This window comes from Deltaproteobacteria bacterium, from assembly GCA_017302835.1.
In the GTDB taxonomy this organism is placed as follows: domain Bacteria; phylum Bdellovibrionota; class Bdellovibrionia; order Bdellovibrionales; family Bdellovibrionaceae; genus UBA2316.
Genome location: JAFLCC010000021.1, coordinates 1 through 47,497 on the forward strand (window position 1 = coordinate 1; position 47,497 = coordinate 47,497).

47 protein-coding genes and 1 other RNA gene are annotated in these 47,497 nt (G+C 36.1%); 23 read left to right on the plus strand and 25 right to left on the minus strand.

Annotated elements, in window-relative coordinates:
* Positions 1-272: 272 nt before the first annotated feature.
* The 6 genes from J0M15_15285 to J0M15_15310 are packed head-to-tail and all read right to left on the minus strand — an operon-like array spanning position 273 to position 3,497.
* Positions 273-953, minus strand: coding sequence for a DUF1801 domain-containing protein (locus J0M15_15285; GenBank protein MBN8538415.1), 681 nt, complete (start codon positions 951-953; stop codon positions 273-275).
* A 2-nt stretch (positions 954-955) separates the two neighbouring features.
* Positions 956-1,396, minus strand: a complete 441-nt coding sequence (locus J0M15_15290) for an SRPBCC domain-containing protein (GenBank protein ID MBN8538416.1) — start codon at positions 1,394-1,396, stop codon at positions 956-958.
* A 4-nt stretch (positions 1,397-1,400) separates the two neighbouring features.
* Positions 1,401-1,979, minus strand: coding sequence for an NAD(P)H-dependent oxidoreductase (locus J0M15_15295; GenBank protein ID MBN8538417.1), 579 nt, complete (start codon positions 1,977-1,979; stop codon positions 1,401-1,403).
* Entirely contained in the window at positions 1,976-2,368 is a 393-nt protein-coding gene (locus J0M15_15300) for a DUF3224 domain-containing protein (GenBank protein MBN8538418.1), read from the minus strand. Before J0M15_15300 ends, J0M15_15295 begins: the two co-directional genes overlap by 4 nt.
* 9 nt (positions 2,369-2,377) lie before the next feature.
* Positions 2,378-3,112 carry a TfoX/Sxy family DNA transformation protein gene (locus J0M15_15305; protein MBN8538419.1) on the minus strand — a complete coding sequence of 245 codons (735 nt, stop codon included), beginning with the start codon at positions 3,110-3,112 and terminating at the stop codon, positions 2,378-2,380.
* Between the two features lies 1 nt (position 3,113).
* On the minus strand, positions 3,114-3,497 hold the full coding sequence (locus J0M15_15310; protein MBN8538420.1) for a VOC family protein: 384 nt from the start codon (positions 3,495-3,497) through the stop codon (positions 3,114-3,116).
* A gap of 141 nt (positions 3,498-3,638) precedes the next feature.
* On the opposite strand from J0M15_15310, the gene J0M15_15315 reads away from it, so the two are divergent.
* On the plus strand, positions 3,639-3,896 hold the full coding sequence (locus tag J0M15_15315; GenBank protein MBN8538421.1) for a hypothetical protein: 258 nt from the start codon (positions 3,639-3,641) through the stop codon (positions 3,894-3,896).
* Positions 3,890-4,105 carry a recombinase family protein gene (locus J0M15_15320; GenBank protein ID MBN8538422.1) on the plus strand — a complete coding sequence of 72 codons (216 nt, stop codon included), beginning with the start codon at positions 3,890-3,892 and terminating at the stop codon, positions 4,103-4,105. The genes J0M15_15315 and J0M15_15320 overlap by 7 nt, the downstream gene beginning before the upstream one ends.
* A gap of 34 nt (positions 4,106-4,139) precedes the next feature.
* Here J0M15_15320 and J0M15_15325 read toward each other — a convergent pair whose 3' ends face one another.
* Positions 4,140-4,556: a DUF1761 domain-containing protein gene (locus tag J0M15_15325; protein ID MBN8538423.1), complete on the minus strand. Its 417-nt coding sequence runs from the start codon at positions 4,554-4,556 to the stop codon at positions 4,140-4,142.
* Positions 4,557-4,695: 139 nt separating this feature from the next.
* On the opposite strand from J0M15_15325, the gene J0M15_15330 reads away from it, so the two are divergent.
* Positions 4,696-5,358, plus strand: coding sequence for a WYL domain-containing protein (locus J0M15_15330; GenBank protein MBN8538424.1), 663 nt, complete (start codon positions 4,696-4,698; stop codon positions 5,356-5,358).
* 87 nt (positions 5,359-5,445) lie between these two features.
* On the opposite strand, the gene J0M15_15335 is transcribed toward J0M15_15330, so the two are convergent.
* The 5 genes from J0M15_15335 to J0M15_15355 form a co-directional block, all read right to left on the minus strand.
* Positions 5,446-6,141, minus strand: a complete 696-nt coding sequence (locus tag J0M15_15335; GenBank protein MBN8538425.1) for a class I SAM-dependent methyltransferase — start codon at positions 6,139-6,141, stop codon at positions 5,446-5,448.
* A gap of 275 nt (positions 6,142-6,416) precedes the next feature.
* Entirely contained in the window at positions 6,417-6,833 is a 417-nt protein-coding gene (locus J0M15_15340; GenBank protein ID MBN8538426.1) for an SRPBCC family protein, read from the minus strand.
* A 138-nt stretch (positions 6,834-6,971) separates the two neighbouring features.
* Positions 6,972-7,324, minus strand: a transfer-messenger RNA (tmRNA) gene (ssrA, locus tag J0M15_15345).
* Positions 7,325-7,855: 531 nt separating this feature from the next.
* A complete protein-coding gene (locus J0M15_15350; protein ID MBN8538427.1) occupies positions 7,856-8,890 on the minus strand; it encodes a TIGR02147 family protein in 1,035 nt (344 codons plus the stop codon).
* Positions 8,891-9,082: 192 nt separating this feature from the next.
* Complete coding sequence (locus tag J0M15_15355) at positions 9,083-10,429, minus strand: hypothetical protein (protein MBN8538428.1); 1,347 nt, start codon at positions 10,427-10,429, stop codon at positions 9,083-9,085.
* A 206-nt stretch (positions 10,430-10,635) separates the two neighbouring features.
* Here J0M15_15355 and J0M15_15360 point away from each other — a divergent pair, with 206 nt between their 5' ends.
* Entirely contained in the window at positions 10,636-11,313 is a 678-nt protein-coding gene (locus J0M15_15360; protein ID MBN8538429.1) for a phosphatase PAP2 family protein, read from the plus strand.
* 27 nt (positions 11,314-11,340) lie between these two features.
* Here the strand turns inward: J0M15_15360 and J0M15_15365 are convergent, their stop codons facing one another.
* The gene (locus J0M15_15365; GenBank protein MBN8538430.1) at positions 11,341-12,099 is read right to left on the minus strand and encodes a M48 family metallopeptidase; all 759 of its coding nucleotides are present in this window, start codon (positions 12,097-12,099) and stop codon (positions 11,341-11,343) included.
* A gap of 280 nt (positions 12,100-12,379) precedes the next feature.
* Between J0M15_15365 and J0M15_15370 the strand changes: the two genes are divergently transcribed.
* Both J0M15_15370 and J0M15_15375 read left to right on the plus strand, forming a co-directional pair.
* Positions 12,380-13,336 carry a serine/threonine protein kinase gene (locus J0M15_15370; protein ID MBN8538431.1) on the plus strand — a complete coding sequence of 319 codons (957 nt, stop codon included), beginning with the start codon at positions 12,380-12,382 and terminating at the stop codon, positions 13,334-13,336.
* Positions 13,337-13,482: 146 nt separating this feature from the next.
* The gene (locus J0M15_15375; protein MBN8538432.1) at positions 13,483-14,712 is read left to right on the plus strand and encodes an NADP-dependent isocitrate dehydrogenase; all 1,230 of its coding nucleotides are present in this window, start codon (positions 13,483-13,485) and stop codon (positions 14,710-14,712) included.
* Positions 14,713-14,820: 108 nt separating this feature from the next.
* Here the strand turns inward: J0M15_15375 and J0M15_15380 are convergent, their stop codons facing one another.
* From J0M15_15380 to J0M15_15400, 5 genes are all read right to left on the minus strand, one after another.
* Complete coding sequence (locus J0M15_15380) at positions 14,821-16,068, minus strand: trypsin-like peptidase domain-containing protein (GenBank protein ID MBN8538433.1); 1,248 nt, start codon at positions 16,066-16,068, stop codon at positions 14,821-14,823.
* Between the two features lie 35 nt (positions 16,069-16,103).
* A complete protein-coding gene (locus tag J0M15_15385) occupies positions 16,104-16,511 on the minus strand; it encodes a DUF1311 domain-containing protein (GenBank protein MBN8538434.1) in 408 nt (135 codons plus the stop codon).
* A 412-nt stretch (positions 16,512-16,923) separates the two neighbouring features.
* A complete protein-coding gene (locus J0M15_15390; protein ID MBN8538435.1) occupies positions 16,924-19,032 on the minus strand; it encodes an adenylate/guanylate cyclase domain-containing protein in 2,109 nt (702 codons plus the stop codon).
* Positions 19,029-21,179 carry a hypothetical protein gene (locus J0M15_15395; GenBank protein ID MBN8538436.1) on the minus strand — a complete coding sequence of 717 codons (2,151 nt, stop codon included), beginning with the start codon at positions 21,177-21,179 and terminating at the stop codon, positions 19,029-19,031. The genes J0M15_15390 and J0M15_15395 overlap by 4 nt, the downstream gene beginning before the upstream one ends.
* Before the next feature lie 31 nt (positions 21,180-21,210).
* The gene (locus J0M15_15400) at positions 21,211-22,251 is read right to left on the minus strand and encodes a hypothetical protein (protein MBN8538437.1); all 1,041 of its coding nucleotides are present in this window, start codon (positions 22,249-22,251) and stop codon (positions 21,211-21,213) included.
* A 754-nt stretch (positions 22,252-23,005) separates the two neighbouring features.
* On the opposite strand from J0M15_15400, the gene J0M15_15405 reads away from it, so the two are divergent.
* The 7 genes from J0M15_15405 to J0M15_15435 all read left to right on the plus strand — a co-directional run bounded on the left by J0M15_15405 (position 23,006) and on the right by J0M15_15435 (position 29,799).
* Positions 23,006-23,173 carry a hypothetical protein gene (locus J0M15_15405; GenBank protein MBN8538438.1) on the plus strand — a complete coding sequence of 56 codons (168 nt, stop codon included), beginning with the start codon at positions 23,006-23,008 and terminating at the stop codon, positions 23,171-23,173.
* A 5-nt stretch (positions 23,174-23,178) separates the two neighbouring features.
* The gene (locus J0M15_15410) at positions 23,179-23,907 is read left to right on the plus strand and encodes an alpha/beta fold hydrolase (GenBank protein ID MBN8538439.1); all 729 of its coding nucleotides are present in this window, start codon (positions 23,179-23,181) and stop codon (positions 23,905-23,907) included.
* Positions 23,904-24,548: a hypothetical protein gene (locus tag J0M15_15415; GenBank protein MBN8538440.1), complete on the plus strand. Its 645-nt coding sequence runs from the start codon at positions 23,904-23,906 to the stop codon at positions 24,546-24,548. The genes J0M15_15410 and J0M15_15415 overlap by 4 nt, the downstream gene beginning before the upstream one ends.
* Positions 24,529-26,385: a HAMP domain-containing histidine kinase gene (locus tag J0M15_15420; GenBank protein ID MBN8538441.1), complete on the plus strand. Its 1,857-nt coding sequence runs from the start codon at positions 24,529-24,531 to the stop codon at positions 26,383-26,385. The genes J0M15_15415 and J0M15_15420 overlap by 20 nt, the downstream gene beginning before the upstream one ends.
* Before the next feature lie 143 nt (positions 26,386-26,528).
* The gene (locus J0M15_15425) at positions 26,529-26,960 is read left to right on the plus strand and encodes a hypothetical protein (protein MBN8538442.1); all 432 of its coding nucleotides are present in this window, start codon (positions 26,529-26,531) and stop codon (positions 26,958-26,960) included.
* 279 nt (positions 26,961-27,239) lie between these two features.
* Positions 27,240-28,976 (plus strand): hypothetical protein, encoded by a 1,737-nt coding sequence (locus J0M15_15430; GenBank protein ID MBN8538443.1) that lies wholly within the window; start codon positions 27,240-27,242, stop codon positions 28,974-28,976.
* Between the two features lie 247 nt (positions 28,977-29,223).
* Complete coding sequence (locus tag J0M15_15435; protein MBN8538444.1) at positions 29,224-29,799, plus strand: serine esterase; 576 nt, start codon at positions 29,224-29,226, stop codon at positions 29,797-29,799.
* Here J0M15_15435 and J0M15_15440 read toward each other — a convergent pair.
* Positions 29,796-31,643 carry a hypothetical protein gene (locus J0M15_15440; GenBank protein ID MBN8538445.1) on the minus strand — a complete coding sequence of 616 codons (1,848 nt, stop codon included), beginning with the start codon at positions 31,641-31,643 and terminating at the stop codon, positions 29,796-29,798. The genes J0M15_15435 and J0M15_15440 overlap by 4 nt on opposite strands.
* Before the next feature lie 154 nt (positions 31,644-31,797).
* On the opposite strand from J0M15_15440, the gene J0M15_15445 reads away from it, so the two are divergent.
* Positions 31,798-32,301 carry a DivIVA domain-containing protein gene (locus J0M15_15445; GenBank protein MBN8538446.1) on the plus strand — a complete coding sequence of 168 codons (504 nt, stop codon included), beginning with the start codon at positions 31,798-31,800 and terminating at the stop codon, positions 32,299-32,301.
* A gap of 32 nt (positions 32,302-32,333) precedes the next feature.
* Positions 32,334-32,648: a YggU family protein gene (locus J0M15_15450; protein ID MBN8538447.1), complete on the plus strand. Its 315-nt coding sequence runs from the start codon at positions 32,334-32,336 to the stop codon at positions 32,646-32,648.
* Positions 32,649-32,678: 30 nt separating this feature from the next.
* On the opposite strand, the gene J0M15_15455 is transcribed toward J0M15_15450, so the two are convergent.
* Positions 32,679-33,779: a hypothetical protein gene (locus J0M15_15455; protein MBN8538448.1), complete on the minus strand. Its 1,101-nt coding sequence runs from the start codon at positions 33,777-33,779 to the stop codon at positions 32,679-32,681.
* 40 nt (positions 33,780-33,819) lie between these two features.
* Between J0M15_15455 and J0M15_15460 the strand changes: the two genes are divergently transcribed.
* The 3 genes from J0M15_15460 (at position 33,820) to J0M15_15470 (ending at position 38,293) form a co-directional block, all read left to right on the plus strand.
* A complete protein-coding gene (locus tag J0M15_15460; GenBank protein MBN8538449.1) occupies positions 33,820-35,046 on the plus strand; it encodes an MFS transporter in 1,227 nt (408 codons plus the stop codon).
* Positions 35,033-35,428: a rhodanese-like domain-containing protein gene (locus tag J0M15_15465; GenBank protein MBN8538450.1), complete on the plus strand. Its 396-nt coding sequence runs from the start codon at positions 35,033-35,035 to the stop codon at positions 35,426-35,428. The genes J0M15_15460 and J0M15_15465 overlap by 14 nt, the downstream gene beginning before the upstream one ends.
* 144 nt (positions 35,429-35,572) lie before the next feature.
* Entirely contained in the window at positions 35,573-38,293 is a 2,721-nt protein-coding gene (locus tag J0M15_15470; GenBank protein ID MBN8538451.1) for a valine--tRNA ligase, read from the plus strand.
* Here J0M15_15470 and J0M15_15475 read toward each other — a convergent pair.
* From J0M15_15475 to J0M15_15490, 4 genes are all read right to left on the minus strand, one after another.
* Positions 38,273-38,557 (minus strand): hypothetical protein, encoded by a 285-nt coding sequence (locus J0M15_15475; protein MBN8538452.1) that lies wholly within the window; start codon positions 38,555-38,557, stop codon positions 38,273-38,275. The genes J0M15_15470 and J0M15_15475 overlap by 21 nt on opposite strands.
* A gap of 81 nt (positions 38,558-38,638) precedes the next feature.
* Complete coding sequence (locus tag J0M15_15480; protein ID MBN8538453.1) at positions 38,639-39,523, minus strand: hypothetical protein; 885 nt, start codon at positions 39,521-39,523, stop codon at positions 38,639-38,641.
* 119 nt (positions 39,524-39,642) lie between these two features.
* Positions 39,643-40,359, minus strand: a complete 717-nt coding sequence (gene tsaA, locus J0M15_15485; protein ID MBN8538454.1) for a tRNA (N6-threonylcarbamoyladenosine(37)-N6)-methyltransferase TrmO — start codon at positions 40,357-40,359, stop codon at positions 39,643-39,645.
* A 48-nt stretch (positions 40,360-40,407) separates the two neighbouring features.
* Positions 40,408-41,130: a Crp/Fnr family transcriptional regulator gene (locus J0M15_15490; GenBank protein ID MBN8538455.1), complete on the minus strand. Its 723-nt coding sequence runs from the start codon at positions 41,128-41,130 to the stop codon at positions 40,408-40,410.
* A 150-nt stretch (positions 41,131-41,280) separates the two neighbouring features.
* Between J0M15_15490 and J0M15_15495 the strand changes: the two genes are divergently transcribed.
* From J0M15_15495 to J0M15_15515, 5 genes are read left to right on the plus strand one after another with little or no spacing between them, the layout of a single operon-like run.
* Positions 41,281-42,285, plus strand: coding sequence for a BMP family ABC transporter substrate-binding protein (locus tag J0M15_15495; protein MBN8538456.1), 1,005 nt, complete (start codon positions 41,281-41,283; stop codon positions 42,283-42,285).
* Complete coding sequence (locus J0M15_15500) at positions 42,286-43,953, plus strand: ATP-binding cassette domain-containing protein (protein ID MBN8538457.1); 1,668 nt, start codon at positions 42,286-42,288, stop codon at positions 43,951-43,953.
* A 5-nt stretch (positions 43,954-43,958) separates the two neighbouring features.
* Positions 43,959-44,993 (plus strand): ABC transporter permease, encoded by a 1,035-nt coding sequence (locus tag J0M15_15505; protein MBN8538458.1) that lies wholly within the window; start codon positions 43,959-43,961, stop codon positions 44,991-44,993.
* Positions 44,980-45,855 carry an ABC transporter permease gene (locus J0M15_15510; protein MBN8538459.1) on the plus strand — a complete coding sequence of 292 codons (876 nt, stop codon included), beginning with the start codon at positions 44,980-44,982 and terminating at the stop codon, positions 45,853-45,855. Before J0M15_15505 ends, J0M15_15510 begins: the two co-directional genes overlap by 14 nt.
* Before the next feature lie 27 nt (positions 45,856-45,882).
* On the plus strand, positions 45,883-46,953 hold the full coding sequence (locus J0M15_15515) for a hypothetical protein (protein MBN8538460.1): 1,071 nt from the start codon (positions 45,883-45,885) through the stop codon (positions 46,951-46,953).
* Between the two features lie 41 nt (positions 46,954-46,994).
* Here J0M15_15515 and J0M15_15520 read toward each other — a convergent pair whose 3' ends face one another.
* The gene (locus J0M15_15520; protein MBN8538461.1) at positions 46,995-47,318 is read right to left on the minus strand and encodes a hypothetical protein; all 324 of its coding nucleotides are present in this window, start codon (positions 47,316-47,318) and stop codon (positions 46,995-46,997) included.
* Between the last annotated feature and the right edge of the window lie 179 nt (positions 47,319-47,497).

Below are 47,497 nucleotides of genomic sequence, written 5' to 3' on the forward strand. Positions count from 1 at the left end.
TGCATAAATTCAGTTACCTTTTCTAGATCGTTTTGATCTTGTTTGTTTTTTGCTAAACAAAAGGGTAACTGAGTTTTCCACATTCTCGCTATCCGAGATGTGTCAGATCAGATCTAAACTTCTACATCTAATCCTTGAAGTCTTTTTTCAATATAAAGTTTCTCCATGCGAAACTCATCCAATTTAACTCAAATCCCAGGTTCCAATTCCCACCATAGAATTTCACCATAGTCTCCCAAAGCGCTTGATTCCTCGTTGAACCACGGCACCTTCTATTTCTTGCAGTAGCCCTTAATCGTTCGCGTAACTTTGCCACGAACTTCAAGCTCTCGAAGACAGCTCATTACATACCAACCCACTGAACCCTCAAAAGTCTTCACCTTTGAACCTACTAATTTTGCTAGCTCTGAGTATCGAACGGGCTTTTTGGTTAAACACTTCATTATTGCCGTTGATATGGTTTTGAATTTCTCAACAGATACTGTAGTCTGCTTTTTCCATCCTTTTCCTCGAATCGCGACACGTTCTTCATTCGAATTGCTTTTTCCATAACGTCTATTCACTTCTTTGACGGACTCAGAAATCAGCTTTTCGAGCACTTTCAAGTTCACTTCACTTAGCCTTCGAATCTGAAGACATGCTTTTGCCATATTATGTTTACCGAGATTCAACAAATGTTGATTCTGGCTTTTGCCAGCCGCCACCAGATAGATACTTATATTTGGCTTACCCGACGCAAAACCAGTTATGCATGAATCACCCTCTCGACCACTTTCATACTTGTAATGATAACTTCCAAAACCAATAATTTTAGAGCCCCATATTTTTGGCTTTTCACGGGTGATTTTGGTCATCATTTTTATAAGTAAAATACAGTCATTTCTTCGTTCGTCGTCAGTGATTTTCTTTAAGTGCGTCGCAATACTTGCGCTTGTTGCTTTCGTCTTCGCCATTTTTAGTTCTTCTCAGCCGCTTTCTTTAAGTCCCTAGCAAAGTCTTCGAAGGATTGATCAAACGGCGGAATCATTTTGGCAAACAACGGAAATATCGGGCCACCAATTTTTTCAGTCATGTTAAATTTGGTTTCTCCGCCAGACTCAAAAAGAGAGTAAACCCTTAAGCCCATTGCATCTCCCCAAGCCAACCTTTTTGCTGGTTCAAACTCTTTTACTTTAAGCTTAAAGATTCGCTTAGGATCAAGTTTCGACTTCAACTTAATCGTTTCTCCATGCGAAATGTTACCTTCAATCGAAACAACGGTTGAATTCCATTTCGGATACTGAGAGGCATCTGTAAGTAGTGACCAGATCACTTTTGATGGTGCTTTGATCGAGATACTCACCGAAGTTTCTCGGCTGAATAGCTTCTTAGTTGTCGTTGCTTTGCCTTCGCTCATAAACCTAGCCTCCCGCTGAACCAAGTTCAGACATTTTATTTAACCACATTTTTCGTTTTACTTCGGACATACCTTTGACTCCACCGATGTGCGTAGATCGAATGGGTTTGAATCCGCAGAAAGCAAAAATCATTTTCTTAGTAACAGTGTACGGTGAATTGAAATAGGCGAACAAATTGAAAATAGTCGGCGCATCACAAGTTACCAAGATACGGGCCGAGCGCCCTTTTAATAATTTGTCCCAAAAAGGACTCGAGTTTTGAAACTTAAATGCAAAACCAGGCAACCAACTTCGGTCAAAATAACCTTTCGTCAATGCCGGCATAGCTCCCCACCACATAGGGTATGCAAAAACAAGATGATCACACCACAATACTAGTTGTTGGGATGCTATCAGGTCGGGTTCAAGCTGTTGTATTTCTTTATAGCCAAATTTTAGATTGGGATCAAAAACTAGGTCTCGAACATTTAGTCTCTTTATCTCGTATCCACCAGCTTTGGCGCTTTCAAAGTATCGATCGCAAAGAGACGATATAAAACTATCACTTTGCGGATGACCATCGATTAATAATATCTTTTTCACGGCAACTCAAAATTGAAATTGTAGTAGTGCTTTCCAGCTTCAATGTTAATTTCCATTTTTCCGGTCAAACCAATCAAATCGCCCTCGCCAGAATCAGGAACCACTTCTAAGATCAGCCGATCCTTGCCTTTGTCCATAGTTCCAAAGTGTTGAAGTACAAAACTTCCTTTTTTGTCACTCAACGAGCCTGTGACATATTCTATCGCAACATATCCAGCAGAACCCTTAACTGAAGTCATCGCACTGAGCATTTCGCCTTTACTAGTCGCTGACAATTCTCCTCGAAAAGTCTTATCAATCGACATTCGACCTAATTTTACTCCGTTAGAGCCTTTTGCGTATGATTCTATTGGATTTAACTTAACTTCAAACTCGCCTCTAATTTGCATTCTAATCCCTCAAAACTTTCCAAACCGTCCTGTTTTTCTCAATTTCTCCGTGTAAGCTTTAAACTCTTTCTTTTTCTTTTCAGGAATATGAGTCCAGTGAATATTGTGAATCGCCCCATAGAGTGAGTAAAGGTAAAGTGCATTACAACACTTAGCACTTCTGTTTAGGTTTAGTCGCCCTTCGAGCATTTTGATAAATGCCTTCTCAGGGCCAAGTTTGATTATTTGATCTGCGTGAGTAATTCCAACGGCATTGAAATCCTTCTCGACTGCAGGCCCTAAGTTCATCATTTTTGAGATCTTGGTTTTTTTCAGGTCAATTGACTTGGGTTTTGGTTTCTTCTTCTTCGACTTGATTTCAGGTTCAATACCAATCAGTTCATTTTTCTTTTGAATCAATTCGATTAATTGGAACATTGAAGGCTCAAAATATTTAGATGACTGAGGAAGATAGAGCCACTTGGTGATCACTGGATGGATCGTCGTACCTTTAATTTTGGCTAATAGAGATTCATGGTGGTCTCGATGCGATGGAATTAAACAGCCATTCCATATATCAGTTTTAAACTTCTTTCCTCGCCACTCCTTGTCGCCAGGATGCTCACATAAAAAGGCGACCATTCTTCCAAAGACATAAATCGAAAGGCCGCCAAAAAACTTCTTACAATAAAAACTGTCTCTAGATTCAAGATCTTCAAAGAAATGACCAGCACTAAAGCTTTCGAGGGAATACTTTTTGTTCATATTACATCGCTGAACAAATTTCGACCAAGAGACCATTGCAGTCTCGTACGTAACTGACAGTTTGACCCCAGGGCTTTTGTGTCGGTTTACTGACTGAAACTGCACCAGCATTTACTGCGTGCTCAAATGCATTCTCAACATTGTCAGCCACAAATCCAATTTCAAATCCAGGGGCCTTACTTTTCAAACTCAACTTTTCATACTCAAAACCGTGCGAACCGGCGGTGGCATGATTAACAAAACCAAGTTTGGTATCGCCAGTCTTCATTTCACCATAATCTTTGGACTCATGAAGAAAACCAGCTTCAAGCCCAAACGCTTTTGAATAAAAGGCCATCGTTTTTTCAACGTCATCAACGTACAATAAGGTATATCCAAGTCTCATAAATTTTTCCCTTTCAGTTCATCTAGGAAAATTCCAATTCTAACCGTTTCAAACTAAAACCAGAGTTTCTCCTTGCGAAACTTAGGTTCTCCACGGTTGATGGTGGACAAAAAACCTATTGAGTTTTTCAAGCTGTCCTCAATGCATCTTAGAATAGAATCAAGTATTTCGACAACTCCTCTGTTTCGTAACAAAGCGTTCCTCAATCAAAAATACGCCATCGAAGGGCTCACGGCTCGCCAAATTGCCGTCCTCATTGGGAGCAGCCATTCAACGATAAACAATGCCTTAGTGCGATTTGAAATACTAAGAACTGCCAGAGTGTCAGGACGGGAAGTTTATGGAACAAAATCTCAAGGAGGAAACCGGGGTTTTGCACACTCGGGTGCAAAATGGTAGTCGATAGTATACTAAGAAAACGGAGTCTAGGCTGGTCCTATAAGACAATCTCTGAGTGGCTCACGTTAAGAGGGATCAAAAGTCCCTCCAGGCAAACGCGATGGTATCATACAACCATCCGACGAATTGAAACTAGCGCCCTAGAATCTACCAAACTTACTGAAGACCTTCGTTTCGATGAGAGCCCTTCCGAATGCCTTTACAAATGAGGTCGGCGCCCTCGCATAGCTAATCGAATTTGGTTCAGTTCATCAGAACGAGTATCGAGCTGGTCAGAAGACTAGAAGCGAGAAAATAGGGGGCATTGATTGCTGTATACAAAAACGGACGCGGGAAATTTGGATTGATCGCAATTGTCATTGTCATGGGAACAAAATAGCCAATTCCAACCGTCGATCCAAATATTAGTGCATCCGAAAGAGTTTGGATATTCAGCATCTTTATAAATGCGCCACTCGTCATTGTGATAAGCAGACCGCAAACTGCTGGTCCTGCAATCATCAGGACTGAAGGCTTTTGTCTTTCCTCCTTCTCTCTTCCCATCGCGAAAGCATACATTTTAGCAATGATGACGCCAAAATAGATGCCTCCAAAAATGAAATTTACGATTGTAACTACTATCACACCTAACCAACTTGTTTCAGTTAAAGCCGTCAACATTGTTAACTCCTTTGTTGTGAGTAATTATCTTATGTATAAATATGCCATTTTATGGCATATTTGTTTTATGCCAAAATCTAGCTACATAAGCCGCAAAAGTCGTCTGGACAAGCTCATTGGTCTTTTGAGGTCTCAGGAAATGCGAAATTCTTTGGAACTCAGTCAGTTGCTCAATGTAAGTCGACGAACCTTAATGCGTGACCTACAAGATTTGGAAGAAGCCGGATTTCCAATTGAATCAGACAGAGGCCGAGGAGGTGGCATTAGACTTCATCACGGATGGGGTTTGGGCAAATTACAGTTAAATTACAGCGAAATTCTAGATCTGCTTATTGCATTGGCTACAATGGAAAAGTTGCAGCCGACGTTTCTGATGAGCCATCTTAGAAGTATACGATTCAAAATTGCCCAATCTTTTCCCGATTCGCAAAGACGTCAGATTGAAGAGATTAGAAAAAGGATTTTAGTCGGTGATATGGCCCCAAGAAAAGTTTTGTCGAGCTTTAAATTGCCAAAAGAAAAAATTATAATCCCACTTCGAATCAGTTTTTTTGAAAGCAAGCAGCTAGCAATCACTTACGTCGACGAGAAAGGGATCAGTACCAATCGAACAATTGAGCCTCATTTTTTACTTTTTAACTGGCCTGTTTGGCACATCCTCGCTTGGGACTACCTGCGAGAAGATATTCGCTTTTTCAGAGTAGATAGAATTTCAAGTAGCGAGTTAACAAATGAACTTTTTAAGTCTAAAGACAGAGTGAAATTTAACAGGGCGATTACTGAATTTTTTGAGTCTGTGTAGAAGACGAGTTTAGATTTAAGAATTTATGTCACTCTGAGCTAGCCATAAGAACTTGTCCCACTCATCGTCTTAACTTGGCGTAGAGCTTCAACTCTTGAGGCCGTACCAGCCATTAATCATGAACGCTTGAAAAAAACGGATTGGTATAGGGATGCCGCTTTGCCTTAGCAGCGATTCGGTTTCTATGGGCGAAAGCACTGTCAGCATTTCGCGCAACACTTGAGATAAATTCGCAAGTGACTCTGGTGTTGCGCCCATCAAAATTTGAACTTCCTTCCAATTGTTTAACATCATCGGAAATTCTTGCGAGCTTAAATCATAACTGATTTCTGTATTGATCAATACTCCATTGGTACGCAATCGACTGGACATCGCCTGATAGAAACCCAACCGTTCATCGCGCTTCACGAAGTGCCCGACCAGAATACTCAATGCCGCATCAAAATTCTCACCTGTAGGCGCATCGTTAACATATCCATGAATGAGTTCACAGCGGTCAAGGATTCCAGCCGACTTTAGTTTTTCACGACAGACATCAAGCATTCCAACAGATGGGTCAACGCCAACAAATGTCCACTCTGGAAATTGTTTAGCGAGTGAAAATAACTCTGCTCCAGTTCCAACACCCACACAAAGAACTCGGGCACGAACGAGAGCATTTTTTAAAATAAGACGAATGAGAAAATGCATGTTGTCAGCTATGGGTGCTAACTGCTGGTTTTTCTCATCGTATACTTTGGCAGCATTTGTAAAATGGTCGATCACTGTGGGGCTTGGATTCATTCAGCAATCCCACTAACTTCAATTTTATCGACCTGCGCTTTAAGATTAGAGGTAGCTTTCAAAATTGCTTTCATATTTACAGTCATGCTTTCTATTTCTCCATCCCCATTTCTTCTAAAAGTTGGACTGGATTCTGAATTTTCAATAAACTTTTGAATCCGAAGACTCTTCTCTCAGTGGAGAGAATATAATCTTGTTAAGACCCTAGAACCATTTGCAGGTTCCGTATATGTTGGACTCCAACTTCGGCAAGTCGAACTCAACCGTCACCTGTCTCAATTTTCTTCAGCATACTTCTTGAAGTTATTAAGTATCGATTGCCAGCCATTTTTCTGCATTTCTACCGGATTCTGATTTTCGGCATCAAAAACGGTCGTGACCTTCGTCGCATCTCCCACCCGCTCGAAACTTGTGACGACTTTTCGACCGTCAGTTAAAGTATAAGCAAGTTTCTTTTGAATTATAACTTCGTTGTAAATAGCTTCAAAATCGAAACCAAAACTTCCGTCCTTAGCTTCCATTCTTGCTGAGTACTTTCCTCCAACGCTAAGATCATTCGTGGCTCTTGGGCAGCACCATTCTGGCACTGCAAAATTCCACTGAGTAATATGATTCGGCTCTGTCCAATATTGCCAAACCTTTGGGAGCGTTGTTGAGATTGTTGCTTCGATTTGAATTTTTGAATTACCCATTAGTGGCTCTCCTTAATTTTATCAAACATCTCCCTAAACTATTGATTCCTCGATGAACCACGGCACCACGGAGGGGAGAGCCCCAGGAGCAAAAGCCAACAATATCATGGGCTTAAGCTCCAAATTTGGTGTCAAAAATGGTGGAGGCGGGGGGAATTGAACCCCCGTCCGCAGGTGATCCACGATAAGGCGCTTCATACTTAGTCTATGTTTTAATTATGATGACTTCGCTTCCATAGACAAAATCACTGCCATCATTCCACCAGCATTTTTAAGTTGGTGCCCTGGAGAAAACAACACTCAACCGATATGGCATTAATTACAGCCAGTTAACTCAACACCATCGATTAAGTTAGTGACCGTGGCAGCACTAAGCTGCCATTGCTACGTTTTCGTTAGCAATTAAAAGTTTGCACCTTTTTATCGAGGTCCCTGTGCGCCCCGGTATGCTCCTCATGCTTCAGCGCCCACGTCGAAGCCGTGTCGCCCCCGTTATATTCTTTAATAATGTCATAAAAAACTATGACAGATCCATTCTATCATTAGAATGGAAAAAACAACAGAGATTATAAAATAAACCTCTAACAAAAACTAAACCACAATCCTCTATTATCCTTAACCTAAGATCATTCCGTTTCAATTTTTCGTTCTAGTTTAACCTAAGTCATTTATTGAGGAAAAGCTGAGCAAGATTGTTTCATTATTTGTTTCATGACATATTTGATTATTTTTATAAAATATCTAGGATAAGTTTAGAGTTGAAATTCTAATAATTTTTCTAAACTTTGAAAAGAAAAATAAACATTAAAAAAAAATAATTTCTTAGGCAAATGAAAATTACCATTTTTTACCCTAATTTTTAATAAGTTATCAACCAAACCCACAGAGTTATCCACATACTAGACTAAATTCTTTTCATATTATATATAGAAATTTAAGAACTAAAAACGCAAAGCGTCGTATATTTTTAATGATCATTCACTAAGTTTTTTAAAAAAACAAGACCCAGATCAGATTTCAAATTAGATTTGAGACTCAAAGAAGGACGCTGCTTGCAAAGCTCGTTCTGCTAAGGATTGAACAGTACTTTCTCCTTCTTCTTTCTTCTTCATCAATTCAAGATTTTTTTTAAAAATGGATAGCTGTTCTTCGCTGATTTTATTGGTAACTGGAAATAATTGAATATTTAATTGATAAACTCGTTCGCCTTTTTTTTCTTTTCTTCCCATGGAATTATCTTTATGAATGCTTTTTCTGAGTTGTCTCAACTTAAATTTAATATCTTCAAACTCTTCCTTTGTTAGCGACATTGTTAACGTACCAAATTCACGATCTTGGGGAGCGTCCTGATACAAAGACTCCAAGCCCAGATACATCAGCTGCGTTTGCAATTTTCGGACAAGGGCAACTGGGATTTCCTCTGGAGAATCAATCAAAGTATGTGATTTTTTTATTTCACCCGTAATAGGATCTTTTTTGATTTCGCCACTCGCTAATAATGAGTTTAAGGACGCTTCGATCTCTGCCTCAGAGGCTTTATTTCTAAGTAATTCCTTCAAGTTCTTGGTTGTAAAAGAAACACCCTCTTGATCAATCATGGCATATAAAATCCAAGCAACCCAATTGGGAATTTTTTCCCAAGTTTTGCGATCGATCTCACCGCTCTTTAGTTTTTGTTCAACCCGCACTTCTGAAATTTTTTTTAAATAAATATTTCTTTCGGAGGTATCTTCAGCTTGATTTAACTTTACAAGATAGGAAAACTCCTCGCTTTGGTCTTTGCTTAATGCCAGCGCCTTGGCAAATTTTCCGATCATGTCTTCAGAAAGATTTCTCTGGCCCTCGATAATCATTTTTAAATAATTTGGGGACTTAATATTGGCAGCTGCAGAAAAAAGTTGATAGCTATAAGGTCTGAGATCATTCTTACTGAGCTCCTTTTTAGCCTGATAAAACTCGCGTAAATACAAACGGTAGTCGAGATAATCTGAAAGATTAGGCAATCCTTGTGAATTCTTTGATTTTTCATCACTTTTCTTAAACTGATCAACTGACATAACCACCCCTTTGTAACTAAGTACACAGAAGTAAAAAAATAAAATCAATTCATTTTTTACTTTTGTCTGGGCAGAGCACCATGGTCGAATATACTGGTGCCAAAAAGTTCAGATTTGAACTCAATCCCACTTAGATAAATAAGGAGCAAGGTTGATGCCATTAAAACTGGACTGCAATCCTCTATTCCTATTTTATTCCAAACTTGAAGGGAAACTCGTAGGAATTGATATACGACTAAATATAAGCAAAATCTTGTTAGATATTTTAGATTTCTTGGATTCAGTTTTAATTTCAACAGTCACATGTCCCATGCTGTTGTTTTCAATCACCGTGGCTGATTTAAATAAATCCATAAAACTTGCATTTCCACGAGACCCTTGTGTCGAGCGGTGCACGTTAAGATCACTCTCATCAAGATTTTTTTCAACATTGTTTTGAGCTGCCGTTAAATCTCGTTTGAGCATCAATTCTGATTTCAATGAAATTATTTGATTATCTTGGCCCTTGATGATCGCAGTAAATCCTGCCCTTCCATTAACAATTTCAAATGAATTAAAATAAACTTCCTCAATTCTATTATGTCTATTATGCTTCATTTCCTCTTGAGCTTCATTACCTCTTTTGCTGTCTCTGTCTGTACTGGAGTTTTTTAAAAATTGAAATAACTCATTATACTCGGCATCCTCCACATTATAATGCCAATACTTTATATTAGCGTTCGAATGTCTTAAAATGGCATGGGACTGCGCCCCCTCATTTTTAATTTTAACCACTAAATTCGAGCAATCGTCTGAATATTTATATGAATCCACACACTGAGCAGTCACAAAGAGGTTCGCCTCGCTCATTTTCATTAATGAATTTTCTTTAAAAGCAGTTTGAAGCCGAATATCACTAATTTCATTCCCTGTCCTTAAAGTAATATCAATTGTTATCTGCTTCGTTTTGTCGACTAAATAACTCATCTCCATTAACGAGCCAGCAAGTATCTTATTCAGTTGAGCTTGTTGTGCGGTCACTTTATTTTCTTCCGAAATTAAAAATTTCAAAATCGAATCATTAGAAGCGCCAGAGTAAATGAACCCTAAATCATTTCCCCCACCAGTTAAGATTGCTGAGCTAGCGGTTATCTTTGAACTATTTGAAGCTACAAACAGATTATCACTGCTGGACGGATCCTTTGAATTAAAAGAGTAATTTGGTGCTGAGGTTCTCGCTTTTAATTTTTCTGATTCCTTTTGTTCGGCAGAAAGCTTTTTGGTCATTTTCTTGGACGTTCTATTTGATAAATCGAGACTATCTCTTCCTTGTTTATCTTTAACTTCATTTTTTGGTAAAGGTTTGGTCTCTTTTGCCGTCGAAGGCGGAGCAGAGGGTGGCAATTGAGGAGTAGGTGCTGGCTGTTCTGCTGGTGCTGGTGTTTGCGTCGCGGGAGGCGTTTCAACTTTAGAAGGCTCTTTTTTCACCCCACATGAAGTTACAATTAAAGAAATTCCCATCAAAACTATGGCTTTCTGCCATTTCAATTGCCATTTCATTTTAAGCCCCCAATTTAACATCTTAAACCCCCAAATTAATTAGAAAATCTACCGTATAATTAATAATTAGAAAATCTACTTCGTTTTACTTTTCTGCTAACCAAGAAAAACAAACAAGCTATTGAAACAGTTGAAGCAAACAGCACGCCAACTATAAACGCAAAAGAATCGTTGTCTTTACGGTTAAATAAGTAAAAAATACATTTATGTTTATTTTTAGGTCATGGGAGCTCGAGAAAACTCCATTAAAAAAAATTTATTCTTATTCAGCGATTTTAAGCGTGGTCACTATCTTTGCGGGTCTATTTTCTATCTCTTATTTAGATCAAAAAATTACCTATCTCTTCAGAGAAGATGATTGGAAATGGCTGTTTGCTCGAGAAATCACCAATGTTGGTTTGTTTTCAAATTACTTTATTGCCGCATTGACAGTTCTTGCAATTTGTTTTTACTTGATCAAATTAAAACGAGTCACTCACCCCAAAATTCATTCTGTTTATCGTAAATCTCAAGTTATGATTTATTCTTTACTTTTCTCAGGATTGTGTCTCCAATTTTTTAAATTTTTGTTTGGACGTCAACGACCCAAAATATCTCCTGATTTTGATCCCCATGCTTTTTATCCGTTTAATACCCATTGGAATTTTCATTCTTTGCCCTCTGGACATACCCAAGTGTTATTTTGCGTGGCCACTTTTTTTTCCTATTACTATCCTCAAAAAAAATATTTATTCTATTCCTTGGCTACAGCTCTTAGCTTCACCCGCGTGATGACTCGCGATCATTTTTTTGCCGATGTTCTTATCGGCGCACTCGTTGGACATCTTACTTGCCTATGGCTATTTTATTTTCTTTCCAAGAAAGAATCTAAGCTCGTGTTCTGAAAGTCGTTTCAAACACGCATTAAAAACCTACAAATCTAAAAAGCCCGTTAAACCTTGACTTTTTTTTAGTTGCATTGAGATTTCTTTGTATTGTGGACAGAATTTTTCGACTAAGTTCCAAAAACTGTCAGAATGATTTAAATGTTTCAAATGAGCAAGCTCGTGGATCAATACATAGTCAATAATTTCATCTGAAAATAGGATTAATCTCCAGTTCAAATTGATAATTTTATTTGTTGAACAACTACCCCATCTGCTCTTTTGCTCTCGAAATTTTATTTGGGAAGGGTATAGCTCCATTTGTTGAGATAAATAATTAACTCTTTCAGTTAGAAAACGAATAGATTCCCTTCTGTAGAAAACCCTTAGAGTATGAATTTGATTTTCGTATTCTAATTTTTTGCTCAGAGCATGCCATTCCTTTAAAGGAACGTGTAAGAGCATAGTTCTATGAGCATTCATTTCTGGCAAAGAAACAAAATATTTTTTTCCTGGCGTGATGACAACCCTTAAAACATAATCTACGCCTCGAAAAGGAAAAACTTCATCTTCTCGAATTCTTTTTTCAGGATACTGACTTTCAATTTCTTTGATTCTTTTTATGTTTTTTTCAATCCAACCTATTTTGCTTTTCAAAAAACTCAAGATAAAATAATGAGACGTCTTTAATCCCGTTCTTACGATAATAGGCCTCTTAGGAGCCATAAAGACCGTTACTGATCGGCGCTTTGATTTTCTTTCAATTTGAAATTCATAATTTTCAAAACGGACGATTTCTGACGACATAGATGGATTTTATCCTATTTTTCAGACGACATCAACCGGCACAATGAAAATCAAATTTTATCTAATATCATTAGACTTCACCAGCATCCAACGGTTATCCTCTTTAAAATCTTGAGAAAAAATGAATTCTTAGGAGAATAAAAAATGAAATGTATGGAAATGCATGGAAATGTCTGGAAAAATTATGAAATGTAAGAAAAAGAATTTAAAAAATTAAAAAAGAATTTAATAAATTTAAATAAATTTAAAAAAAACTTTTAACTGACGAGTGTGCTTAATCATGACCGATAATTTTTTTAATTTAGATCCAGAAAATGTATTACTTGCTAGTGAAAGAGCTGGTTTTGTTCCTACTGGTTTATTTACACAGTTAAATTCCTATGAAAACCGCGTTTTTGATTTAAAAATGGAATCATCTGAAAATATTATAGCTAAATTTTATCGTCCCCAACGATGGACTTTAGAATCCATTCAGGAAGAACATGCTTTTTTAAATGAGCTGAATGCTGAAGATATTCCCTGTCTTGAGCCTTTACTTTTAAAAAATGGAAAAACCATCCTCGAACATAATGGTATCTTCGTTTCCTTTTTTCCTAAATTTCGTGGACGCATGCCTCAAGAGTTTCTCAATGATGACTTAAAAAGAATTGGCCAGCTCATGGCCAGAGTGCACAATGTAGGCGCACGAAAAATAGCATTTCATCGTCCAACCCTTGACTCGAGTTATTTTGGTGGTTGGGAAACTTTGGACTTGTTACAAGATAAGGTACTACCAGAGCTAAGGTCTCGGTATATTAAATCAGCCGAAATTATTTTAGAATTTATTGATTATGAATTTAATCCCGCAGAGTTTATCCGCATTCACGGAGATTGTCATAAAGGAAATGTTTTACAGTTTCAAGATTTGTTTTACCTTGTTGATTTCGATGATTTTTTAAATGGCCCTGTTATCCAAGACCTATGGATGCTGCTCAGTTTTGACGATACCACTTTGGAAAAAGAAAAAGATTTGCTTGTTGAAGGTTACGAGCTTTTTCGTGAATTTCCCTTTCACCAATGGGGTTGGGTAGAAGCGCTTCGCGGATTAAGAATCTTGATGTATGCAGGCTGGATCGCCAAACGTTGGAGTGACCCTTCTTTTCCAAAAATATTTCCCAATTTTGGCTCCTATTCCTTTTGGGCGGAAGAAACCGAAGCGCTCGAAAAGATTGCTTGGAATTTAGGAACGGCTCTTTAGAGTCTTGCGCAAAAATAACTTGGGCCCTTAGGTTCATGACGCTTTGATCTTGCCTTGTCTTTCTTTTATTTAACAAAAATACTAAATTTAAACCTGGTTGCTTTCGCAACTTAATCTTAAACCTAGACTTAGTAAAAGGATAACTTATGAAAAAAATTAAAGTGGCAAATCCCGTTGTAGAGCTCGATGGCGATGAAATGACAAGAATCATTTGGGCTTTCATTAAAAATAAACTGATCACTCCCTACCTTGATATCGATATTAAATACTTTGACCTGGGAATGGAAAATCGCGATAAAACCAATGATCAAGTAACTATTGACTCTGCCGAAGCCATCAAGAAATACAATGTGGGAATCAAGTGTGCCACAATTACGCCAGATGAAGAACGAGTTAAAGAATTTAAGCTAAAACAAATGTGGAAGTCTCCTAACGGAACCATTCGAAATATTCTTGATGGTACCGTTTTTCGTGAGCCTATTATTATGAAAAATGTCCCTCGCCTCGTACCTGGATGGACAAAACCCATCATGATCGGCAGACATGCTTTCGGAGATCAATACCGGGCTACAGATTTCGTGACCAAAGGAAAAGGGAAACTCACTATCACTTTCGAAGGCGAAAATGGAGAGAAAATTTCTCATGAAGTATTCAACTTCAAAGGGGATGGCGTTGCCATGGCCATGTATAACACTGACGAGTCTATTAAAGGCTTTGCAAAATCTTGCTTCAACGTCGCTTTAACTAAAAAATGGCCACTTTATTTATCAACAAAAAACACGATTCTTAAAAAGTACGATGGTCGCTTCAAAGATATTTTCCAAGAAATCTATGAGAAGGACTTTAAAGCTGCCTTTACCTCTGCAGGTATTACGTATGAGCATCGTCTTATTGATGACATGGTCGCCAGTTGTTTAAAATGGGAAGGTGGTTTTGTATGGGCCTGCAAAAACTACGATGGGGATGTTCAGTCAGATACCGTAGCTCAAGGTTTTGGTTCTCTCGGGTTAATGACATCCGTATTGATCACCCCCGACGGAAAAACCATGGAAGCTGAAGCGGCCCATGGGACGGTCACCAGGCACTACCGCCTTCATCAGCAAGGAAAACCAACATCCACTAATCCCATTGCCTCCATTTTTGCGTGGACCAGGGGCTTGGCACATCGAGGAAAATTAGACAGCAATCCAGAGCTCATTCGCTTCGCAGAAACCTTAGAGCAAGTTTGTGTTCAAACCGTCGAATCAGGTTTGATGACGAAAGACTTAGCTGCTTGCATATACGGCGACAAGATCCCTGCCGACAAGTATTTAAACACGGAACCCTTCTTAGAAGCTATTGATAGAAATCTTTTGAAAGCCTTGAACCTCAACTAGATTTCTATACCCGATAGGGTATAGTATTATCATTTTATTATGATACTATACCTGATCGGGTATCATTGAATCTATAAGCGAATTTGCCATAATCAAGATTTTAGGAGGCTAGAAAAAAATGACTGATCTGGAAATTCGTTTTACTTTTCCATCAATAATTCTGGATTTCCCTCCGGTATGAATAGCGACCACTTCGCCTCTTTCATTTAAAAGGGGCCCACCGCTATTTCCATGATTTGAGTCAGCAGAGCTAAAAAACATTCTGTCCAACTGCCAATAGTCCATTAAAGATTCTTGAACTTCAAAAAATGAAGCCTGACTTTTTGGTTCTAGCAAAACTCCAGAAGAAACTTTCAGCCCTTTTCCGTCTGAATTTGGTCCCGGTGACCTATCTGCAAAATCGTTGGGATCCTCCACTTGAAAACTCTCTGGATTACATGCCGTGCAAGCTGGATAACCAAACAAGAAAATCCTCTGACCAAACAGAGGAAGCTTATCGGCAACTTTTAAGGGCTTGCCTATAGGTCTACTAAGAGACAAACCAATATAATCAGAATCTTCAGCAAAAAAAGTGTTTCTAACTCTCGCCATGTAAGTCATTGGCGGAGCCATGCCAATGGTAGCTTGGTCTAGATAGGGATTCAGCAGTAACTCACCTTCCTTGTTGAAAATAAAAACGGCAATTCGTTGCTTTTCAGAAAAGATCTTTTTAAATTTACTTAATTTTGATTTTTTTCTAAATTTTACATCACGAAATTTTTCTACAAAACTCATGAAACCATCCACAACATGTGCATTCGTCCACAAAGTTGAGCCCTCGCCTGTCAAAAATCCTGTGCTTTTTCGAATGTCAAAGGTGATCAAGCAATTCATTTGGTAAGTAATATCCTTATTCCCTTCGCAGCTTTCAATTTGTTTGATCAAAACAGTTTTATCATTTTCATCCAGTGAGCCTGTATTCATTGAACTTGTATTTATTGAATTTGCATCGATGGAACTTGTTTTCATTTTTCGGATATTGTCTTTAAATTTTGAACCCTGACCATTGGAAACATCCACGACCCGAAGAAGTCGGTCCTCTCCAGCGGCAAGAACTCGCAATTCGAAAACTGAGGAACCCGCAGCTCTTACAACATCAGGCAATCCCTTGACGTTTAATGGATAAAAGCCTCGAGGGTTATCAAGATTCAAAGTCAATTGAGAATCAATTGGAAAATCAGCGGGCTTTTTCGTTTCTACTGAGTTTTTCGGTTCTATTGATTCACGTGATCCAGTTACTTGTTTGGAAGATTTTCCACACCCAACCAGGCACTCTAAAATAAAAAACGCACTTATTGGCAGAATAAAATATTTCAATTGATCCCCCTGTCATTAAAATGATCCCTAAGCTATTAGAAAACAAAGTCTTGGTATCTGTTTAAATCTTCAATTCTTTTTTCGGTCATATCTAGAAGACAAGACAGAACTTGCAAACCTTGTCCAGATCCTCCGTACATTTGCATGCCTTCCAATTCACATGTTGTATCCTTAAAAGTAATCCACGCTCTTTGCGCTTTCACAAGCCGAGACAACAATTCTTTGTTTTCCTCAAGAGAGCTGGTTTTAAGTTTGGAAACTAGTTTTTGATATTTCAGATTTAACTGGACGTCTGTTTCTTTAAATACATCATCCAAACACATTCCTATGGAAGCGTTATCTGGCATGTCTTGACAGTCGGTCAGAGTCTTTGAAAAAGAACTCTTCCCACTTAAACTAATTATAAAAAACGAAACTAAGAAAATCACTTTTTTTAAATTCATAAAATCCCCCATATTATCTAGTTGATAATGTTTAACCTTGTTATTTTTAATGTTACTTTTAATGCTACGTTTAGTTGTTGCTAAAATCGTTGATAAAATCATTCTCCGCTTATAACAGAAATTCTCTGAAATGGTACTGACTAAAAATATTACATATAAAAAAGTATTTATTCTCTGTAAATAAAACATGAATTTAAAATAGGACTCTGAAAAATTTATCTTATATTATTTTTTGGAGCAGAAATTGAAGATAATACGATGAAGTTGAATCTGTTATTATATTTTTTGCAGACTGCAAATTACCGTACAAAACAAATTCAGTATATTAATTCAAATTTTCTTGTTACTGATTAACCAATTCATATGACAGATAGTCTTAATATATGAAGTAAATGGGCGGGTTGTAAGGCATCTAACTTTCAAAATCTTCTTGGTTAGATGCCTTATTTTTTTTCTCTAAGATCGTTTTCTCTAAAATAGAGGCTCTTAACCTTACCATCTCATTTTGGTGACCCAATAATTTAAGTCCTTCCTGCTTTAGTTTTGCCAAAAAATCATTCGTAGTATAGACCACTTCATCTTTTTTATAGTAATGGCTAATCAGTTCTTCTATTAAATAGAGCGCACTGGCTTGAAACAAAGGTGTCCCCGACTTAATCCATTGTATCACGGTTTCAGTTTCCTTTTTAGCTAGCTCTTTTTTAAGTTGAGCCAAAACAAGATTGGCTGAAATTCTATTGTTATCTTTCCAATTTATTAAGATGTTTTTGACTTCAGATATTTGTTCATGAAAGATAAAATAAACTTCCGACGCATTCGCAACTATCCTTGGATTTGAAGAAAGTAAATAGTTCTGCAACAAAGAGCTCCAAGAATCCGACCACATTTCTTTGTTAATAAAATGAGGGATTAAATTCAAAATGCCTGATAAAAATAAGTTTTCGGTCTGTTTTCTTTGAATAACTTCAAAATGGTCTGACAATATTTGATACAGTCTCTGACATATTAAAGCATCAGGAACCGAAACAGAGATCTTCTTTAAAGATTGTAATAGATAGAAAATGGGCTCCATTTTCTCTGCCTGAAAATATTTATCAATTAGAACTAAAGACTCTAAAATATCATTTTGACTTCTAAAGTAATCTAAATAATTCATTTTATATCTAAAAATTTCTCTATCCTCTTCCCTTAACACATTGACAAAGTAAGCATCTAAAGACACAAATTCTTTGATTTCAACTACAGGAACTGTTTCTTCAAAACCTTTTAATTGAACCATTTTTCGGTTAACACCTTGAAAAAAATTATCCCAATGATGATAGCTCGCCTCTAGAACAACCAAGGAATTTTCAGACTTATCTGAAACACAGCCCAGTAGCCTCACCGACTCAATTAACGGCACACCGGCAAAAGCAAAACCTGTATTTAGTTTAACAAATTTTAGGTTTCCATTCGAAATCGATGATTTTAACAAAAATCGGTGACCAAATTGATCATTCACTTTTTTGTCCAGTTTCTTTGCCCACTCAAATATGGATTTCACCGCAAATAGCGCTTTCAGCTCTGGAACCAAAGGATCACTTTTATGACCTTTAAAAATAAAAATAACCTCATCTCCGATAATTTGATAAATTTCACCGTGATAGCGGTTGATGATATCATTTGTTACTTCAAAATATTCATTTAATATTGAAACAATATGTTCCTCTTTTTTTTCAAGAAAGATTTGCGTGTAACCATTCAAATCAATGCGCACCACACTCACTTGAAGGCTGGTCAAACTGGGTGTCTTTTTGCGAATCTCCGACGCCAGGGCCTCACCCACCGTATTTTGTAGCAAATGAATACTTTGCCGACTGTGAAGATTTATTTTGTCCAACATCCTGGTCGAATCCAACAACGTCTGCGCTTCCTTGCTGGATGTTTTGAGTCTAGCCAACTTCTCTTTATTTCCACTCTGTAATAGTTGTTCTATAATTACAAAATCTTTTAAAATCAGAAAAATAAGCAAGCCGACAAAAATCGTAATTATAAAAACGTCTTTTATAAATGGTATTAGATTCTCTTTATGTTCCCATTTCAGAAAATGAATTAAATTGGAACTGTACCCCACAATAAGAATATAGTTATCAATTTTAATAGGTTTTACTGTCCTTAAATCAAACACATGAAATTGATCAAAATGAATGAAATTATAGGTATCAAGTATTTTACAAGCAGATCTGTTCGTATCTAAATACATCTCTTGAAGAACTTTTTCGCCATCCTTGAAACAATAGTAATCAATAAATTTAAGCTTAACAGCATTCTGAAGCTGTTCTCTTAAAAGATCAAAATTTTCAGATAATATAAAGTCCTTGGAGTTATTTAAAATAAAATCAATGTTCTGATTTCGTAAATCATCAATTCTCGCCTTAGCCTGAATGGTCGTAAAGGTTGTCTGAACAATACTCAACAACATATACCCAAGCCAAAAAGCGATTAATAGTACAACCACAAATGATTTTTTTTTAAGTATCATTTATTCTTACTCGTTCCACGAAGTGGCTTTGAAAATCGAACTCCTTTGTCATCGATTCGAACGATGTAACTAGGGCCAACACTGCTGGTATCGCCTGTCTCATCTGAACTATCTGTGTTACTTGTATTTTTTGGTTTAGCTGCCCTGCCAGCAACATCAGAATCACGACCCTTAGTCGGATCAAATACGGTATTTCCCGTTCTTCCATCGAAAACTTTTACATTATATTCTTTTAAACGACCGACTAACTCTTTTTGTGCTTTTTCCACAATTGGATCAACGTCAGTTCTAGCCCCACCCACGCGATCAGTAAATTTAGATGCCGGTCCTCGTGAGTTTCCACCTGGACTTTGATTTTGAACAAATGTATTCTTAATCAAGTAGTCTAATTGGGGAAAGTTTTGACCATAGCGCAAGACGGTCTCAAGATCCTTTACGTTGTCTATCCTAGTAAGAGCATTAACAAATTGATTTAATTCTTTTTTGTCTTTTGCAGTTAAAGGCCGTACTTCCGTATTTTTTTGACTTGTCGTTGACGCCGGTCCTAAACCTGAAGCAGCTCCTTTGCCTATAACTGAGCCTGAACCTACATTGCCACCCAACCGAGTCAGCCCCGCCGAACCCACTTGCAATCCACCAGATCCGGCCCCAGATCCAGCAGCGAAAGTACTTTCTGGATTTGTCCCAGGCGGCACCCCACCTGTCTGTTTTCCATTTTGATTATCGATACTCAAGCGGCCAGCTACCTTATTTTTACCATCAAGAATATTGACCGCCCGACCGCCATTAACTGCAGTTGAAGCAGCAACGGCATCACCAGATTCACCACCTGCAAGACCTGCCTTCACCCCTCCAGGAGCAATCGAAATAGAATCATCTCCCGATGAACCAGCTATTTTATTTGAGGATGATGGAGGTCTTGAATTTCGTTCTTTTTTTCCAAATAATTTGGAAGCAGGAGCTCGCGAACCATTATTTTGTGAGCTGTCATTTCCGCTTGTATCGTGATTTTGATTTCCATTTTCTTTGTGTTCTCCAGCAAAAAACTTCTCATCTAGATAATCAATTGCTTCTTGCGTTCGTTTATAAACACCAGCATTAAACATATCTCCTGCTGAAGCCGCAACTTCGGGGGTAACAATTCCACTATTTTTTTCTAACATTTCATCGATTTTGGCTAAAGTTCCTTTGACAAGTATTGGGTCTGACATCTCAGCAGGCTTTGGAATTAGTTTGGGAGTTTGGTTTTCCAATCCGCTAGTATCCGCACGTGCCACTTCAGCCCCAGAGTCTTTGTTTGATGCAATCAATGTATCTTTATTTGCATAACGACCATCAGCTCTTCCATTAACACAATTAATATTTTTTATAGGTAATACATTTTGAATTTTCATACATAAAAACTGATTCATATTTAATTTACTCTCTTCAAAAAAGTGATTCATCAAACCATCACAATTTTTAAGATCATTATCAATAAAATTTATCAGGCTCAAAGAAACTTTATCTGCAATTCTTATCTTTGAACTTTCTGAAATAGCCTTGTTTTCCCGATTTTTGATATCTGCAAAGCAGCTTTTTCTTAGATAGTCAGAATTTACAAATTTTTTAAGAAAGTTTTTTAGGTATCTTTTTTCTTTATCCTCAAGTTGCCCACAAGAATTGTTAATTTTGTTTTCAATTTCAAATTTATCAGTCCACTGTGAAACCAACTGATCAGACAAAATGTACTTTTGAGCAATTTCAAACTTATTCTTCGAGCAACTTTCTTGATGAGCAACCTGTTCGGTTTCTTCAAAAAATCTATCTGAGTGTATTCCATTTTTGCAATCATCGATTGTTTCACATGAAATGTTTTTTCCGTGATCCAAATCACAGATTTTATGTGTTTTGTCTTGATAGGATAATTTGTTGATAGAACTAATTTTAGAATTAATGAACTGAACATTATATTTTTTAATTTCGACATTTATATCTGCTTCACATTCGTCTCTTTCTTTATCTTCCAAGCAATTCACGCTTATTTCTTTGCCTTCACAAATAAATTTATATTCAATATTGCCTTTTAATCCTAGAAAAAGACAATCAGCAAAGCTATAAAAGGAAAATATAATTAATAGGAAAATTAACTTATTAATGTGGTTCACATATAATTAATCGGAGAAAAATAAGAAAAAGTTAATTGCAATTTTCTGCAATTTTATCTAGACCATAGCCAAGTTCTTTTTTCATTCTTTTATCAAGAATATGAAACAAAGACAGATATCTAGCAGCCCCGTTTTCAATATTCCCCTCAGAAAATTTCAAATTTGGCATAATATATTTGCCATTAATGTCTTCTGAAAATCCATTACTTACGACAGCAAATACTTCTTCTGGCTTATTATTTAATGAACAAGATCCGCCCGACATACCCGCTGATGAGGCTAAGTTTGTACTTAAACCATATTTCTGGTGATTATCAAAAATACGTGCATTCTTTTGTTCCCATAGAAATTCTGCTCCAGAACAATTGCCATATGTTTTATCCACCGCATGTGATGGTGATCCCTGACATGAAATTTTTTCTCCTATATTTGGGTTTATGGAGGAAAATGATTTAGGATCTCTTACAACAATTTTTTTAAAATTATCATCAGCTTTTTCCAGTTTTAAAATTACCAAATCATTATGTCCCTTAAAGGTTCTAACTTGTTTATTCCCATTTAATGTTTTTAACTCAAAATCTTCTTTTTCGTTAGTCATCTTAAAAAACACTTTAGCATTAACTGAACCAAGTCCGGAATTTCCACCCCTTTCAAATTTGATTTTACCATTAAATTCATTATAATCTCTGTCATTTACTGACACATCTAAAGATTCAAACAAAACATGTGCAGAAGTTATAACACAACTCTTTCCAATTTTAAAACCTGATCCAATTCTTAGCTGACCACCATTAGAACTACTAATTACTACATTTCCTACTGTGTTATATTCAATTTGACCATTTTGGTTTGTTGGGTTAATAGGTTTCATAGCACGGGAAGCCTTCATTTTTTGTATTTCAGGTTTATAATCACTGCTTATAGATTCATATCTTGAATCATCGCCAAGTAAACTTTCAACTTCATCTGCAAGTAATATAACTCGCCTAATGGCTTCATTATTATAATCACAAGCTCTTGATTGTGTGCTTAAAACTTGTATCAATGTGAGAATGATGATTAAAGTTTTCATTTTGGCTCCCTTTAAGCGTCTTTTGTATTTATATTCATACAATAATAAAGCCTGTCTCAAATGGATATTAATTTGTTGAAATCTAAAATATTACAATTGGTACATTTTTTGTTAAAAATAGGAACCCATTTTACGCCCACAGAGACCTTTTTTGTCTGTCTCCCCCTCGAAATTCAATAGTAAAAATTGAAAGTAATTACTAAGTAACAGTCTGTTGTTATGTTACTCATTAACTCATTACTAAGAAAACATCTGCAGCCTAACGTCGCCAAACAAAGTACTTATTGAAAAAAGTCGGTCAAATCAAATTATTGTGTTTAAAAATAGCCCATCAAAACAATCAGATGATTAAGTCGACTAAAGAAGTCAAGTTTGAACAATCAGAAATATTTGTTCAGTGTCTACGTATTGAAATCAAGAATTGAAAGTATATTTCATGCAACCAAAAAGGGGGGGTAAAGGATTCCGCAGTAAAAAATTACTTCAATAAAAAATTCGGTAAGACAAATAGCACTTTATTAGTTCTATTCGAAAAAGTTTGTAATGGTAAGAACAGATTAATCAGCAAAAGTATGAATAAAATACAGGGATGGGGGTTAATATTTTATCGATAACCAAGAACTCATTTGTTTCTTTACTGTTTTTCAGAAATTGTCTCTTTTTTTTAGAAAATACTGGCTGTTTTTGACTTCTTAATATAGAAAAAGCCACCAAATCCTTTATTACAAGGGTTATTAAACTAAAAGGGGGAATTATGAATAAATCACTTAGTCAAAATGTTGAATCAGTTTCAATTACTGCAGAAAAAAAACGTTTAAGGTTTTCAAAGTATTTTGCAACCTCATCATTAATTTCATGGATATTAGTATCAATTGTTTTTACTATTTCAGTCTCTGCAAACGCAGCTACAAAAATCAAATAGACCCTATGAAGCAAGAACTGCAGTTTTTTGAAAATATTATATACAATGAAAAATATTTCTCGGCAGAGAAATCAGAGGAAGCAGTTCTAATGCTACATGGATATCCTTCACCAGAAGGAAAAAATGAATACATTGCTGAATTTATCTCTTCTTATCTTAAAAAAGATGTTTTTCTAATTCACTACGCAGGGTTAGGAAAAAGTAATTTAAACTTTTCCTTTCCGAAATCAATCGAGGATTCTATTAACTACTTTAATTGTTTAAATGAAATTAAAAAATATAAATCCTTTTATTTGATAGGTCACTCTTGGGGGGGGCTCATAGCCTTAAATATAATTAAGCATGTTAATACTAATAATATTAAGTCAGTTCTTTTGCTTTCACCGTACACTTATTTCCCGAGCGGTTGCGACCTCAATCAACTTATTCAACTTGTGTACAATGAGTCTAAAGAATTTTTTAGAGGTTCTTATGCTGAGATGGCGAACCAAGTTCAAGAAATTATTTTACATTATCAACCACAATTGTTTCTCGATAAACTTAAATCATTTACTGGGGTTATAAACATCATTCAAGCAGCAAATGATATTGAAGTATTGCCTTCAAATACTAAATTGTTTTTTGATTCACTTTCTAATAGGGCTAGTTATTTTGAAATTAATTGTGACCATGGTTTTAATCAAAATAGAGAAGATTTGCTATTACTTATTCATGATTTATTAGGTAAATCATGAACTTTATTTCTAGATTTTTAATTTTAAGAAAAGTTAAAGTAAATAATGGATTATTCCTTTTTTCAAAAAATGTTACTATTAAACTTCAAAAAGGGGCTAAATTAATTATAAATAATGGAATTTTTCGTGCTGGTTATTCAATAAGTGATGATTGTTTTTCTTGCTTTGAAAAAACAAATATTTACTTAGATGAGAATTCCATTTTAGAAATTAATGGTGATTTAAACATAGGACCAGGTACCTCCCTAATTTTAAATAAAAATTCACATATGATCTTTGGTGGTTCAAATATTATTGCCCATAATAATACGTTTTTTTGTTTTAGAAAGATTGAATTTGGTAAAAACACATGTACTTCGTGGAATTGTCAGTTCATGGATTCTGATGGTCATGATCTTTATTCCGCAAGAAATGGAGGCCATTTTCTAAAACCGCTATATAAGCCTCTAGTTGTCAAAGAAAATGTCGGTTTCCAAATGAATGTAACTATACCCAGAGGAATTACAATCGGAAAAAATGCATTAATATCTACAGGAGCCATTTTGAGAGAAGATATTCCCGCTGAATCGCTTGTTATAGTAGAGCAAAACTTAAAAATAAAAAAAGGAATTATGACTCCTTATGGAAAAGAAATTAATTAAAACACAAGCCGTAGCAATAGCATTAACTTCAGTGGGTTTAATGTTTTTTGTGTTAAGTGCGTTTCAATATCAATCAGAAGTATTTTTTAATTTGCTGATTTCAACTCGAATTTTAGTAGTTTTTACTGGGTTTTCGTTGTCGGCTTTATTGTTTTTTAATAAGATAAATTCAAGTAAAATTGAAACGTATTTCTTTTTATTTTGTTTAATTATGCAGGCATTTCATGGAATTATTGAAGGCTCAAATTCAATTTCCTTTTACTCTTTCACTGGTCCATGGCTGATATTAAGTTCCCTATCTTTAAGAGAGACCTTTAAAAGTTGGTTAAAGTTCACATTTCCAACTCAATTAACGGGTTTCATTGTTCCTTTGTTTTTTAAAAATCCAAAATATTTTACGTCAATTGGTCATTTTATCGATAATTTTAGCCTTCCCGTTTCAGGTATGCTCGTAGGACTAGTATTAGCTAAAATTACGTCAGATCGTTTCGAAGCTGTAATTAGTAATGTTGAAACCCAAAAAAAGCTTAATGATCTATTAGCCAAAGATTTAAATCGAGAAATCGAAATGAGATCAATTATTGAGTCAGAATTAACTTTGGTAAAAAATGAAGTTGAGAAAGCGGCCGGATTAAAGATCATGGCAGAAATAGCCTCCCAAGTCTCTCATGATATTCGATCGCCACTTTCAGTTCTTAATATGATTATTTCTCAAATTACAAATATTTCAGAAGAAAAACGAATCTTATTAAGGACCTCTGTTAACAGAATTAATGATATTGCCAACACTTTATTAGAACGCTCTAAAGCGCAAGTAACAAATTATTCGACGAATTCGTCTCAAAATTCAGGGCGTGCTTCAGGTGCAGATTATAAACTTGAGGTCGAACTGATTCCGCCGTTAATTGAATCGATTGTTTCGGAAAAAAGGGCGCAGTATAGGGATAAAACAAATATTGAATTTGAGTCAGATCTTAAAGATTCATATGGTGCTTTTGCAAAAATTAATGTTGCAGAAATTAAAAGGGTTTTATCAAATTTAATAATAAACTCAGTCGAGTCAATTTCAGAGGCCAATGGTAAAGTGGAACTCAACCTTGTTTTAGAAAATACGTGTTTAACAATTATTGTAAAAGATAACGGTAAAGGGATGCCGGAAGATATCCTTAATCGTTTGGGTGAATTGGGAGTCACCCATGGTAAAGAAGGTTCACAAAGTGGATCAGGACTAGGTTTATATCATGCAAAACAGACTGTAAACAAATGTGGAGGTGAATTTCTTGTAAAAAGTGAATTAGGAAAGGGCACAATAATAATGTTGAGATTTCCGCGGGTTCAGGCTCCTGCCTGGTTTGTTGAAAGGTTAATTTTGAAACCGAAACAAATCATTATTTCACTTGATGATGATTGTACTATTCATGGTATTTGGAAAGAAAGAATTCAATTTTTAAATGTAATTCAACATCAAATTGAATTTCTATCATTTACTTCTGGTTTAGCGTTTAAGACATGGTTTCTTAAGCAAAAAGAACTGAATTCTTTTTTGAGCTTAAATAATTATTTATTTTTATTTGATTATGAATTGCTTAATCAAAAACAGACTGGTTTAGAAATCATTGAAGAACTAGAAATAGAAGAAAGAAGCATCTTAATTACAAGTAGATATGAAGAGAGTTTTATTAGAAGTAAATGCCAGTCTTTAAAGGTTAAGCTGTTGCCAAAAATGATGGCCAGTCTTATCCCTATCGAGCTTGCAAATGAAAAAGAGTACAGTAAAGTATTTAGCAACAATGAATATGTAAATTTTAAAACCAGACTTGAGTATACACTTCCTTAAAATCTCTTTTTGAGACATCCTAAAACAAAGTAACACGCCGACTCAATTCGAACTGATTTGGAACACCCCCATAGAAAAATATTTTTTATTTTTTAAAAAGCTTTACACTAACATGAGTAATATTTATCGCAGTGGAGTTGGTTGTGCATACAAAAAAACTAAGTTTTTTTACCCCAATAAATGTCTTTAAAGTTATGACTGTATTTTCCTTCGTAGCCACTTCATTTGCTGAGGAGCTTGATAGGAATGCGCTTTCTGAAGCGCAAGGCCTTCTGAAGGATAGAAGTAAAGTTGAAACAGTTCTTAGTGCTGACCCAAAGGCTAGGAAAGCAGATGACTTTGCAAAGCAAGTTGGAGGATCTGATGAGAATGTTCAGCAAATGTATTCTATTGCAGCGGATATTTTGCCGGTTTTATTGGAAATGAATGAGAACAATCAAGAAAAAGCATTAAACTCACTTCAAGAATATAGTAAAAATCCTAAAGAATTTTTGGCTCGTCTTCCAGCTGGCACCCGTAAAAAAATTGAAAATTTAGCTAGTAAAATAGAATCAGAGAAACCCAGAAAGCCTTAAAACAAACCAACTCACTTTTTACAACTCAATCTTCCATCTACGGCAGGACATCTTCGGCAGAACATCTGCGCAATGACAACGGCGAGGGAAGTTTTTTACTTGAACCTATGTCCAATCCCAAGGCTTGCCCACAAAAAGAAGAAAAAGGCATAAGCCTGTCTTTTCTTTATTCAATCTTGAAAATATAACAGGGTTTACCCTTTTTTGCTATTCTGTGAGTCCTCTATAGTGTTCTATGGAAGGCATGAGGCTTGCTAGTTAACAGCCTAGGGTTAATTTTTGGGGGAAGTTATTGTGGTTCGTTTGGGGTGTAGGGTTATCTCTTTAGTTATTACTATCATAGTTATTTTTTTGTTCTTCGGTGTTTTTTATCACAGCAATGGCGATAACTATAAAAAAACCAACGAGAGCCAGGATGATACCTTAAATAGAAACTCAGGGCTTTCTATTGAGGAGAAATGGCGAGAAACGGGTCTTCAAGTTAAAGACATTGAAAATTTGTTTTTAAATAAAAAATGCCAAGCTTCTCAAAGTGTTTTTTTGTCCTGCATGAATGCTCTGATGACAATTGCCGAAAAAGAGGGGAAAGAAATTTTACTCGATGGAAAAGTTGTGACGGTATTAAATAGCACAACAGCAAGTAAAATGGGTCCACATTCTCAATCATCTCAATCATCTCAATCATCTTATGCTTCAACATCTCGTTCTTCAATTCCTGTTTCCAATAAGTTTTCTCATATGAATGAAAAAGAAAAACTCAAAGTTTGGGAAAGTGTTTTTAGGAAACAAAAAGCTTCCCAAATTCCTGTTGAGGCTATTTGGCTTGAGATTTCCAGATCCTTTAAAAATCGGAATTACGAGTCTCTACGCGTGGCCCAAGCTTTTAATTCCTACCTGTCTGTTTACAAGGATCCTCATACTTATATTTTACCCAAAGAGTATTTTGAAAAAGTGACAGCACAAAGTCAAAATGTCATGAATTCCTATGGATTTATCGTAAGTAAATCCAATAACAAGTTTATTTTTACACGCATTTATTCAGATACTCTTTTTGAAAAAGCTGGAATTCAAGAAGGTGATGTTTTGGTTGAGGTAGATGGCCTATCGGTGTCTCACTTGACGAACGAGGAATTACTAAGTCTATTTAAAGGAAAGCAGAGGAACTCTTTCCTTATTTCGCAAGATGAAAAATTTGTCCAACTCACGCTCGTGAAAGAAGACCAAGTATTAAAATCAGTTCAGCTTCATAAGTTAATATCTGGAAACAACAAATCTCATTGGCACATTTCAATCTTTAAAATTGCCGATGGAGTTTGTAAACAGACCGAATCTCTTTTAACAAAAGCACAACAACAGAATGTCTCAGGAATCATTTTAGATCTGCGTGATAACTCTGGTGGCTCTATGGATGAAGTGCTTTGTCTGGCTGGCTTATTTGTTGGTGATAGAAAAATATATGAGCTTAAGTATTTTAAGCAAAATACTCAAAAAGAAATTGAATCGTTTTTTGCCTCTTCAAAGCAAGTTTATTTTGGCCCCTTGGCCGTGTTAGTTAATCAAGGCACAGCTAGCAGTGCAGAGATATTGGCTGGAGTTCTTCAGGACTACCATAGAGGACTAGTTATTGGGGAAAGAACCTTTGGTAAGGGGACTTTCCAAGAAGGCGAAGCTTGGTATAAAAATCCGAAAATATTAATCTTTCAAACTAAGGGATTGTTTACACTTCCCTCTGGAAATTCTCCTCAACTTATCGGAATCATTCCTGACATCATGATAAATTCCTGGGACATTGCTGAGGGAAGAGAGGAAGATCTCTACTATAACCCGGTTTATAATTTTGTATCTTCAGATAGAGGTTCTTTGCAAAAGGATTCTTCAACGAAGAGTTCGTTCGAGGTTGCAAAAAATACTCCTAAAAATCATTTAAAAATTAAAAACTGTGAAGGCCGCAGGGTTCCTGCACGGATGGCTGATCCCCAGGTGGGAAAAGCCCTCGCGGTTTTATCTTGTTCATAAAATGGTTTTTTCCTTGGAGATAAAACTTTACACTCATGGCTTAATTTGTTGAGTTTCCTCTGTTTTGATCCTATATTCGATCAAAGTGTGTCTGAAAAGTCTTCAAACACACTCTGCCATTTATTTAATTGAGGGTAGACCGTTGGTTACAAAAATTAAAGTTCAAAATAAATCTCAGGTATTCTCTTTAACGCAAAAACATTTTCAATATAAATTTATTCCTTCTAAAAAGAAATCCAAAAAGCTTATGATTGTTTTGCATGGCAGGGGTGATAGCCTAAGACCATTTCGCCACTTTGATAATGAATTTAACTTGCCAGAAATGAATTATTTGCTATTAAATGCTCCTAGAAAATACATGACTGGTTTTTCCTGGTACGGAGAACCTCCCTATCAGAAAGAAGGCGTTCTTAAAATCAGAAGTAAAATGTTTGATCTGATAAACGAGTTGAATACCTCCGGTTGGAAAGCAAAAGATATTTTTCTTTTTGGATTCTCGCAAGGTTGTCTGATTAGTGCAGATATTGCTCTTAATTATCCAAAAAAATTAGGAGGAGTCATTGGCATAAGCGGCTATTTTCATTTTTTTCCAAGATGGAGAAACTCACTAACTGCAAAAACTAAAAAAACTCCCTGGATACTTACCCACGGGTATCATGATGATATTTTAAAATATAGTGATACGAAATTTGGTGTCGAAAAATTATTAGATGCAGGATTGAATATTGAGTTTATTTCTTTAAATAAAAAACACGATCTTGAAGAAGAAGAGTTTCCAATTATTCGCAGATGGATAAAAGCCCAGAGTGTTGAAAACACTTAAATCTCTTCCCGATACTCGTGTAAATTCATAACAATTTTATCCCATATTTTTTTCTCGGTCAGACTCTCTTTATTTGTTAAAGAATAGAAATGTCTTTGTCGATTGAAAAAACTTTCTCCATGGGAGTAATCTATGAGTTTTTCGATTAGGTTTTGTACGGTATCAGGCTTATGTGTGAGTGCATATCCGCTTATAATGTCATCAACACAATGAATTAAGGAATTACCCGTTAAAAAACTTTCAGGATGAATTTGATTTACTCTTTGATTCACTTTTTCTAGCGTGTTTGAATTGGATATTATTTTTAATTTTTTAAAAAGTGATTTATAATTATCAAAGAAACTTAAGTAGCGATTTTTATTCTGTAAAAAGATTTTTTCATCTTTCGGTTTACAAAATTGTGTCTGCGCTAATTTAACAAAATCATAAATTGAAAATTCCTCATTTTGTGAAAACAAAGTGGGAAACTCTCTGGCCACCGTACGCATATTTACTAAGGGGAAATAATTAATTCCATCAGGAACTTTGACTCGCCCTTTAGACGTTTTTAAGTCTTCCCAGAACTTAAAGTCTTCTTTTAGATTGCTTAACAGTGTGGCAAGCTTTGGATCTTTTAAACATACTTTTATCTGATGATTTGAAAGTCCAATTTTTTGAGCAAAATAAAATAAAGAATATTGCTTCAAATAAGTATGAAATAAATCTAAAGCAGAATGATTGTTAAGGTTCCTTAGGGGAGTTTTCGAGCTTGTTTTTAAGTACTCAACAGTTTGAATCATCTCCTTGACCAAGAGTTGCGCTTTGTTTTTTTGTTCACTTAGATTTGTTGAGAATCGATCCACATCATCATATTTATACCTATTATGACAGGTTCCAAAATGACGGATGCTTCCATAATCAATTATTCCTGCGTCAAATAACAAATTATCTCCATCCCAATCTAACCAAACAAAAATATAATTTTCCTCAATAAAAGCCACAAACTTGGCCAGTCTCTTACAGTAATCTTTCAGGAAAAGATCGTATTTTTGGTTTGCAAACGCGGTACTCAGACTCACTAATTTTTTATTTATGATTTGCCTTTTTATATAATAATCAATCACTTTTCCTAATTCATTTTTTCTATTTTGTTTTAGAAAAAGAAAAGCATGTGCTGGACGAATGAGGTTTTTACCTGCGCGAACGCCAATCCCCACGCCTTTTCCCAAATCAATGACACACAGGACTCTTTCTGTATGAATTCCTTTTCGGTGCAGAACTTCAGACATAATCGCGGAGCCAATCAATTCATCTAGCTCTGCCTGTCCACAACCATATCCCGTATCTGTATTTCCTGTTTTTAGGGGCTTTTTTTTAATCGAAGCCCCAGGTGACAATACGGTTACCCCCGTTCCCCGAGATGAAATATCCCAGATGACGCCTTCATTCATAAGGAAACCATTCCAAATACTGCGTCCATCACCCGATGTGAGGCCTTTTTTACTTTGATGTTGTAGCTGTAAGTATCTGGTCGCCATGTATTTTTTGGGTTTAACATTTTTTTTGGCGACTCGCTTTTTATTTAGAATATCGTATTCATTTATAATTTGCAGAGAAAAAGTCTCGATGAGCTTTTGATGTAAAGAAACATTCATTTCAGATTTGTGATCAGTGCTGATTAATCCCATTTCTTTTGCTAAGGCAAAATTAAAATAAACGACTTTACCTTTATTTAATTTCAGAACTTCATAATCCACGTATCCATGTTTACCTAATTCGCGATAAGGATGATCGCCATCAATCTTATCAAACGGGGAATACTCAAGCTCAGTGGTGTATGAAATGTTAGATCCAATTCTCATCATAGTTATTCTCGGAAGTAATATAAAAAGTTAAAGAAATCCGAAAGAATCTCGACTTAGGTCAGGATTAAATCCGTTGTTCACTTTCCCTATGCAGACGTCTTTACTTTCTTGATAGACTGATTAAGAATTAAATTTTTTGCGACAGGGAGGTCCAATGAAAATTACACCCATAGATATTGCCCATAAAGATTTCTCAAGGAAACTCATGGGTTTTGACAATCAAGAAGTTGGTGATTTTCTACAACAAATCTCTTCCCAAATGGAATCCCTTATTCATGAAAGAAACCAACTGAAGGAAATCTTACGTGAAAAGGAACTGTCACTTTTGGAATACAAAGAACGCGACAAACTGTTAAAAGATACGATTACAACAGCATCTCAGATGTCTGAGAAAATGCGCCTTGAGGCCGATCGAGAAGCCAAATTTATTCTTGCCGAAGCACAACAAAAAGCTGAATTTATTACTCGCGATGCCAAAGATTCTTTAAAAAAGACCTATCAAGAAATCGTGGATTTAAAGAAAACCCGAATTCAATTTGAGGCGAATCTTAAAGCCCTTGTACAAGCTCATCTTTCAATTTTAGAACAGGGCGAGAAATATGTTCCTTCTGTGAATTATGCTATTGATCATAATAAAAATCAAAATTCTCACCTCTAAAACCTATCTAAAGCTAACAGATGAGTTTTACCATGGATGAAATAAAAAACTGTTATCAGCAAAAAGAAAATAGTTTTTTACTTTCCATCCTGATTCAGCCAAATTGTAAAAAAAATGAGATTCAAGGAATTCATAGTGGTAAAATCAAAATGAGAATTCATTCTCCTCCAATCGAAGGAAGGGCAAATGAAGAACTGATCCTTTATTTGGCTGAAGTTTTTCATCTTAAACGAAATCAAATTGAAATTGTCAAAGGACATTTAACTCGCCATAAACAAGTAAAAATATGTCCAAACGACGCTCAAAAATTCGAGCAGGATCTGCATCATACGCTCTTACAAAAATGAGATTGGTTGAGATGAGTTGCGTTGAATTTCTTATCTTTTCTTTTTTTTCTTTTTATTGGATTTTAATTTAATGCTCATTTCAGCTTCGTCGAGTTGAGATTGCAGATCGGCATCGGATACCACTTCTTTTTGTTTTTGATCGGATCTAACGGGAGCCTTTGGTATTTCAGGCTCTTTTTGAAATAAATGTTGATCAACACCATCTTCAGTTTGAATTTTATATTTTTCCTCTTGAGTTGTTTCATGGTATTCTGGCTGCTTCCTTGAAAAAGCATCAAATAATAGAGTTATTCCAAGTCCAGCATACAGTCCACTCGAGAAATTTTGTCCTACCAAAGAAGTAGCTACAAAAGATTTAAGAACAATACCTCGTGAAAAGCCCAAATCGATATTTAAACTGGCTTTGGTCTCTGATGGATTCACAGAGTAAAAACGATAACTTCCTCCGTTTACTTTCTGTACCAGAGAATACCTGGCTGATTCCAAAGTCCCTTTATCGGGGTCGTCCATCACACTTTGAAAACCACTGACTTCGATGCCAACAAAGGATTGTCCCCATCGAACCCCTCCCCCCACATTCCATGGGAACAAGCTGGATCTTTCATTGCGATAATTAAATCCACATCCCAAATAATAAGAGAACCAAGAGTAACTGTTTTGTGCTTTTAGCATAGCCATGAGCTCCATGACGCCTTCATCGGTCATGACTGTATCTTGATTTTTTTCAATGGGATCTAGGGAGTAACTAAAAGCCAACTCTGGAATAAAATCCATAAAGCCTCGATAAACCATATAATCCGCGGCCAGCGAAAGCTGACTAAATGTTGAGTTTGTCCTCACAAAATCAGAGTTTTTACTTTCTGCATTTGAAACATTTGCGGACGCAGACATCGACCACGATCCTGGAAAAACATATCTTGATGTCACAAAAGAAGTAAACAAAGTGTATTTATTGCTACCGATAAGATTGACTTTATTCCCATCACTATTAAAATTGGCACTTGTATCAAGATAAGTCGTTCCTGCTCCAATTTCAAAAGTTCTTGGCTCATAATTCTTAAGTTTGTTGAAAGAGTTCGCTTTATACGTTACACAAAGAATGAAAATTAAATAAATATAAAATTTCTTCATTAGGAATATTATGACCAACATATACAAAGAGGTAAAGTAAATGTCCTCCGCAAATAAAAAAACTCAACTTGTAGTTATTTTCATTACTGTTTTTATCTATCTTCTAGGTTTTGGTATTATCATTCCCATTTTACCAATCCTTAGTCGAGATTTTGGGGCCACAGCTTTTGAAACTGGGCTTTTAATGTCGATCTATTCTTTAGCTCAATTTCTTTTTGCTCCTTTTTGGGGAAGACTCAGCGATCGAAAGGGCAGAAAGCCGATTTTACTCTTTTGTCTTCTTGGTGAAGGGCTTTCTTATATTATTTTCGCTTTAAGCAGAGATCTCTATTTACTCTTCCTTGCAAGAGCCATGGCTGGTTTTTTTGGCGGTAGTATTTCGACAGCGTCAGCCTATATTTCAGATATCACTCCTCAAAATGAAAGATCTAAAGGGATGGCATTAATTGGAGTCGCCTTCGGATTGGGTTTTGTTTTTGGCCCAACTATTGGTGGTCTATTAACTCAACTTGGAAGTCAACTTTCGAGTGAACCCTTTTTTAATACCTCCTTTGCTTCTTTTTTCGTAGCTGGAATTTGTGGCCTTACTTTTCTATTTGGATATTTTAAATTAGAAGAATCTTTAAAAGAAAAAAATATAAACCATGATAGAAAAAATCGATTCCTTGTCATATTCGAAAAACTAAAAATTCCAATTGTGAATAAATTAATTGTCATTTTTTTCTTACTTTCATTTGCTATGTCTTCAATGGAAGCTACTTTGATTTTATTTATGGGTTCAAAATTCAATTGGGGAGTCAAAGAAGTCAGTTTTGGTTTTGGCTATATCGGACTCATGATGATTTTCGCACAAGGATTTCTTGTTCGAAGGCTTATCCCTAAATATGGAGAAAGGGTTGTACTTACCATTGGATCAATTTGTTTTTTTTCAGGACTAGGTTTGATTGCTGTAGCAGATTCTATTTCATTCATGGCCATTTGTATGACCTTGCTTGCCCTGGGTAATGGACTTTCCAGCCCTTCCGTCCTTGGCAGCATCAGCTTGTTAACTGAAAGCACCGAACAAGGAGGAACTATGGGGGTCACACAAAGTCTTTCATCACTGGGTAGAATTTTGGGCCCAGCCCTTGGAGGTTGGCTATTTTATAAGTCCACCCAAACCAGTCCCTTTATTTTTTCAAGTTTGCTAGGAATGATCTCGTTCATAGTTTTACTCAGCATTTATTCAAAAATTCCAGTCAAGGGAAAACATCATGAGCCTACTTAATAAAATAAGCTTTTATCAGTTAGAAAATTTAATTTTGCAAAAAGTTCCTTTTAAATTTATAGAGTTTTTTCAGAACTCAAGTCCTGAAGAGCTTACCAGAGAGTCCACGCTAGATGCCTTTAAACATTTAAATCCTTACTATCAAAGATTCTTTAAAGAACAATTTCTTGCAGCTGATTTAGATCAGCTTGTAAAGGGCTCAAACAACATTAGCCTTACAATGGAATCTCCTATCATTTTAATTTGTCAAGATGGTTTGTCTTCAAATGAATTTGCTCTGGCTTTGGAAAAAGTAGGTTATAAAAATATTTATCTCATCGAAGGGGGACTGACTCAACTCTTAACAGATGCCAAGATGGCCGCCCATCCAAATTCCTGTTAAGGAACTACTTAAAAGGAACTACCTAAAAGGAACTGTCTAAAAGGAACTGTCTAAAATTAAGTTGGACACTTTCAAATCAGAAATTATTTTTTCTTGAGCCCTGGTTATTTTTTATGCTATCGTTCTTCCATCAAAGGAAATTCCATGGATGAAAATAAGCACTCTGATAAATCTGATAAATCTGAAAAAATAGAAATTTCTGACAGATATCACCCAGCAGAAGTCGAATCCAGAATTTATAGATGGTGGGAACAGTCGGGTTACTTTAAGTCTTCAGACCAATCCCATAAACCTCCATTTTCAATAATATTGCCTCCTCCTAATGTGACAGGATTTCTTCACATGGGTCATGCTTTGGATCACACCATTCAAGATTTATTAGTACGCTGGAAGCGTATGCGTGGTTTTAATGTCATGTGGTTGCCAGGAACTGATCACGCAGGAATCGCAACCCAAACAGTTGTGGAGAAAGAGCTTAGAAAACAAAACACAAATCGACACGCTTTAGGCCGTAAAGTTTTCGTAGAAAAAGTATGGGAGTGGAAACATCAGTACGGAGACAGAATCTACAATCAAATGCGCCGCCTAGGTGATTCCTGTGATTGGGATAGGGCGTGTTTTACTCTGGATGAAGGCGTTTCAAAATCTGTAAGAAAAGTGTTTGTAAGCTTGTACAAGAAAAACTGGATCTACCGGGGTAAAAGATTAGTGAATTGGAGTGGTCCATTAGAAACAGCTATCTCTGACCTGGAAGTTGAGCATAAACAAGTCAAAGGAATTTTATATCACATTAAATATCAACTTAGTGATAAATCAGATTTTTTAGTTGTCGCCACGACCCGTCCAGAAACAATGCTAGGAGACACGGCTCTCTGTGTGCACCCAGATGATGAAAGGTATCAACATCTTATTGGCAAAACGGTATTGATTCCTTTGATTGACAGACCCATTAAAATTATTTCAGATCCCTATGTAGATAAAGCGTTTGGATCTGGGGTTGTAAAAATCACACCTGCCCATGATTTTAATGATTATAAAATTGGTATAGCTCACAAATTAGAATTTATAAATATTCTTACCAAAAGTTGCGAGCTAAATGAAAAAGCCGGCCCTTATCAAGGACTGAAGATTAATGAAGCTAGAAAAAAAATCGTTGAAGACTTAAACCTTAAACATCTGTTAGAAAAAGAAGAGCCCCACTTACATTCCGTGGGTCACTGCTCTCGATCAGGGGCTGTGGTTGAGCCTTTCCTATCTGAACAATGGTTTGTGAAAACTGAAAATTTATCTGTTCCTGCGAAGCGGGTTGTTGAAAGTGGCACCATTAAATTTTCTCCAGAATCATGGACAAAGGTTTATTTACACTGGATGAATATTATTGAAGACTGGTGTATCTCGCGACAACTTTGGTGGGGCCATCGTATTCCTGCTTGGTTTTGCGATAATTGTGACCATATCAGTGTCTCTGAAGTAGATTTGGTTCAGTGTGAAAAATGCCAAAGTTCAAAAATCCACCAAGATGAAGACGTTCTGGATACCTGGTTTAGTTCGGCGTTGTGGCCTTTTTCAACCATGGGTTGGCCACAAGATACCGAGACTTTGAAAACATTTTATCCCACAACTTATTTGGTGACTGGTCATGATATCATTTTTTTCTGGGTGGCTCGGATGATCATGATGGGATTGGAGTTTATCCGTGATGTCCCGTTTCGAACCGTCTACATCCATGGACTGGTGAGGGACTCACAGGGAAGAAAAATGTCTAAGAGCCTAGGTAACTCTATTGATCCCGTAGAGATGATTGATAAACATGGCGCAGATGCTTTAAGATTTACTTTTTTGGCCCATCTTTTCTCTGGCAAAGACTTAAAATTTTCTGAACAGCGTTTAGAAGTCTATCGGAATTTTATGAATAAAATTTGGAATGCCACACGGTACGGTTTATCTCACTTAAGTGATTTTAAAGTTCCAACTGCTGGAGTCAAAGCCTTGCCAGTTAAGGCCGATATTAGCATCTACGATCAATGGATTCTGAGCAAGCTTTACCTCGTTGAAAAAAACATTGACGAGGCTTTAGAGCAAGAGCGATTTTCTGATGCCGCAAATAATCTGTACCAGTTTATTTGGAATGAATTCTGCGATTGGTACATTGAATTTTCTAAGCCTATTCTTAGCGGTCCCGCCTCTCAAGAAAGAACGGCCACTCAATTGATTCTAGCACAGGTTTTAAATCGCATGCTTAGATTGCTTCATCCATTTTGTCCTTTTATCTCTGAAGAATTGTACCAAAAACTTCCTATTAAAAACAATGCCTGCATTATCGATCAGTATCCCCATATCCGATTGGATAAAGAGTTATTGGAATTAAGCTCTGCCACTGCGGCGAAGGAGATTGATCTTATTAAAGAAGTGATCACAGGAATCAGAAATATTCGCGGTGAAAATAGAATTTCTCCCGCTGAAATATTAAAAATTAGAATTTCAGTTTTGGATGAAAGAACGCAAAAAGTAATTGGTGAAAATAAAGGAACCATTCAAAGTATAGCAAGGGTTGAGATCACTGAAATTGGCAGCGATGGAAACTTGTCAAAATGTGCTGTAAACTCAGTAGGAATGGGAGAATTCCAAGCCAAAGTTGTTATTCCCTTAGAAGGCTTGGTTGATTTCGCAGAAGAAATAAAAAGAATTCATAAAACAATTGAAAAGTTGCAAAAGGATATCAGTATTCTGAATGGGAAATTAAACAACGAAAAATTTATTAAAAATGCGGAAGAGGATGTTATTCTCGCCGATAAAGCCTTACTGGCCCAATCAATGACTCAAATTCAATCCCTTCAAGAAGTGCTATTGAGATTTCAAAATTAATTGGAGTTGGTTAACTTCATTTTCTATTTTCTGAATTTGAGCTTCAAGATCCTTCGGGATTTTTGAATGCGGTTTTATTTTTTTTAACTGTTCTAGGGATTTAACAACATTGAGTTTTTTTTCGTTTTTCTGGTAATACGCAGTCAATTTTGTTATCTTTGAGATATCCTGAACTGCTTCTTCTGCCTGGCAAGGTGGATAGAAAATCCCAAAGCTTAGTATAAATATAAAATGATGAATTTTCATTTGAATCGAAGCCTTCAAATGAAATACCCAGGTGAATAGCAACTCATTTCATTTTAACAAAGTAAAGTCTCCGAATAATGGAAATTCCTAAAATCCTCATCAATTTATTTTTTGAGACTTTAATACTTCAACAAGAAAAGAATTCGGAACAAATGCCTTTTTTCCAAAAATTGAATTTTCAAATTGAAAATTCAGACTTATCAAACTGCTCCACTTTTCATTTTTCCCAGAAGAATCAATGCATTGATAAGTTAACTCTAAAGCGAATTTACCTTTGGAAATATCTGTCCTGTTTTGAAAGTCAATCCACTGATCATTTGCATAATCAGTTACTAGCGAAGGCACAAAGGAATTAGAACAAGGTAATTTTTTTAAAATTTCAAAAGTCAGTACATGGGCCTGAATATTATCAAGCAACATGACTCTGATCTCTTTATTTTTAAAAATAAGCATCTCAATGGACTCTTCATTAAATTTTAAAGGTATATCTGATTTAAATTTAGATACCCAAAAAGCGCTCACTTTTCTGCTAGTTTGAAGACTTTGGTCCCAACTGTTGGTCATTTGAAAAAACAAGGAGCCAAGGACATACTCAATAACTTTATCAACCCCAACGAGTCTTACCAAGGGCTCCAAAAGCCGGTCTGTATTGACATTAATAACAGCTCCCTTTTGATTCGTGGTGCCGACGACTTGGTAGGCCCCTTTGAGGTCTCTTAAAAACAAATTAGGATTCTGAGACGAGGACTGAAATTCAAGACCTGGGTAGATTTTTGAACTATTTATTATATCCAGACCAACTCTTGTTTCGGTAGAATTAAAATGACAGGAATTCTCGGAAATCACACAGGGCTTTAGAAACATATCTCGATTTGAAAAAACAATTTGAAACTTTAATTGAATCAAATTCAAATTAGCAGGCTCCGTTGACTGAGCCAAAGCCCAAAGTGTAAAGAAATAGATAACAACCAATAACTTAACCATCTAAGAATGGTCATAATCCTAGTTAAAATTTTTAGCAATTATTTTTCTTTGTGTTTTAAACACTCTCTTAAGAGGCCTAATGGAACAGTTCTTTTTGAAAAAATTTCCATCATTTCAATCTACGGAAGCAAGCTGATTTTTTGAACTAAAATTTCAGTACTCGATAGAAATTCGAAATGGATATCATAGTCCATGATTCGAACTGCATGCTGAGACCTATAGGGTGAATTTTTTTCTTCCTCAAATCCTCTATAAACTACAGGTCTTGGATCTAGTTTTAAAGTATCTTGAATTAACTTGCGAAAATTTTTTTCTGGATACTTAGTCTCAAAATAAATAAGTTCTTTCTCTGCTTCGGTCGAAAATTTCACTTCAATTTCAAGGACTTTAGCGCTGGCGGCCCAACCAGATTTAGCTTCAGGAAAAGACTCAACGTAAGGCAAGTAGGGCTTGATATCCAGAACGGGAGTTCCATCAATCAAATCTATTTCTTTAATAAAGATAATGCCATTTTCTATTTTTTCCAATTTAACCAGAGATAACCCAATGGGATTTGGGCGATGGGGAGAGCGGGTGGCAAAAACACCTTTTGATTCACCCAACAATCTGGGTGGATGAACCTTGGCGTGAAACCGATGATTTGTGTTTTTGTGAAATAAAAAAATAATCCAAAGATGACTAAATTCTTCCAAGCCCTGTAAGGAAGCTTCAGGTTGAAATTCAGGCTTTAGAATGATTTTAGCACAAGAGTCAGCGACCAGGCCACTTTGTCGAGGCGTTCCGAACTTATCTAAATAGCAGCTTTTGACGTGACCGATAATTTTAAGATCTTCCATTTTGGTTAAAGTTCCATCGTTTTCTTTACTTTCTTATTTCTAAAAAATTTACTTCTTAAAATTACCTGATTTGATCATCAAACCGTCTTTATCTTTAATTAAAATTTCTTTCCCATTAATATCTATGAGTCCTTCGTTTTTAAACTCAGTAAGATGACGCGAAAGAGACTCGTTGATTGTACTTGCCAGCTGGGCAAATTCATTTCTTGTTAATTTTAAATTTAATGCTGTCCCCTTTTCTAAAGGCACTCCAAATTTTTCAGAAAGAATTAGCAACTGATGAGCAATTCTTTCTTGAACAGAAGCCAGATAGTGAAGCTGATTGGTGGTTTCATAAATTTCTAAATCATCAATGGCTTGTATTAAAAGAGATCTAATAAACGGGCTGGAAGATTCAATAGCCTGCTCAACAGCTTGTTTTGAATACAACCACAGAGTGCATGGTTTAACAGCCATGGCGCTTGAAAGAGAATAACCTTTTCTGACAATAGCTTTGTAACCAAAGAACTCCCCAGGCCCTACGATCTTTGTGATGTACTCAGAAGAAGTGGTTCGTCCTCTTGATTGGGCTCTGTTGACAAGCATTTTAACGCATCCAGAGTGTATATAATACAACCCTTTTGGCATATCACCTTCTTTAAAAATCAGCTCTCCCATGCCCACTTCCAAGGTCTGATAAGGAAGAGCTTCATGGTTGTTCTTCACTTCAGGATCAAAAGTATTTGCGAGAACATTACTTAATCCCCTTTTTAATACTGTCGCCTTTTCCATAAAAACCTCCCTAGGAATGTCTGTACAGCATGCGTATTATAACTGAGATTTAATTATATTTTAAAATATTATTTACTTTGACCCGAATTGAACAATTTATTATACCTAAGGGGGATCTTCTTAAACTCTTAAAATATTTAGGAAATTCAAATGCTTAGAGTCGTTTTTAATAAATCTGTTTGTTTTCTTTCACTTTATTTACTTTTGTTGACAGCTGAAGTTTTTTCGGCTGAGAAGCTGAAAATTGGTTTGGTTCTAGATAAGGGTGGTAAAGATGATAAATCCTTTAACTCTGCGGCTTTTGCAGGGGCTACTCAGGCTGAAAAAGATTTAGGTATCGAGCTGAAATATGTGGAAGCTACAGATGTAAATTCCTTAGAAAATCTTCATCGTCAGTTCGCGAAAAAAAATTATGATTTAGTTATCGGAATTGGCTTTGCACAATCTGATGCGGTAAAAAAAATTTCAGCTCAATTTCCAAAAGTGAATTTTGCCATCGTCGATGGAGAGGTCAAATCTACGAATGTACGCTCCCTTTTATTTGAAGAGCATCAAGGTTCCTTTCTCGTAGGCGCTTTGGCTGTGATGAAATCTCATGGCTCTAAAATTGGTTTTATCGGTGGAATGGATATTCCTTTGATTCGACGTTTTTCAATGGGCTATGAAGCCGGTATGAAACAAGCTTCCTCTAAGGGCCAGCTGATCCAAAATTATATTGGAATTTCTAGTGAAGCTTGGAACAATCCGGCCAAAGCCAAAGAACTGGCTTTAAATCAGTATAATCAAGGTGTCGATGTGATCTTTGTCGCTGCGGGGGCCTCAAACTCTGGAGTATTTGATGCCGCTGAAGAGAAGAAAAAATTTGCTATCGGAGTGGATAGCAATCAAAATTGGATAAAGCCAGGATTCATTTTAACATCGATGTTAAAAAGAGTCGATAAGGCCGTTTATTCAACTATTGAAGATTTAAAAAATGGCAAATTTACCTCTGGAGTTGTGAGGTACGGATTAAAAGATAAAGGTGTGGACTATTCTGTTGATAAGTTTAATGAAAAATTAATTAGTTCTGAACAAATAAAAACACTTGAAGCGCTTAAAGTAGATATTATTAATGGAAAAATTAAAGTTCCTGATTACTATTTAGAAAAAAAATAAATGAACTCTGAATACGATAAGCCATTCCATAAAAATAATATTATTGTCGAATTTAAGTCTATTTCCAAAAAATTTGGAAATAGATTGGCAAACAAAGATATTTCTTTTTCCATTGAGAAAGGTACTGTTCACGGGATCATTGGTGAAAATGGCGCCGGAAAGTCCACCATTATGAAAATCCTTTTTGGTCTTTATCAGTCTGACGAGGGGGACATTCTACTTCATAATAATTCCGTTGTCATTAAATCTCCTTTGGATGCTTTTAAACATAAAATTGGAATGGTTCACCAGCATTTTATGTTGAGCCCGGAACATACGGCTCTAGAAAATATTCTCTTGATTCAAGATGAACAAAAATTCTTTGAAATTTTCTCAAAAAAATCAAAGATTGAAAAGATAAAAGCTAAAGCGAAGGAATATGGTTTTGAAATTCCCTGGGATCAAAAAGTTAAAAACTTAGCAGTGGGTATTCAACAACGTATCGAGATTCTAAAATTATTAAATCTGGATCACGAAATACTCATTTTTGATGAGCCCACGGCGGTCTTGACCCCTCAAGAAGTGGAAGATTTGTTACTCCAACTTCAGGAATTGAGGGCCAAAGGAAAAACCGTTGTCTTAATTACGCATAAACTGAAGGAAGTTAAAAAGATTTGTGACCAAATTACGATTTTTAAAAAAGGTCAGTGCCTAGGTACCTATAAAAATGAGGAACTTTCCGTGGCTCAGATGGCTGAAAAAATGGTGGGCCATCATGTTGAGCTTCACAAACGAGAATTTAAAAAAACGACTCTTTCTGGCAACGTTTTAAATTTGAAAAATATTTTGTTTTCATCTGAAAAAGGTTCTTATCGTTTTAATTTTTCCCTTCAAAAGGGCGAGATTTTAGGAATTGCAGGCATTGAAGGAAATGGACAAAATGAATTGATCCAGTTTCTCTTAAACCCCACCCAATTCAAATTACAGAAGTCAGAGAAATTAGAGAGATTACAGAAGTCAGAGAAGTCAGAGAAATTAGAGAGATTAGACATTAAATCTAAATCTGAATTAGACTCAACTTCTGACGCAGACTCTGAATTATTTTCTGCTCCCATGGAATACCAATTTTTAAATCATTCTCTGCTTAATGATAGCAAAGAAAAAATTCGTGAAAATTCTTTTGGAGTGTTCCCAGAGGATCGTCTTCGTTTGGGAGTTGTCGCTAATCGACTCGGTTTTGAGAATTTTATTCTTGGATATCAAAGAAATCAAAGATGGTATCAAAAAGGATTTTTAAATTGGAAACTAATTAAAGAACTGGCCTTCAAACAATTTGCTGAATTCAACGTCGAGCCAGCGACTATCGAATTGAGTTTTCAATCCTACTCTGGTGGGAATCAACAAAAAATAGTCGTGGCCAGAGAGCTATTCAATCAACCAAGATTTATTTTGGCTTCTCATCCTACCCGTGGGGTTGATATAGGGGCTATCGAATTTATTCATGAAAAATTGATTCAAGCACAAGAAAACGGCGCTGGAATTTTGCTGATTTCCAGTGAGTTAGATGAATTAACCAAATTGTCTGATCGAATTTTAGTTATAAGAAATGGTCATTTTGTGAAAGAATTTTCACGAGAAAGTTTTGACGAAAATGAACTTGGCGCTTACATGTTAGGATCTAAATTATGAATTTAATAAAATCCTCTCTGGGCTTTCTTATTGGACTTACCTGTGCTTTGTTACTCACCCTCATCGTTGGAGAAAATCCTTTTCATGTTTTTGGGATTATTATCAAAAGTAGTTTTGGAAGTTCCTATGATTTAGGCTTAACTTTGTTCTACACGACGTCTTTAATTTTCACCGGACTTTCTGTTTCCATCGCTTTCAAGGGCGGCCTGTTTAACATCGGAGCCGAAGGCCAGCTCTCTATGGCCGCCTTGGGAATGGTTATTTTTGCAAATACCTTTCCCCATATCCCGGAGCCCTTTAGTTATCTTTGTATTTTTATTGTTGGATCTTCTGTGGGAATCCTATGGGGAATCGTTCCTGGTTTATTAAAAGCATTCCGAGAAAGTCACGAAGTCATTGTGACCATGATGATGAATTTTATAGCCGCAGGAATCACCAGCTATTTTATTGTGAATGTGATTCCCAATCCCCAGTCACAAAATCCAGAAAGCATTGTCATTGGAAATTCTTATCGCTTTAATCAATATGATTTTGTAAATAAATTTTTTCCAGATTCGCCAGCAAATGTGTTTTTACTGCTGGCTATTTTATCTGCATTTACTTTGCATTTTTTCTATAAGAAAACAGCGCTTGGATATGAATTGCAAATGGCAGGTGAAAACAACCTCGCTTCCGAGCGAGCTGGCATCAGTTCAAAAAAAATGATGATTTTAGCCATGGCCATGGCTGGTCTCTTTGCTAGCGGTTCTGGAATGAATGAAGTTTTAGGCTTCAGTGGTCAATATAAAATGGGATTTTCCCCCGAGTTCGGATTTATAGGAATCGCGGTCGCTTTGATGTCCAACAACAACCCCTTGGGGATAATCTTAAGTGCTTTTTTAATGGGAAGCTTGCATAAAGGATCCTCTGATTTAGATTTTGAAACAAATACCATCACCAGAGATTTTTCAAAAATACTTCAAGCCATGATTATTTTAGGAGTTGGATTTCAATATTTCTTAAACAAGAAATTCTTTAGGAGACATGATGGAACTAACTAATTTTCTATCATTTAGTTTTTTGATTAGCGCTCTAAGAGTTTCAGTTCCTTTGGTTTTCGCTGCTCAAGCCGGCTTGCTGAGTGAGCGTTCCGGTGTCGTACAAATAGCTCTAGAGGGTTTTATGCTGGTCGGAGCTTTTTCAGGAGCCGTGTTTGGTTTTCATTTTAACTCGGCACTTGTGGGATTTTTATTTGCATTTTTATTTGGTTCTGCATTTAGTTTGTTATTTAGTCTTTTCACCATCAAATTTAAATCTGATCAAATTGTTATTGGTACCGCCTTCAATTTACTGATTGCTGGATTGATCCCTTTCATCAGCAAATATCTTTATAACTCTACAGGCTCAACCCCCTCCTTACCTATGGAAGTTCGTTTTATTTTTGAACCCCTTATTTTTTCAGTTGTTATGGTTATTCTCGTTCACTTTGGCCTCACCCGATGGCGCTCAGGTTACTGGATTCAATTTGCCGGAGAACATCCTGAGACTCTCTTGAGCGCCGGTGTCAGCGTGGATAAGGTCCGCTGGGTGAGTTTGTTTTTATGTGGGGGCATAGCAAGTCTTGGCGGCGCCAGCTTATCTTTATTTCTTTCTTCAAATTATTCGCCGCTCATGACCGGGGGCAGAGGCTTTATTGCTTTGAGTGCGGTGATTCTTGGCAAATGGAAACCGGTGCCTACCTATCTAGCCTGTTTATTATTTGGAGCCCTAGATGCTCTGCAAATTCGATTGCAAGGGGTCGAAGTTTTAGGGTCCAAAATTCCTGTTCAATGGATTCAGATTTTGCCCTATCTTTTAACTATTATTATTTTAGCTGGGTTGTTTGGCAAAAGCCGAGCCCCCACATTTTTAGGTAAAAAGTAATTTTTTTGCCAGGAAAGGTTTCGATTTATGAAATTTTTAATTTCGATCTTCCTTGTTTTTACTTCACAAGATGCTTTTTCCTGGGGAGGTCGAGGACATCATGCCATTTGTTCGGCGGCAACTCATCTTTTAAAAAATTCTGCTTTGAAAGATTTTTTAAATTTAAGAGGACACACAATGGGACATTTATGTAATATCCCCGATATTTATTGGAGATCCTTAGGACACAAAGCAAATGAATATGGGAGTCCAGCACATTTTATAGATCCTGAAATTATTGGCTTGAAAATTTCAGAAATTCCTTTGAATTACAAGGAAATCCAAGAAAAATACACGGGTTCTCCAAATAAATTAAAAAATGGAAAAACTATTTTTTCTATACCCAAAGAATTGGGATCCCTCTGGTGGCGGGCCAATCAGTTTTTTGAAACCATATTAAATTTAAAAAATAGTTTTGTTGCTATCTCTGCAGCAAAAGATTTTCCAAAAAACTCAAAGGAAGAACAAGATGAAAATCACCCCTATAACTCGGCTGTCTATAAAATGATGACCTCTATGGGCCTGATGGGTCATTTTGTTGGCGATGCCTCACAGCCCTATCATGCATCTGCTGATTATGACGGGTACCTCTCTGGACATGGGGGGATCCATGGTTATTATGAAGAAACCGTCGTGGGTCAGTTTGATGAAGGGCTAGAAAAAGAGATTGTAAAAGCTGCTAAAAAAATGAAAATAAAAAGCTTTCTTGATGGCGGATCAATTCTACAAAAAATGCAAAAACTCTCCCAAATAAGCCTGTCAGAACTCGAACTGATTCAAAAACTAGATCCTTTAATTCAAAAATCCACTCTCAAAAATGAGAAAGGGATGGAAATGAAAACAGTTGCCATAAGAAAACCAGCAAAGGAAGGATTTAAAGTTTTTAAAGAGATGATTGTGCAGCAAATGGCCAGATCAGCTTTATTACTCGCTCATCTTTGGGATCGATCCTATGAAGACAGCGGCGCTATCGATTTGTCATTTTATCGTAGTTACCGCTATCCCCTAACTGTTGAGTACGTCGAAGTGGATTATACCAACCCTATCAATACGAATTAACAGAAATTGGTGGTATTTTTTTAAATTTTAGGTTTTGTTTTTTAAAATTTATAAATCATTCCTACATTTGAAAGAAAGGCCGCATCCGAGCCAAGTCTGCCTGTTGTCGAAGCTACTAAGGCCCCATCCACGATAAATTTACCCAACTTCAATCCAAGTCCTCCCGCAAATTTGGTATCATCGTTTAAAGAGGTTTCTGTCGTAGTGGAAGTATCATTGCTTGTCTTATTAGAACCAATCAAAATAGATTGACTTACAGATCCTCTGATTACCAACCAAGGAGTGGCTTCTGCCTCAATTCCAATAAGGACAGGTAATTTACTTGTTTCTGTCTTAGTTTTTGTGCCCTCTTTATCTTTAGTCAAAGTAGAATTATATTCAATACCATAAAAGAAATCAGATCTATCTTGTTTATGAGAATTGGGAACTTTCTAAAATTAGTGGGAAATATGTGGAAAACTAGGTTTAGATAATTTCAACTTTTACTTAAAGTAAGACTTTAAGTTTTAACAGGTCCAGATTTCAATTTAATTCCAAAGTATAA

Excerpts from the sequence above, each read along its gene's own strand:
- J0M15_15355 (MBN8538428.1), bottom strand. The coding sequence starts at position 10,429 with ATGAAATGGCAATTGAAATGGCAGAAAGCCATAGTTTTGATGGGAATT.
- J0M15_15375 (MBN8538432.1), top strand. The coding sequence starts at position 13,483 with ATGAAAAAAATTAAAGTGGCAAATCCCGTTGTAGAGCTCGATGGCGAT.
- J0M15_15330 (MBN8538424.1), top strand. The coding sequence starts at position 4,696 with ATGCGAAATTCTTTGGAACTCAGTCAGTTGCTCAATGTAAGTCGACGA.
- J0M15_15480 (MBN8538453.1), bottom strand. The coding sequence starts at position 39,523 with ATGGTTAAGTTATTGGTTGTTATCTATTTCTTTACACTTTGGGCTTTG.
- J0M15_15370 (MBN8538431.1), top strand. The coding sequence starts at position 12,380 with ATGACCGATAATTTTTTTAATTTAGATCCAGAAAATGTATTACTTGCT.
- J0M15_15445 (MBN8538446.1), top strand. The coding sequence starts at position 31,798 with ATGAAAATTACACCCATAGATATTGCCCATAAAGATTTCTCAAGGAAA.
- J0M15_15400 (MBN8538437.1), bottom strand. The coding sequence starts at position 22,251 with ATGAAAACTTTAATCATCATTCTCACATTGATACAAGTTTTAAGCACA.
- J0M15_15315 (MBN8538421.1), top strand. The coding sequence starts at position 3,639 with ATGCATCTTAGAATAGAATCAAGTATTTCGACAACTCCTCTGTTTCGT.
- J0M15_15335 (MBN8538425.1), bottom strand. The coding sequence starts at position 6,141 with ATGAATCCAAGCCCCACAGTGATCGACCATTTTACAAATGCTGCCAAA.
- J0M15_15290 (MBN8538416.1), bottom strand. The coding sequence starts at position 1,396 with ATGAGCGAAGGCAAAGCAACGACAACTAAGAAGCTATTCAGCCGAGAA.
- J0M15_15365 (MBN8538430.1), bottom strand. The coding sequence starts at position 12,099 with ATGTCGTCAGAAATCGTCCGTTTTGAAAATTATGAATTTCAAATTGAA.
- J0M15_15405 (MBN8538438.1), top strand. The coding sequence starts at position 23,006 with ATGAATAAATCACTTAGTCAAAATGTTGAATCAGTTTCAATTACTGCA.
- J0M15_15440 (MBN8538445.1), bottom strand. The coding sequence starts at position 31,643 with ATGATGAGAATTGGATCTAACATTTCATACACCACTGAGCTTGAGTAT.
- J0M15_15350 (MBN8538427.1), bottom strand. The coding sequence starts at position 8,890 with ATGTCAGTTGATCAGTTTAAGAAAAGTGATGAAAAATCAAAGAATTCA.
- J0M15_15420 (MBN8538441.1), top strand. The coding sequence starts at position 24,529 with ATGGAAAAGAAATTAATTAAAACACAAGCCGTAGCAATAGCATTAACT.
- J0M15_15340 (MBN8538426.1), bottom strand. The coding sequence starts at position 6,833 with ATGGGTAATTCAAAAATTCAAATCGAAGCAACAATCTCAACAACGCTC.
- J0M15_15325 (MBN8538423.1), bottom strand. The coding sequence starts at position 4,556 with ATGTTGACGGCTTTAACTGAAACAAGTTGGTTAGGTGTGATAGTAGTT.
- J0M15_15385 (MBN8538434.1), bottom strand. The coding sequence starts at position 16,511 with ATGAATTTAAAAAAAGTGATTTTCTTAGTTTCGTTTTTTATAATTAGT.
- J0M15_15390 (MBN8538435.1), bottom strand. The coding sequence starts at position 19,032 with ATGATACTTAAAAAAAAATCATTTGTGGTTGTACTATTAATCGCTTTT.
- J0M15_15470 (MBN8538451.1), top strand. The coding sequence starts at position 35,573 with ATGGATGAAAATAAGCACTCTGATAAATCTGATAAATCTGAAAAAATA.
- J0M15_15285 (MBN8538415.1), bottom strand. The coding sequence starts at position 953 with ATGGCGAAGACGAAAGCAACAAGCGCAAGTATTGCGACGCACTTAAAG.
- J0M15_15300 (MBN8538418.1), bottom strand. The coding sequence starts at position 2,368 with ATGCAAATTAGAGGCGAGTTTGAAGTTAAGTTAAATCCAATAGAATCA.
- J0M15_15510 (MBN8538459.1), top strand. The coding sequence starts at position 44,980 with ATGGAACTAACTAATTTTCTATCATTTAGTTTTTTGATTAGCGCTCTA.
- J0M15_15465 (MBN8538450.1), top strand. The coding sequence starts at position 35,033 with ATGAGCCTACTTAATAAAATAAGCTTTTATCAGTTAGAAAATTTAATT.
- J0M15_15490 (MBN8538455.1), bottom strand. The coding sequence starts at position 41,130 with ATGGAAAAGGCGACAGTATTAAAAAGGGGATTAAGTAATGTTCTCGCA.
- J0M15_15410 (MBN8538439.1), top strand. The coding sequence starts at position 23,179 with ATGAAGCAAGAACTGCAGTTTTTTGAAAATATTATATACAATGAAAAA.
- tsaA (MBN8538454.1), bottom strand. The coding sequence starts at position 40,359 with ATGGAAGATCTTAAAATTATCGGTCACGTCAAAAGCTGCTATTTAGAT.
- J0M15_15515 (MBN8538460.1), top strand. The coding sequence starts at position 45,883 with ATGAAATTTTTAATTTCGATCTTCCTTGTTTTTACTTCACAAGATGCT.
- J0M15_15495 (MBN8538456.1), top strand. The coding sequence starts at position 41,281 with ATGCTTAGAGTCGTTTTTAATAAATCTGTTTGTTTTCTTTCACTTTAT.
- J0M15_15320 (MBN8538422.1), top strand. The coding sequence starts at position 3,890 with ATGGTAGTCGATAGTATACTAAGAAAACGGAGTCTAGGCTGGTCCTAT.
- J0M15_15455 (MBN8538448.1), bottom strand. The coding sequence starts at position 33,779 with ATGAAGAAATTTTATATTTATTTAATTTTCATTCTTTGTGTAACGTAT.
- J0M15_15415 (MBN8538440.1), top strand. The coding sequence starts at position 23,904 with ATGAACTTTATTTCTAGATTTTTAATTTTAAGAAAAGTTAAAGTAAAT.
- J0M15_15435 (MBN8538444.1), top strand. The coding sequence starts at position 29,224 with ATGATTGTTTTGCATGGCAGGGGTGATAGCCTAAGACCATTTCGCCAC.
- J0M15_15500 (MBN8538457.1), top strand. The coding sequence starts at position 42,286 with ATGAACTCTGAATACGATAAGCCATTCCATAAAAATAATATTATTGTC.
- J0M15_15310 (MBN8538420.1), bottom strand. The coding sequence starts at position 3,497 with ATGAGACTTGGATATACCTTATTGTACGTTGATGACGTTGAAAAAACG.
- J0M15_15450 (MBN8538447.1), top strand. The coding sequence starts at position 32,334 with ATGGATGAAATAAAAAACTGTTATCAGCAAAAAGAAAATAGTTTTTTA.
- J0M15_15305 (MBN8538419.1), bottom strand. The coding sequence starts at position 3,112 with ATGAACAAAAAGTATTCCCTCGAAAGCTTTAGTGCTGGTCATTTCTTT.
- J0M15_15460 (MBN8538449.1), top strand. The coding sequence starts at position 33,820 with ATGTCCTCCGCAAATAAAAAAACTCAACTTGTAGTTATTTTCATTACT.
- J0M15_15360 (MBN8538429.1), top strand. The coding sequence starts at position 10,636 with ATGTTTATTTTTAGGTCATGGGAGCTCGAGAAAACTCCATTAAAAAAA.